This window comes from Maritimimonas sp. 2205BS37-2 (assembly GCF_056591755.1).
This window is the reverse complement of the sequence record NZ_JBWQOI010000003.1, coordinates 1-57,671: the sequence shown is the minus strand read 5'-3', so window position 1 is coordinate 57,671 and position 57,671 is coordinate 1. Positions and strand designations below refer to the sequence as shown.

General features: G+C 33.6%; 54 protein-coding genes and 5 tRNA genes (1 of these 59 running past the window's edge). 44 read left to right on the top strand and 15 right to left on the bottom strand.

What is annotated here, in order from left to right:
* The 3 genes in view from AC1EUU_RS13180 to AC1EUU_RS13170 are tightly spaced (each overlapping or abutting the next) and all read left to right on the top strand, a layout consistent with a single transcriptional unit that may run on beyond the window.
* A protein-coding gene (locus tag AC1EUU_RS13180) for an RNA polymerase sigma factor (RefSeq protein ID WP_480201911.1) crosses the window boundary here: on the top strand, positions 1–284 show its 3' end. It extends 304 nt beyond the left edge of the window; 284 of the gene's 588 nt are visible here — the last part of the coding sequence; its start codon lies beyond the left edge, outside the window; it ends in the stop codon at positions 282–284.
* The gene (locus AC1EUU_RS13175; RefSeq protein WP_480201910.1) at positions 271–663 is read left to right on the top strand and encodes a DUF6768 family protein; all 393 of its coding nucleotides are present in this window, start codon (positions 271–273) and stop codon (positions 661–663) included. The genes AC1EUU_RS13180 and AC1EUU_RS13175 overlap by 14 nt, the downstream gene beginning before the upstream one ends.
* Positions 660–1,172: a hypothetical protein gene (locus tag AC1EUU_RS13170; protein WP_480201909.1), complete on the top strand. Its 513-nt coding sequence runs from the start codon at positions 660–662 to the stop codon at positions 1,170–1,172. Before AC1EUU_RS13175 ends, AC1EUU_RS13170 begins: the two co-directional genes overlap by 4 nt.
* A 37-nt stretch (positions 1,173–1,209) precedes the next feature.
* Here AC1EUU_RS13170 and azu read toward each other — a convergent pair whose 3' ends face one another.
* Entirely contained in the window at positions 1,210–1,722 is a 513-nt protein-coding gene (gene azu / locus AC1EUU_RS13165; protein ID WP_480201908.1) for an azurin, read from the bottom strand.
* 125 nt (positions 1,723–1,847) lie between these two features.
* On the opposite strand from azu, the gene prfA reads away from it, so the two are divergent.
* Positions 1,848–2,924 (top strand): peptide chain release factor 1, encoded by a 1,077-nt coding sequence (gene prfA, locus AC1EUU_RS13160; protein ID WP_480201907.1) that lies wholly within the window; start codon positions 1,848–1,850, stop codon positions 2,922–2,924.
* A gap of 92 nt (positions 2,925–3,016) precedes the next feature.
* Here the strand turns inward: prfA and AC1EUU_RS13155 are convergent, their stop codons facing one another.
* Positions 3,017–3,598 carry a DinB family protein gene (locus AC1EUU_RS13155; RefSeq protein WP_480201906.1) on the bottom strand — a complete coding sequence of 194 codons (582 nt, stop codon included), beginning with the start codon at positions 3,596–3,598 and terminating at the stop codon, positions 3,017–3,019.
* A gap of 113 nt (positions 3,599–3,711) precedes the next feature.
* Between AC1EUU_RS13155 and nhaC the strand changes: the two genes are divergently transcribed.
* Positions 3,712–5,232 carry a Na+/H+ antiporter NhaC gene (nhaC, locus tag AC1EUU_RS13150; RefSeq protein WP_480202332.1) on the top strand — a complete coding sequence of 507 codons (1,521 nt, stop codon included), beginning with the start codon at positions 3,712–3,714 and terminating at the stop codon, positions 5,230–5,232.
* On the opposite strand, the gene AC1EUU_RS13145 is transcribed toward nhaC, so the two are convergent.
* Positions 5,229–7,205: a putative porin gene (locus AC1EUU_RS13145; protein WP_480201905.1), complete on the bottom strand. Its 1,977-nt coding sequence runs from the start codon at positions 7,203–7,205 to the stop codon at positions 5,229–5,231. The genes nhaC and AC1EUU_RS13145 overlap by 4 nt on opposite strands.
* A gap of 97 nt (positions 7,206–7,302) precedes the next feature.
* Here AC1EUU_RS13145 and AC1EUU_RS13140 point away from each other — a divergent pair, with 97 nt between their 5' ends.
* The gene (locus AC1EUU_RS13140) at positions 7,303–7,908 is read left to right on the top strand and encodes a ribonuclease HII (protein WP_480201904.1); all 606 of its coding nucleotides are present in this window, start codon (positions 7,303–7,305) and stop codon (positions 7,906–7,908) included.
* Here AC1EUU_RS13140 and AC1EUU_RS13135 read toward each other — a convergent pair.
* Together AC1EUU_RS13135 and AC1EUU_RS13130 are read right to left on the bottom strand one after the other, a co-directional pair.
* On the bottom strand, positions 7,905–9,824 hold the full coding sequence (locus AC1EUU_RS13135) for a tetratricopeptide repeat-containing sensor histidine kinase (protein ID WP_480201903.1): 1,920 nt from the start codon (positions 9,822–9,824) through the stop codon (positions 7,905–7,907). The two genes, AC1EUU_RS13140 and AC1EUU_RS13135, sit on opposite strands and share 4 nt — an antisense overlap.
* 11 nt (positions 9,825–9,835) lie before the next feature.
* Positions 9,836–10,570 (bottom strand): LytR/AlgR family response regulator transcription factor, encoded by a 735-nt coding sequence (locus AC1EUU_RS13130; RefSeq protein ID WP_480201902.1) that lies wholly within the window; start codon positions 10,568–10,570, stop codon positions 9,836–9,838.
* Between the two features lie 531 nt (positions 10,571–11,101).
* On the opposite strand from AC1EUU_RS13130, the gene AC1EUU_RS13125 reads away from it, so the two are divergent.
* Both AC1EUU_RS13125 and AC1EUU_RS13120 read left to right on the top strand, forming a co-directional pair.
* Positions 11,102–12,631, top strand: a complete 1,530-nt coding sequence (locus tag AC1EUU_RS13125; protein WP_480201901.1) for an OmpA family protein — start codon at positions 11,102–11,104, stop codon at positions 12,629–12,631.
* 119 nt (positions 12,632–12,750) lie between these two features.
* Complete coding sequence (locus AC1EUU_RS13120) at positions 12,751–13,800, top strand: nucleoid-associated protein (protein WP_480201900.1); 1,050 nt, start codon at positions 12,751–12,753, stop codon at positions 13,798–13,800.
* Between the two features lie 24 nt (positions 13,801–13,824).
* Here AC1EUU_RS13120 and lipB read toward each other — a convergent pair whose 3' ends face one another.
* The 3 genes from lipB to AC1EUU_RS13105 are packed head-to-tail and all read right to left on the bottom strand — an operon-like array spanning position 13,825 to position 15,454.
* Positions 13,825–14,532, bottom strand: a complete 708-nt coding sequence (lipB, locus tag AC1EUU_RS13115) for a lipoyl(octanoyl) transferase LipB (RefSeq protein WP_480201899.1) — start codon at positions 14,530–14,532, stop codon at positions 13,825–13,827.
* A gap of 4 nt (positions 14,533–14,536) precedes the next feature.
* On the bottom strand, positions 14,537–15,292 hold the full coding sequence (locus tag AC1EUU_RS13110) for a hypothetical protein (RefSeq protein WP_480201898.1): 756 nt from the start codon (positions 15,290–15,292) through the stop codon (positions 14,537–14,539).
* Between the two features lie 3 nt (positions 15,293–15,295).
* Positions 15,296–15,454 (bottom strand): YqaE/Pmp3 family membrane protein, encoded by a 159-nt coding sequence (locus tag AC1EUU_RS13105; protein ID WP_480201897.1) that lies wholly within the window; start codon positions 15,452–15,454, stop codon positions 15,296–15,298.
* 116 nt (positions 15,455–15,570) lie between these two features.
* On the opposite strand from AC1EUU_RS13105, the gene AC1EUU_RS13100 reads away from it, so the two are divergent.
* The 8 genes from AC1EUU_RS13100 (at position 15,571) to AC1EUU_RS13065 (ending at position 27,289) form a co-directional block, all read left to right on the top strand.
* Positions 15,571–16,626, top strand: a complete 1,056-nt coding sequence (locus AC1EUU_RS13100; RefSeq protein ID WP_480201896.1) for a response regulator transcription factor — start codon at positions 15,571–15,573, stop codon at positions 16,624–16,626.
* Positions 16,627–16,725: 99 nt separating this feature from the next.
* Positions 16,726–17,619, top strand: a complete 894-nt coding sequence (locus AC1EUU_RS13095; protein ID WP_480201895.1) for a hypothetical protein — start codon at positions 16,726–16,728, stop codon at positions 17,617–17,619.
* A gap of 39 nt (positions 17,620–17,658) precedes the next feature.
* Positions 17,659–19,356 (top strand): lysine--tRNA ligase, encoded by a 1,698-nt coding sequence (gene lysS, locus AC1EUU_RS13090; RefSeq protein WP_480201894.1) that lies wholly within the window; start codon positions 17,659–17,661, stop codon positions 19,354–19,356.
* A gap of 98 nt (positions 19,357–19,454) precedes the next feature.
* The gene (locus AC1EUU_RS13085; protein ID WP_480201893.1) at positions 19,455–20,885 is read left to right on the top strand and encodes an SLC13 family permease; all 1,431 of its coding nucleotides are present in this window, start codon (positions 19,455–19,457) and stop codon (positions 20,883–20,885) included.
* A 57-nt stretch (positions 20,886–20,942) separates the two neighbouring features.
* Positions 20,943–21,548 carry a hypothetical protein gene (locus AC1EUU_RS13080; protein WP_480201892.1) on the top strand — a complete coding sequence of 202 codons (606 nt, stop codon included), beginning with the start codon at positions 20,943–20,945 and terminating at the stop codon, positions 21,546–21,548.
* Positions 21,549–21,734: 186 nt separating this feature from the next.
* Complete coding sequence (locus AC1EUU_RS13075; protein WP_480201891.1) at positions 21,735–23,372, top strand: hypothetical protein; 1,638 nt, start codon at positions 21,735–21,737, stop codon at positions 23,370–23,372.
* 150 nt (positions 23,373–23,522) lie between these two features.
* Positions 23,523–26,030, top strand: coding sequence for a zinc-dependent metalloprotease (locus AC1EUU_RS13070; RefSeq protein WP_480201890.1), 2,508 nt, complete (start codon positions 23,523–23,525; stop codon positions 26,028–26,030).
* A 101-nt stretch (positions 26,031–26,131) separates the two neighbouring features.
* Positions 26,132–27,289 (top strand): acyl-CoA dehydrogenase family protein, encoded by a 1,158-nt coding sequence (locus AC1EUU_RS13065; protein WP_480201889.1) that lies wholly within the window; start codon positions 26,132–26,134, stop codon positions 27,287–27,289.
* A gap of 193 nt (positions 27,290–27,482) precedes the next feature.
* Here AC1EUU_RS13065 and AC1EUU_RS13060 read toward each other — a convergent pair whose 3' ends face one another.
* Positions 27,483–28,460, bottom strand: a complete 978-nt coding sequence (locus tag AC1EUU_RS13060) for an endonuclease/exonuclease/phosphatase family protein (RefSeq protein WP_480201888.1) — start codon at positions 28,458–28,460, stop codon at positions 27,483–27,485.
* 128 nt (positions 28,461–28,588) lie between these two features.
* Between AC1EUU_RS13060 and rpsU the strand changes: the two genes are divergently transcribed.
* From rpsU to AC1EUU_RS12970, 18 genes are all read left to right on the top strand, one after another.
* Positions 28,589–28,780, top strand: coding sequence for a 30S ribosomal protein S21 (rpsU, locus tag AC1EUU_RS13055; RefSeq protein WP_480201887.1), 192 nt, complete (start codon positions 28,589–28,591; stop codon positions 28,778–28,780).
* A 98-nt stretch (positions 28,781–28,878) separates the two neighbouring features.
* Positions 28,879–29,769, top strand: a complete 891-nt coding sequence (locus AC1EUU_RS13050) for a tyrosine-type recombinase/integrase (protein ID WP_480201886.1) — start codon at positions 28,879–28,881, stop codon at positions 29,767–29,769.
* 6 nt (positions 29,770–29,775) lie between these two features.
* Positions 29,776–30,081, top strand: a complete 306-nt coding sequence (gene hpf, locus AC1EUU_RS13045) for a ribosome hibernation-promoting factor, HPF/YfiA family (RefSeq protein WP_480201885.1) — start codon at positions 29,776–29,778, stop codon at positions 30,079–30,081.
* A gap of 110 nt (positions 30,082–30,191) precedes the next feature.
* Positions 30,192–30,265, top strand: a tRNA-Thr gene (locus tag AC1EUU_RS13040).
* Positions 30,266–30,302: 37 nt separating this feature from the next.
* A tRNA-Tyr gene (locus tag AC1EUU_RS13035) sits at positions 30,303–30,385 on the top strand.
* A gap of 50 nt (positions 30,386–30,435) precedes the next feature.
* Positions 30,436–30,508: transfer RNA gene (locus AC1EUU_RS13030), tRNA-Gly, on the top strand.
* A gap of 136 nt (positions 30,509–30,644) precedes the next feature.
* Positions 30,645–30,716, top strand: a tRNA-Thr gene (locus tag AC1EUU_RS13025).
* 55 nt (positions 30,717–30,771) lie between these two features.
* Positions 30,772–31,956, top strand: a complete 1,185-nt coding sequence (gene tuf / locus AC1EUU_RS13020) for an elongation factor Tu (RefSeq protein ID WP_480201884.1) — start codon at positions 30,772–30,774, stop codon at positions 31,954–31,956.
* A 130-nt stretch (positions 31,957–32,086) separates the two neighbouring features.
* Positions 32,087–32,159 (top strand) — tRNA-Trp (locus AC1EUU_RS13015).
* 77 nt (positions 32,160–32,236) lie between these two features.
* Complete coding sequence (secE, locus tag AC1EUU_RS13010) at positions 32,237–32,428, top strand: preprotein translocase subunit SecE (protein ID WP_480201883.1); 192 nt, start codon at positions 32,237–32,239, stop codon at positions 32,426–32,428.
* Between the two features lie 12 nt (positions 32,429–32,440).
* Positions 32,441–32,992 carry a transcription termination/antitermination protein NusG gene (gene nusG / locus AC1EUU_RS13005; RefSeq protein WP_480201882.1) on the top strand — a complete coding sequence of 184 codons (552 nt, stop codon included), beginning with the start codon at positions 32,441–32,443 and terminating at the stop codon, positions 32,990–32,992.
* Positions 32,993–33,058: 66 nt separating this feature from the next.
* Positions 33,059–33,496: a 50S ribosomal protein L11 gene (gene rplK, locus AC1EUU_RS13000; RefSeq protein ID WP_480201881.1), complete on the top strand. Its 438-nt coding sequence runs from the start codon at positions 33,059–33,061 to the stop codon at positions 33,494–33,496.
* 21 nt (positions 33,497–33,517) lie between these two features.
* Complete coding sequence (gene rplA / locus AC1EUU_RS12995) at positions 33,518–34,213, top strand: 50S ribosomal protein L1 (RefSeq protein ID WP_480201880.1); 696 nt, start codon at positions 33,518–33,520, stop codon at positions 34,211–34,213.
* Positions 34,214–34,233: 20 nt separating this feature from the next.
* The gene (gene rplJ / locus AC1EUU_RS12990) at positions 34,234–34,755 is read left to right on the top strand and encodes a 50S ribosomal protein L10 (protein WP_480201879.1); all 522 of its coding nucleotides are present in this window, start codon (positions 34,234–34,236) and stop codon (positions 34,753–34,755) included.
* 41 nt (positions 34,756–34,796) lie between these two features.
* Positions 34,797–35,177 carry a 50S ribosomal protein L7/L12 gene (gene rplL / locus AC1EUU_RS12985; RefSeq protein WP_480201878.1) on the top strand — a complete coding sequence of 127 codons (381 nt, stop codon included), beginning with the start codon at positions 34,797–34,799 and terminating at the stop codon, positions 35,175–35,177.
* A gap of 124 nt (positions 35,178–35,301) precedes the next feature.
* Complete coding sequence (gene rpoB / locus AC1EUU_RS12980; protein WP_480201877.1) at positions 35,302–39,117, top strand: DNA-directed RNA polymerase subunit beta; 3,816 nt, start codon at positions 35,302–35,304, stop codon at positions 39,115–39,117.
* 62 nt (positions 39,118–39,179) lie between these two features.
* Entirely contained in the window at positions 39,180–43,454 is a 4,275-nt protein-coding gene (gene rpoC / locus AC1EUU_RS12975) for a DNA-directed RNA polymerase subunit beta' (protein ID WP_480201876.1), read from the top strand.
* A gap of 1 nt (position 43,455) precedes the next feature.
* Positions 43,456–43,770, top strand: a complete 315-nt coding sequence (locus AC1EUU_RS12970; RefSeq protein ID WP_480201875.1) for a DUF3467 domain-containing protein — start codon at positions 43,456–43,458, stop codon at positions 43,768–43,770.
* A 97-nt stretch (positions 43,771–43,867) separates the two neighbouring features.
* On the opposite strand, the gene AC1EUU_RS12965 is transcribed toward AC1EUU_RS12970, so the two are convergent.
* A complete protein-coding gene (locus AC1EUU_RS12965; RefSeq protein WP_480201874.1) occupies positions 43,868–44,332 on the bottom strand; it encodes a GNAT family N-acetyltransferase in 465 nt (154 codons plus the stop codon).
* 147 nt (positions 44,333–44,479) lie between these two features.
* Between AC1EUU_RS12965 and AC1EUU_RS12960 the strand changes: the two genes are divergently transcribed.
* The 10 genes from AC1EUU_RS12960 to AC1EUU_RS12915 all read left to right on the top strand — a co-directional run bounded on the left by AC1EUU_RS12960 (position 44,480) and on the right by AC1EUU_RS12915 (position 53,722).
* Entirely contained in the window at positions 44,480–45,007 is a 528-nt protein-coding gene (locus AC1EUU_RS12960; RefSeq protein WP_480201873.1) for a DUF6913 domain-containing protein, read from the top strand.
* Positions 45,007–45,882 carry a 4-hydroxy-tetrahydrodipicolinate synthase gene (dapA, locus tag AC1EUU_RS12955; protein ID WP_480201872.1) on the top strand — a complete coding sequence of 292 codons (876 nt, stop codon included), beginning with the start codon at positions 45,007–45,009 and terminating at the stop codon, positions 45,880–45,882. Before AC1EUU_RS12960 ends, dapA begins: the two co-directional genes overlap by 1 nt.
* A gap of 16 nt (positions 45,883–45,898) precedes the next feature.
* Positions 45,899–46,420: a ferritin gene (locus AC1EUU_RS12950; RefSeq protein ID WP_480201871.1), complete on the top strand. Its 522-nt coding sequence runs from the start codon at positions 45,899–45,901 to the stop codon at positions 46,418–46,420.
* A 121-nt stretch (positions 46,421–46,541) separates the two neighbouring features.
* Complete coding sequence (locus tag AC1EUU_RS12945) at positions 46,542–47,387, top strand: outer membrane protein assembly factor BamD (protein WP_480201870.1); 846 nt, start codon at positions 46,542–46,544, stop codon at positions 47,385–47,387.
* Positions 47,377–47,709, top strand: a complete 333-nt coding sequence (locus tag AC1EUU_RS12940; protein WP_480201869.1) for a DNA-directed RNA polymerase subunit omega — start codon at positions 47,377–47,379, stop codon at positions 47,707–47,709. Before AC1EUU_RS12945 ends, AC1EUU_RS12940 begins: the two co-directional genes overlap by 11 nt.
* Positions 47,710–48,921 carry a bifunctional phosphopantothenoylcysteine decarboxylase/phosphopantothenate--cysteine ligase CoaBC gene (gene coaBC, locus AC1EUU_RS12935; protein WP_480201868.1) on the top strand — a complete coding sequence of 404 codons (1,212 nt, stop codon included), beginning with the start codon at positions 47,710–47,712 and terminating at the stop codon, positions 48,919–48,921. It begins immediately after the preceding gene.
* On the top strand, positions 48,914–49,804 hold the full coding sequence (gene porD / locus AC1EUU_RS12930) for a type IX secretion system protein PorD (RefSeq protein WP_480201867.1): 891 nt from the start codon (positions 48,914–48,916) through the stop codon (positions 49,802–49,804). Before coaBC ends, porD begins: the two co-directional genes overlap by 8 nt.
* A gap of 84 nt (positions 49,805–49,888) precedes the next feature.
* Positions 49,889–51,541 (top strand): DNA repair protein RecN, encoded by a 1,653-nt coding sequence (gene recN / locus AC1EUU_RS12925; RefSeq protein ID WP_480201866.1) that lies wholly within the window; start codon positions 49,889–49,891, stop codon positions 51,539–51,541.
* Positions 51,542–51,599: 58 nt separating this feature from the next.
* A complete protein-coding gene (locus AC1EUU_RS12920) occupies positions 51,600–52,415 on the top strand; it encodes an enoyl-ACP reductase FabI (RefSeq protein ID WP_480201865.1) in 816 nt (271 codons plus the stop codon).
* A gap of 131 nt (positions 52,416–52,546) precedes the next feature.
* The gene (locus tag AC1EUU_RS12915; RefSeq protein ID WP_480201864.1) at positions 52,547–53,722 is read left to right on the top strand and encodes a T9SS type A sorting domain-containing protein; all 1,176 of its coding nucleotides are present in this window, start codon (positions 52,547–52,549) and stop codon (positions 53,720–53,722) included.
* Positions 53,723–53,783: 61 nt separating this feature from the next.
* Here AC1EUU_RS12915 and AC1EUU_RS12910 read toward each other — a convergent pair whose 3' ends face one another.
* The 5 genes from AC1EUU_RS12910 to thrS all read right to left on the bottom strand — a co-directional run bounded on the left by AC1EUU_RS12910 (position 53,784) and on the right by thrS (position 57,318).
* Positions 53,784–53,975, bottom strand: coding sequence for a cold-shock protein (locus AC1EUU_RS12910; RefSeq protein ID WP_480201863.1), 192 nt, complete (start codon positions 53,973–53,975; stop codon positions 53,784–53,786).
* Between the two features lie 139 nt (positions 53,976–54,114).
* Positions 54,115–54,459, bottom strand: coding sequence for a 50S ribosomal protein L20 (rplT, locus tag AC1EUU_RS12905; protein WP_480201862.1), 345 nt, complete (start codon positions 54,457–54,459; stop codon positions 54,115–54,117).
* Positions 54,460–54,549: 90 nt separating this feature from the next.
* Positions 54,550–54,747, bottom strand: a complete 198-nt coding sequence (rpmI, locus tag AC1EUU_RS12900) for a 50S ribosomal protein L35 (RefSeq protein WP_480201861.1) — start codon at positions 54,745–54,747, stop codon at positions 54,550–54,552.
* 36 nt (positions 54,748–54,783) lie between these two features.
* Entirely contained in the window at positions 54,784–55,296 is a 513-nt protein-coding gene (infC, locus tag AC1EUU_RS12895; RefSeq protein ID WP_480202331.1) for a translation initiation factor IF-3, read from the bottom strand.
* 81 nt (positions 55,297–55,377) lie between these two features.
* Complete coding sequence (thrS, locus tag AC1EUU_RS12890) at positions 55,378–57,318, bottom strand: threonine--tRNA ligase (RefSeq protein WP_480201860.1); 1,941 nt, start codon at positions 57,316–57,318, stop codon at positions 55,378–55,380.
* Between the last annotated feature and the right edge of the window lie 353 nt (positions 57,319–57,671).

Sequence of the window (57,671 nt, the reverse complement as noted above, 5' to 3'; positions counted from 1 at the left end):
ATTATGAGAATTTAAAAACGAATCAAAATTATAATGATGATAGAACTATTATTAATAATGATACTGTTTTTACTAACGATCATTCTAAGATTGTTTTAAAGGCAATTCATCAATTACCCGAAAATCAGCAAGTGGTATTGCGATTATTTTATGTTGAAGAGTACTCTGTATTAGACATAAGCAACATATTAAAAGTCTCAAGAGGCACTGTAAAATCGAGATTATTTTATGCTCGAGAAAAATTAAAATCAATATTAAAAAATAAGGATCATGAAAAATCATAATGAAGAGATTGATAGAATAATAAAAGAAACATTAACATTAGAAGAATCGAAATTCTACGATGAGTTAGATGAATTAGATGTTTTTAGTAAAATAGGAGGTGTGTTTAAAGGTAAAAATGGTTGGTTACTGATTATTATGAATATAATTACAATGGCCTTTTTAGCACTTTTCGTTTATTGCATTGTACAGTTTTTCAACACAGATGTTACTAACGAACTTCTTTTATGGGCAGTCATTGGGCTTTTTAGTGCATTGTTTATAAGCATGATTAAAGTATATGTTTGGCAGCTTATGCATAAGAATGATGTTTTACGAGAACTAAAAAGAATAGAATTACAAATTGCTGCACTAACAGTAAAAATACCTACAAAGGCATGAGAATATTAAATGAGCATGCTAGGATTATTGATCAACCATTATTGGAAATTTCTAAGTTGTTTGAAACGTTAGCATCAAAAGAAGACCAAATACTTGCCGTAGATAAATGGCCCAGAATGAAATTAGATCAAGGGCTTAAAGTGGGGTCAAAAGGAGGTCATGGTATAATTCGATATGTTGTTAAAGAATATATACCTGGCGAGTATATTCAGTTTCAATTTTCTAAACCTACAGGCTTTATTGGTATTCATGAATTCAAAATAAAAGAAGTTGAAGCATCTAAAACGCAGTTGAAACATACCATAAGGATGAAACTTAAAGGGCAAGCCTTTTTAAGTTGGCCTTTAGCAATTAGATGGCTCCATGATGCTTTTATTGAAGATGCTTTTGACAATGTAGAAAACCATTTTCTGAATGTCAAAAAAGAAACAAAATGGAATTTCTGGGTAAGGTTATTAAGAGAAATTTTTAAAGCAAGAAAGAATCCTGAATATAAAAGAGCATCCTAACAATAGAGGATGCTCTTAATTAACATAACGGTATTTGTTATTTTACAATAAATTTACCTTTCATGATAGCGTAATGCGCCGGGAAGGAACATAGAAAGTCATATTCTCCAGCTTCAGGAGCATCAAACTCAATAGTAGTTTCTTCTCCGCCACCAATCATTTTTGTCATGGCAATTACACTATCTTTCATATCAACAGGAATATAATCAGTGTCTTTTGCGACATTGGCTTTTTGTCCGAACTCATTGAGGTTAGTGCCTTTTTTTAAGATCACCAAGTTATGCCCCATTACTTCTTTAGACATTTGACCTACATGCTTTAATGTAATTTTAACCTTTTGCCCACCATTTACGGTAATTTTCTTCAGGCTAAAACGCATATTATCATCACTCTCTATGACTATATCATTGCTAATGGGGTCTTCTTTTACTTCAGGTTTTTTAACTTCTTCGGTGGAAGTTTCTACTTTTTTTGTTTCCTCTTTTTTCTTTTCACCACAACCATAGGTTACTAATAAACTAAGGCTGAGTAGATATACTAGTTTTTTCATATTTTAAAATTGAGATTATTTAGATTTATACAAATTTATAGTTAAAATAAGGGCTTAGCAAATATTATTAGATGGTTTTCTAACTGTTTAGAATTCATTAAATTTGCAATCCTTAAAAAGCAAAGATGTTAGATAGATTACGTATAGTAAAACAGCGTTTTGATGAAGTTTCAGACTTAATTATTCAACCCGATATTATTTCTGATCAAAAACGATATGTGAAGCTTAACAAAGAGTATAAAGATCTGAAAGCGTTAACAGACAAAGGGGCGATTTATGAACAGTTTTTAGCTAACATCAAAGAAGCTAAAGAAATAATTGACGATGGCTCTGATGCTGAGATGGTAGAGATGGCTCAACTTGAATTAGATGAAGCCAATGAAAAGTTACCAAAGCTAGAAGAAGAAATAAAATACATGTTAATTCCTAAAGATCCTGAAGATGAGAAAAATGTTATGATGGAAATTCGAGCAGGTACAGGAGGAGATGAAGCGAGCATTTTTGCAGGTGACTTATATCGCATGTATACTAAATTCTGTTCTGATAAAGGTTGGAAAACTGAGGTGGTAGATTTGAATGAAGGAACCTCAGGTGGGTTTAAAGAAATTATTTTCAGTGTTACTGGTGAAGATGTCTATGGAGACCTAAAGTTTGAGGCAGGTGTACATCGAGTACAACGAGTTCCGCAAACGGAGACACAAGGTAGAGTGCATACATCAGCAGCAACCGTGATGGTACTTCCTGAGGCCGAAGAGTTTGACGTAGAACTTGATATGAAAGATGTTAAGATTATCCGTACTACTTCTACAGGCCCCGGAGGACAAAGTGTAAATACTACATATTCTGCGATTCAGTTAAAACATATTCCAACAGGTATTGAAGCCAAATGTCAAGATGAAAAATCGCAGCATAAAAATTTAGAAAAAGCCATTAAGGTATTGCGTTCTCGTTTGTATGAAGCCGAATTAGCAAAGAAACAAGCTGAAGATGCTGCGCGAAGAAAAAGTATGGTTTCAAGTGGTGATCGCTCTGCAAAAATTAGAACATATAATTACCCCCAAGGACGCGTAACAGAACATAGAATTGGTTTAACCCTTTACGATTTAGGTAAAATTATAGATGGCGATATTCATAAAATTATTGAGGAATTAAAATTAGCCGAGAATGCAGAAAAGCTGAAAGAATCTGGAGAGGTTTTATAAACAATTTGCAGAAACAAATATCTAATTCTTCTAAACACTTAAATGAAAAAGCCCGCTCATCGAGCGGGCTTTTTCATTTAAGTGTTTTACTCTTAGTATAATCTGTACTGAGGCGCTTTAACACCTTGCATACGTAAGGAAACTAAAGCTTGCCCTCTATGATGTATCGCATGGTCTTTAATAAAATCAAACCCTTTTTTCTTAGTGAATTCGGGTTGTTTTGGGTCGAATGGAACTTTAAAAGTTTCTTTCATTTGCTCTTCACTCATTCCCTTATAAGTGTCTTTAATATATTTAAAGGTTTCTTTTAAAGTTGCAATACACTTCTCTTTATCGGCCCCCATTTCCTTTTCCATTTTTGCAGCTTCTGCAAATTGCTCTTGAGTAGGCATCGGCCCGCCCTTAATAAAAATATCAGTTAAGAATTTTGAAGACATGCCAATATGTGCTAATTGTTCTCCAAAACTTCTGATAGAGTCGTGAGGTCTAAAAGTATATTTATCCGCTGGCATTGCTTCCGCCAATTCTATAGTATATGATTTAGACTCTTCAAGAAGTTCTAAAAAAGCTGCTTTTTCAATAGCAAACGTATCCGATGATTCTTTAGTGCTTACAAATGCAAGTGTGCCCAGCACTACAATAGCAATGAGCAAATAATTTGTTAGTTTTTTCATGTTTCTATTTTAGTTTAAGTTATTGATAAATTTAAGCATTTTTTTGATAAGAACGCTCTTGATGCCTAGGCAACTGCTAGAGCAAATTGCATAGTTTTATATTTCTTTGTATCATTACAAGGTTTAAAAACGGCCATATGAGCGATGATAAAAATATTACCGAAATTGAAATAGATGACCAAAAGATAATTGAAAATAGAGAGCTTAGTATTTGGGAAGCATTGTTACCAGTGCTTGTGCTCGTTATCATGCTCTTCTATAATGTATATGTTTATGGTGATGATGCTTTAAGTGGTAGTAATCAGTTTATCTTATTGTTAGGCGCTGCGTTTGCTGCAATTGTAGGGTTCAGAAATAAGGTTTCTTACAAAAGAATGTTAGAAGAGGTTGCCGAGAATGTTAAATCTACAACAGGAGCTTTACTTATATTATTGATGGTTGGTGCTTTAGCTGGTACTTGGCTTATAAGCGGTATAATTCCCTCAATGATATATTATGGTTTACAGATATTAAATCCAACCATTTTCTTGGCAGCTTGTGTAATTATATGTGCTATTATTTCTATTGCCACAGGAAGTAGTTGGACAACTGCTGCTACCGTAGGTATAGCATTAATAGGTATTGGTAATACTTTAGGTATATCCTTAGGGATGACCGCTGGTGCCGTTCTATCAGGCGCTTATTTTGGAGATAAAATGTCTCCATTAAGTGATACAACAAACCTTGCTCCGGCTATGGCTGGAGGAGAATTGTTTAGTCATATTAAATACATGACATATACGACGATACCAACGATTACAATTACTTTAATTGTTTTTATCATTATAGGTTTAAGTATAGAAACAACGGGGAGTCCTGATATTTCTGATAAATTAACCGCTATAGATGGCGCCTTTAATATAAGTCCTTGGTTATTTATTGTGCCAGTTGTTGTAATCTTTATGATTGTGAGAAAAACACCACCATTGGTAGCACTTTTAGTGGGGACTTTGTTGGGAGGAGCTGCGGCGATTATAGCGCAACCTGATATTGTTGCTAAAGTAGGAGGAGCTGATTCGCTAAATTTCACATCAGCATATAAAGGTGTTATGAATGCAATGACCGTAAACTCTGCTGTTGAGACTAGTAGCGCAGAACTGAATGATCTCTTTTCGGCCGGAGGGATGAAGGGCATGTTAGGAACCATATGGCTCATAGTTTGCGCAATGGTATTTGGAGGAGTAATGGATGCCATTGGTGCATTAGCAAGGATTACAGCATCATTACTAAAGCTTGCAACATCGGTTCTTGGACTGTTTGCCAGTACAATTGGTAGTTGTTTAATATTAAATGCAACGGCTTCAGATCAATACCTCGCTATTGTTGTACCAGGGAAAATGTTTAAAAAAGCCTATGAAGATAAAGGTTTAGCCCCTGAGAATTTAAGTAGAACCTTAGAAGATTCTGGTACTGTAACCTCAGTACTTATTCCGTGGAATACATGCGGAGCTTATCATAGCGGCGTATTAGGTGTACCAGTAGTAGATTATGCTTTTTATGCTATATTTAATTGGTTAAGTCCGTTTATGACATTATTTTTTGCGGCCTTTCATATAAAAATTAAGCAGCTTGCCACAAAGGTAACTACTTCTTAAATAAAGAAATTCCAAACTAAACCAAATCTAACGGTAAAATCTCGGAAAGGATAAAGTGGAGCAGAATAGTGCTCATTGGTATTTCCGAAGCCAGAATTGAAATGCTCTAATTTAAAATAAATACGCGTTCGTTGTATTTGCGCATTAATAAAGAAGTCCAGAACGGGGTAGCCTCCAATTTCCTTTTCGTTTTGAAGATAAAATTCTGAAATCACGGGGTTATAACTATTCGCAAAGTACTTAGTAAAATAATTTAGCGTTACTCCAGCTTGTATATAGAGTGGGTCGCCTTTAAATAAATGATCAGCAAAGTAAATCGTATTTCGAGTTACAAATTCTGGAACTCTAAAAATATCACTTCCATTGGTTGCTTTTTGATACATTATGGTATTATCAAAGCCAAATTTCCCAATTTTAAGATCTTTTGAGATTTTTATTTTTAAGTAATTAATAGTCTCGTCCGCCTGTAAGGGTTCCGGTTGACCCGTTGAAGAGGTTGCGGCATCACCAAAATATGCGTAATTATCTAATTGCGTAATTTGTGCATTTGCGTTTAAAAGCTTATCAGATTTCAAATCAAAAATCAAGCTTCTAGTAATTTCATTTCTAAAATTTTTTCTCCAGTTATATCCTAAATAACTACTTTGATTTAATAAAAAGTTGAAATTAGGTGAACGGTTATTATTTAAGATTGTTCCTGTAAAAGTGAATAAGCTATCCTGAGAATAACTGGCAGAAGCTTTGATGTAGTTCCCGGTAAGGTCTCCCGAGAGTATAGTTGAAGCGTCTGCATTGATGTTGAATTTTTTTAAGCGCGTTTTCCATTCGCCACCAATGGCAATCGTATTGCCGTTGAGTTTATCGGTTATTGTTTCATTATTAATTATTGCAATGCTATTGTAACCATGCTGAAAGTCGTAATAATCAGTTTTAAATTTTACTTCACCCAATACGATTGGTGATTTTAGTGCGAGATACGCCTGTGCCTTCAACGAAGTGTTTTCTAATTCATCATTGATAACCGAATTAAATGAAGTTCCAAAACCACTATATGCAGCTGCTTGTCGGTAATCATAATGCTTACGTTCATAATTAAGTATATTACCAACTTTTAGATAGGTTTTAACATTGTTTACCGAATCTTTTCGTTGCCAAATTTTATAATCATGCTCTAGATAATAACGATTACCGCGTAGAAGGTTTTCACCATCATTAAAGTTGGTTTCTAAACGGGCACGATCAGAAAAATTTCCATCATCAGTTTCAAAATTAATAACAGATTCATCAGTGAGACCTCCGTTTTCATCATTAGTTAAATCTTGTGTAACAAGATGAGCCCTCAGATTATAAGCTTTATTTTTAGTTTGATAGTTTGTAGTTATTCTTAAATTACCATGACTGCTTAAAGTTGTACGGTATTTACCTAGAGATCTTAATCCTTTATAGGCGATAGAGAAATTTAATCTTTTCGAGGTGTTAAAGGTGAACAGTGCATCTAATACCTGCCCTTGCTCCAAACCCGTTCTATACATTAATTCAGTAGTAGGAGTGGCAACTCGATAATAATCGATGTCTTTAGTTTCATAGTAATTGAAGTGTTTAGCTCTTGCTCCTAATCTTGGATAAAGAATAGCCTCGCCAAAAGTGTAACCCAAAGTATTAAAGGTCTGCCCTTGATTATGAAAAGGTAATAATTCAAAGTTTTCTTTTCGTATATAATTGAATTTATAATCTTTTAATCTTGATAAGGTGGTGTCTACATAAGTAGTATCAAATGCATACGAAATAACTTTATAATCTTTATAGGTTGTTTTTCCACTTAACTTGATCGTTTTTTCTTTCTGATTTCTAAGCGTATCATTTCGTTGTGAATTACCAAAATCATTAACTTCTCCAGATTTACTTGGAACAATTTGGGCAAACGAAAAGAAAGTGGTTAGTAAGAAGATAAGTACGAAAATCGATTTTTGCATACACTTTTAAATAGACTAGCAAAGGTACATTATTTGATCATAAAAAATTACTAAAATTTTAAAGGCTGTTTTAACATTTACATCTATTTTTGAAAAGATGTTATTGCATAATTTCTCGAAATATAAATTTGAAGCAGGAACCGATGAGGCGGGTAGAGGTTGCTTGTGCGGTCCGGTAGTGGCTTCAGCCGTTATCCTACCTGAAAGTTTTGAACACCCGCTTTTAAACGATTCAAAACAGCTTACAGAAAAACAAAGAAAAGAGTTGAGACCTTTTATTGAAAAGCAGGCACTTGCCTATGCAGTAAGTTTTGTTTGGCAAGAAGAAATTGACGAAATAAATATTTTAAATGCTTCAATTCTCGCAATGCATCGTTCTCTTGAAGATTTGAAAATTCAACCTGAATTTATTATAGTAGATGGAAACAAGTTTAAGAATTATAAAAATGTTGGGCATGAAACTATCGTAAAAGGTGACGGTAAATATTTAAGCATAGCAGCTGCTTCGATCTTAGCGAAAACCTATCGCGATGAATATATGGAAAAGATTCATAAAGAATTTCCTAACTTTAATTGGAAGCGAAATAAAGGTTATCCTACCAAAGAGCATCGAGCAGCGATTAGAAAATATGGTGCAACTCACTATCATAGAAAATCATTCAAGCTATTACCTGAACAATTGACACTCGATTTAAAGTTTTAATAAAGAGGTAATTGAAGTATAAGCTTTGTGCCCAAGGCATTATTTGCATCATCTACCAAATCTTTATAGGTAAGTGAGAAAGAATTTTTAAAATTCTTTACAAAATTCGCCAATCTTTCACGAGTTAATTCTATACCAATTGATTTTCGATTGATAACTTTTTTTGCTTTGATTTTAGCTGACTCTTTTCTGCCAATACCGTTGTCTTCAATATTAATTTGTATGAACTCATCAGAAGACTGTTTTACCGAGATATTTACCTTTTTATCACCTTTCTTAGACGATAAGCCGTGCCAAATAGCATTTTCGATAAAAGGTTGCAAGACCAATGGGGGCACTTTGATAGTTTCTAAACTAATGGAAGGATCAACATTAATCTCATATTGAATTTCATTTGAAAATCGAATGTTTTCAATACTCATGTAAAGATCCATGGTTTCCAATTCTTGAGAAAGTGTAGTTTCTTTAACAGAAGAAGCATCTAATATTTTACGAATAAGTTTAGAGAATTTATTTAAGTAGTGAACTGCATTTTTTTGCTCATTATTTATAATATAAAGTTTAATAGAATTAAGAGCATTAAAGATAAAATGAGGATTCATTTGTATACGAAGCATATCTTGTTCTAACGTTAGAATCCGTTTTTCGTTTTTAAGCAATCGCTGTCTGTATAGAAAATAAAGAACAGTACCTAGAAGGAATAAAGCAATTAAACTAATAAGCCAGATGTTTCTATTTTTTCGAAGACTTAAATTGGCAATTTCATTTTGCTTAGCTAGTACTTCAATTTGATTATTCTTTTTCTCACTATCATATTTTATAATAAGGTCATTCACATATTGGGTGTTCCGCTCGTTAGACATTTTTTCATCAAACTCTTCAGCCAACTTATAATATGCAAGTCCATTCTTATAGTCATTCCTTCTTTCTGCTAGTTCAGATAGATGTGTATAGGCTTCAGATATTACAAAAGATAAATTATACTCTTTAGCTAGATCCAATCCTTTGATAAGGTTATTCTCTGCCGCGACGTAATTTCCTAACTTAGTTTGCGCCCAGCCTAAATTGATATATTCAGAAGAAATAAAGTATTTGTCCTTTTGCTTTAAGGCTTCTGGAAGGTTTTTCTCAATTATGGCTAGTGCTTCTTTTGCCTTATTTTGTTTTATATAAATTTGGGCGACACTACTATTGCAAATCACCTTGCCCAATCGATTATTGATTTTAGTATTTATATCTAGTGAAGTTTTGTAATAATTCAAGGCTTCATCTAAGTTTCCAAGTCCTTCTTGAGCATAACCAATGTTTTGATTATTAATGGCTAAGCCTAATTGGTTATTTATATCTTTTTCAATTTCTTGTGATTTTAAAAATTGTTCAATGGCAAGTTCGAACTGTTTTAAAAGTAAATAGATATTACCCATACTGTTATAGGAAACAGCAATACTTCTTCTAATACCAATATTAGGATTTTTTATTTTTTCGGCGAGTACCAACGCTTCTTGGTGATAGTCTAAAGCCGTTCTATTGGCATCCATTCGCCTATAATCAACTCCCAACATATTTAGGCTGAAAACCCTAAATTCAATATTTTTTGCTTGTTCGGCGGCTTTCAGAGCCTCTTTGTGAATCGTAATGGCTTTATTGTACTCAGAATAGTTTCTAAAACGAGTTCCTAAAAGATTTAGAACATAGGTTTTGCCATCTAAATATTTGTTTTTATCGAACTTATCGATTAAAAAGCGAAGCTTCACAGTATCGTTGCGATAAAACCTTAAAATGTTGTTTATCTCTTTATAGGTTATAGGCCGCGTTTTTAGAATGCTATCTGCACTTTTTGCTACACTAAATACTTTTTTTTGTGCATAAACATGTGCACATGTTAAGATTAAAATGAAGCAAAAAATCTTTTTCATTAGTTTTTACATTATAGTTTACCTAGAAAATCTGATTTACGCTGACGAGAAACAGGGATTCTCTTATTATTCTCTAAAACAACATAACCATCAGTCTTTAAGAATTCCTTAATCTTATTTAAATTAATAATATAAGAATTATGAATTCTAAAAAAATGATCTTCGGGCAGTAGTGCCCCAACCTCTTTTAATTTTTTTGTTAAAACAATCTGTTTATTGTTTTGCAAAAAAAGTGTCGCATAATTACCATCAGACTCTGCGTATAAAATATCTTCTGGTTCTAAAAAAACAAGCTTACCGTCTGTATTAATTGTAATTTTTTTATGACTTAGTTTATCATTAAAATTAAGCAGGATTTTTTCAAATTTATCGGCATTGGTAATTCGTGAATTGTATTTTTTAATTTTTGTTATTGCGTCTTTAAGGTCGTCCGAATCTATTGGTTTCAAGAGATAATCAATAGCTTCTTTCTTAAGCGCTTTAATAGCATATTCATTATAAGCTGTAGTTATGATAACCGCAAAATCTTTATTATCTAATTTTTCTAGAAATTGAAAACCATCCATAGTTGGCATTTCCACATCTAAAAAAAGACAATCTATATTGGCACTTTTAATATAATAAAGTGCTTTTTCGGGTTCAGTAAATGTAGCCACAATTTCAATTTCGTCGCTAAAATTTGAAAGTTCCCAAGATAATCCTTGAATGGCTTTTGGCTCATCATCTATAATTACGGCTTTTAACATCTAGAGTTAAATTTAATCAAATGTAACATAAACCCTTATTTGTTTATTGAGTTCATGTATGCGTTGCACTAAATTAAGTATAAAAAGTTAGAATTAACTTATAATTTACAATTGCTAGGTATTATGAAATCTATACACTTTTTTATACCAACTATACAAAATCTGTTTGATGAATACATTTCTTTAGTGAGATTTGTGGTGTTAATTATTTAGGGCTATAAGGTTACGCTATGAAAAAGAACCGTTATGCCAGTTATGAAAAAGAGTAAAAATAATTTGCTATGAAAAAGGTTTTTCAATTATGATGAAGGGGGATTTTTCCCCTTTTTTCATTTTTGATTCTCACCTGTTAAAAGTTAGTATATAGTTACATATGTGGTAAGTAATGTTACATATTTTATACATCAAATAAGCCTACAGCCTTATTTTTGTAATTATACGATCCTCCACCTAAATTGTAAATTTCGATTTAGTGTTAATTTTTGTCTTTAGTATTTTTCTTTCTAACATCTCTTATCTAAATTAAAAGTAATGAAACCGTCAACAAGAACATTTTTAGTTTTCTTGATTTTTGCATTTTTCCTTTTTCAATATAGCATCCAAGCTCAAACTAAAAAATTAAAACGTCCGAATGGTAGGGTAGGAATAACTAGTGTAGATGCCTTTGTACGCGAATCATTTGATCTATATGACAAAGTTTACCGATTTGATGGTTATGCTGAAGCTGGAAAGCCTTTAGAAGATGATGATTTAGAGCTTTTATTAGACGCCGTCGAAGACAGTGAACGCGTTTTGGCTACTGCGCCAGATGCAATTTCTGATATAGATGGTGCAGGTATTTTAAAGCAAGGAAAGGCTACATTACAAATGAATCGTGCCAAAAAAGCATTGAAGTATAGCATCAAAACTGCTAAAAAATTAATTACCCAGAAACGAAAGGAAAAAAATGAAGATGATGCTGAGGTTGCTTCAAATGATACCGCTTCAAATGATAATTCTGGTTCAAATCAAAGTTCAGGATCAAGTGGTAATGCCTCTAATGAATCGAATACACCGAATGACGTTAAAGTATATAGTAAGTTTGATTTTGTGCCTGGTGATAAACTCTTATTCTATGATGATTTTTCTAATGATTTTATAGGTGACTTTCCATCAAAATGGAATACAAATGGAACCGGTGAGGTGGTAACCATTAATGAAGGCACCGAAAAGTGGTTTGAAATTAAGGCAGGGTATAATACCTTTTATATACCAGATGTCCCAGAATTACCAGAAGAGTATACTGTTGAATTTGATATTATGGCTACAGGGATTGATCAAAAAACTTCTTCAAGTACTGTTTTTAGAGTTATTTTAAACGATACCGATCAATTTAAATGGAGTAATAATGCTTATGTAAGCATACCGCTATGCCAATATCATCCTGTTGGTATAAGAGTTCGATCGAACAAATCGGGTATTAATAATAATATAACAGCCGATATAAGGAATGTGATTTTAAAGAGGCCTCATATTGCGGTTGCCGTAAACAAACAACGGTTTAGATTATGGGTTAATGAGAAAAAATATGTTGATATTCCACGATTTTTACCCCCTGGAAATATTTTAAATAGATTGAGATTTGAAATCCCCTATTTAAAAGATGGTAAGGAGCGTTTATTTATAAAGAATCTCAAAGTAGCCGAGGGTGGTATTGACTTAAGACGACAACTTATTAACCAAGGTAAATTTTCAACTAATGGTATTTTGTTTGACTCGGGTTCTGCGAATATACAACCACAATCTTATGGGATTATCAGACAAGTTTCGCAAGCATTAAAACAAGTACCCGATATGCGTTTAAATATTATTGGTCATACTGATTCAGACGGACCTGATGACACTAATATGACACTATCAAAAAAGCGCGCCGATGCAGTAAGAGATGCTCTTATTAAAATTTATAATATTTCTGATGATAGACTGCAAACTGATGGTAAAGGTGAAAGTGAGCCTGTTGGAGATAATAAAACAGTCAATGGTAAGGCCCAAAATAGGCGTGTAGTTTTTGTAAAGATTTAGTAAAATATATGAAAAAGAAGTACGCAACTTCAGCCGGGGCATAGCCTCGGTTTTTTTGTTTTTATTCTTTAAAACATACTGTCAAAAAGCTACATTTGCATTCTTAAAAAATACTACAAATGATAAAGCGTAATAAAGCCGTAATTTCAAAATTTATTATTCATAAAGTTGGTAACAAATTTAATGAGGCAACAAATGTGTTTTCTGAAAATGTGATCACTTTTGACGAAGATAGTTATAACACGATGTTACCTTTTTTGTTAAAATCATTTGTGAATACTACAGAATCTTATCGTTTTAATCATCATGCTGATATCAACTTAAATGAGCTTAATTCATATTCAAAACAAGTATTTGAAGACGAAGTAACTTTTGTTGAGGTATCCAAGAATATCGTAAATCATTTGTATGAGCAATCTAGCTCAGCTCAAATTAAAACGGGCGATGTAATCATTGCTTTATTTGAGAATATTGAATACCGTGAGGCCGCAACGAGTGCTCTAGGAATTTTTAAAATTGAGAATAAAGTCGATTTTTTTCAAACCTACCTTGAAGACAGTAGTTTTGATGTATTTGTTCAAAAAGGAATTAGTACTAAGAAGCTAGATAAAGGATGTTTAATCTTAAATTCATCTGATGATGACGGGAATACAGTACTGTCAATAGACAATAATAATTATGACGCACAATATTGGATTCAAAATTTTTTGAACATTAAATATGCGAATGATAATAATAGACATACTCAAGTATATCTTGAAATGTGTAAAGATTTCTCAGAAGAGGTAGTTAAGGAAGAATTTGGAAACCATGAACAGAATCAATTTTTAACACGTACCGTTGACTTTTTTAAAGAAAACGAAACAGTTAATATACATGACTTTAAAGATTCTGTCTTTGATGAAGATAAACATAGAGGTCTGTTCGACGATTATAAAAATCAGTTTCAAGAAACAAATAACCTTTTAGTATTAAATCAGTTTGCTGTGGCTGATGCAGTTCTTAAAAAACAAAAGCGTGCTTTTAAAACGGAAATAAAACTTGATACCAATATTGAGATAAAACTAGATATTGACGCACCTGATGCGGTTGAAGAATACATTGAGAAAGGCTACGATGAGGAGAAACGTATGAAATATTATAAAGTATATTTTAATGAAGAAGATTAGAACTAATCATGTTAAAGTGAAAAGCTAAATTTGCACTTTTTCAATAAATTCTGCCTCGAAAATTTCAGAGAAATACTTTAAGATTTTTTGCTTTACTTCTTCAGAATTAAGCTTTTTACCTAATTCTACTTCCATAGAAGTAACGGCCTTGCCTCGAATGCCACAAGGAATAATATGATCAAAATATCCTAGGTCCGTATTTACGTTCAATGCAAATCCATGCATGGTTACCCATCGGCTACTACGTACTCCTAATGCACAAATTTTTCGAGCGAAAGGCGTGTTTACATCGAGCCAAACACCGGTTTCACCTTTACTTCGAGTTCCTTTAATTCCATAATCAGCCAAAACACGTATGATGGTTTCTTCTAAAGAGCGCATGTATCTATGGATGTCATTGAAAAAGTTGTCTAAATCTAAAATTGGATAACCTACAATTTGCCCATAACCATGATAGGTAATATCACCTCCTCGATTAATCTTATAAAATGTGATACCTTTTTCCTTTAGTTGATTTTCATTTAAAAGCAGGTTATTAAAATCTCCACTTTTGCCTAGGGTATAAACATGAGGATGTTCTACAAATAAAAAGTGATTTGGGGTCTCTAAATTAAGATTTTCGTTTCTGTTTTTTCTCTTAATTTGAACTATGGCATCAAACAATTCTTCCTGATAATCCCAGGTTTGTTTATAATCTTTGACACCTAAATCTTGTAAGAATATTTTTTGCACGTATCTATTTTAATTTTACCTCAAAATTGAGTAAAAATGGATTTTTCATTACGGTATCCATAGGCATCTCAATACTTACAGATTTACCGTCTTTACTTACTTTAGCATCTTTTAAAGAAACACTTTTAATTTTATCTTCGAAATGATAAACAATCCTATAAGTTGATTCTTGAAGCATTTCGCCCCCTTGCACAAACATTTGTTTTTGCTTTTCTATTTTCTCTTCTGTAATACCCTCTTTGTATTTAACTGTACGCTTAAATACATTGCCTTTAAAAGAATATTCTACATCTGTAATCTCATCGAATGCATCACCCATACCATTCTTTTTCTTCTTTTTATCACTTAAAGATTGAGCTCGTTGAATCTTTTCACTCATGTTTTTTAAATCAGCTATGTTTTTAAAGTCAAAAAGAAAATCCATGTTCATTTGTTTCTTTTCTTCATCTGTATGAATACGAACTTTAAGATCTTCTAAACTTTTGATGGCATCCTGCTCATCTTTAGACATTTTAGCAATGCTGTCTTTCATTTCCTTCAATACATCTTTGAAAACAATTACAGTATCCTTTTTTTCTGGAGCCTTTTTTATAGAATCACTTTTTTGCCCCATTTCATCCATAGCTTCCATCATTTTGCTCATGTCCATTTTAAAAGCGTAATAGCCACTTCCATCATTCTTTAAACGTATTTCTTCCGTAAAAACACAGCTTGATACAGTAACTGCAAGAAAAAGTAGGAGTAGATTTTTGATTTTCATAGTTTAATTTTTTGGATTATTTAAAATAATTAGGGCTGCTAATACACCAGGTACCCATCCAAGTAAAGTTAAAATAAAAACAATAATAATTGAACCGCAACCTTTATCAACAACCGCAAGTGGTGGACAAACAATAGCAAGTAGTACGCGTAAACATCCCATAATTATCTAATACAAAGTTAAGTGAATCTCTTTAAAATATGACGTTAACGACTTAATATTGTTACGTTTTTATAAAAGCCTTTTTTAAACTAGTTTTTTATAGTAGTTTCGTTGATATGAATGTAAAGTTGCTTATAAGTCTTTTGGGTACCTTAAGCTGTTTATTTACAGGATATGCTCAATTTATGTTTTCTGGAGAATTGCAAGAAGACGCTAACTACAAAAGAGCTTATTTATCATTGGTTGAAGACTATCGAAAAGTTTCTGGTATTTATGAAGATCAAATTATAAATAGCACTGTTATAGACGGTAATTCTTTTCAATTTACCGGGTCTAACTTAGATGATCGTAACAGAATTTACAGAATACATATAGACAATTGTAATGATGGAGTAATAAGTGGTCATTTTAACGGTCAATGTAATTCTAGTCAGTCGATATTATTTATCGCAAACAATAAAGATACAATTCGCTTACCATTATCATTCGAAGATCAATCGCTGTGCAGCATAGAGTCAAAACAATCGCAAGCAAAAGCTTTATCTCAGGTCGACTCTTTGAGAGAATTAATGACCTTTGACTACTTAAGTTATAGAAGTGAAGCCAATAAGACGATTAATAATAAGAGCTGGTTTGATAAATTACAACATTTTGGAAAAAGCTTAAATGAACCTTTAGCTGAATTATATATTTATGAATTCTTATCAGATAGAAGCAATGAGTTTTACGATTACTATCTTAAAGACTTACAAACAAATTCGTATTACGATGAGCTTTTAGAAAGGTTAAGCTCAAACTATCCCAGTGCACCCTTTACCAAGCAGTATGAGATAGAGATTGCTTCAGATAAATATAGAATGAATTACAATAATGGTGTTTATTTGGTTCGCTGGCAATACCTATTGTTAATTTTAGCTGCTTTAGTAGTTGTTTTTGCATGGATTTGGTCAAGAACAAAACAAAAGAACCAAGAGCCTCATGGTATTGACACGAGCTTGCTTACCAAACAAGAACAAAAAGTATTAGATTTAATTTTGGAAAATAAGACCAATAAAGAAATAGCACAAGAGATTTTTGTGAGTCTGAGTACCGTAAAAACCCATATCAATAATTTATACAAGAAATTAGGTGTTTCTTCAAGAGAAGAAGTTAAGGTGCTGTCTATCAAGTAATTTTAAAAATCAACCCGAGTTCTAGTACCTAATTCAACCCCAATTTTTAGTTAATTGAGCGCGTGATTTTTGAATTTCGTTTTAAAAACAATTTCAATCATGCGTAACTTATTATTTCTGACCATCATTACTATTTGGTCATGTACAACTCAATCACAACAACTTAATAATGAAATCACTAAAATAGGTAAGAAACCTTACCTTTTAGGTAAAATTGATAAAGAAGGACTCACTTCCAGCAATTATAAAGATTGGTTTTTAAGTGGTTTTAATCAGTATGAACCCAAGCAAGAAATTATCGATCTAATCGCTAAGAAATTACATCCATACAATATCACGCTGTTTATGGGAACTTGGTGTGGCGATAGTAGAAGAGAAGTGCCTCGTTTTTATAAGGTTTTAGAAGCCGTAAATTATCCCATAGAACAATTAGAAGTAATCGCGGTAAGTAGTGAACCCGGTATGTATAAGCAAAGCCCTAATCATGAAGAAAAGGGGCTGAACATTCATAGAGTACCTACTTTTATATTTTATGAGAAGGGAAAAGAAGTTAATAGAATTGTAGAACATCCTGTAAAGACTTTAGAAGAAGATATTTTGAATCTTATAAAGGGAGATTACGTTTCTAATTACCACGTAGTAACAATGGTAAATGAATTAATTGAAGATGACAACTTTTACGAAGCAGCGCATCAAAACCTTAATGCATATAAAGAACTAGTGGCAAACATGTATGAACTAAATACCTATGCTAGAATATTACAAAATTCTAATAGAGAAGTTAAGGCAAAAGAGGTGCTAAAAATCAATGTTCATTTATTTCCTGATCAACCGAATGTTTATAAAAACTTAGCTGATTTGCAATTAAGATTTGGTGAAAAACAAGAAGCCCTGGATAACTATGTGAAAGCATATGAACTTAACCCTAAAAATCAAAATTTTAAGAATAAAATAGCTCAAATAAAAAGTGAGCTTGCGAGTGTTAATAATTAAATAGAATTAGTGTAATTTTGCAGTCTTAAAAATTACACTATGCAATTATCTGAGCAAGAATTAATACGACGAGACAAGCTGGTTAAGCTACGTGATTTGGGAATAGAACCTTATCCGGCTGATTTATATCCTGTAAAAGATTATTCCACTAAAATTAAAGATGTTTATGAAGATGGGAAACAGGTTGTAATTGCAGGTAGGTTAATGAGCCGTCGCATTCAAGGTAAAGCTTCGTTTGCAGAATTACAAGATGCCGAAGGGCGCATACAAGTGTATTTTAATAGAGATGAGATTTGTACGGGCGATGATAAAACAAAGTACAATGAAGTTTATAAGAAATTACTAGATATAGGTGACTTTATAGGTATCGAAGGCCAATTATTTAAAACGCAAGTTGGTGAAATAAGCGTTCGGGTTAAAGATTTTACATTGCTCTCTAAATCATTAAAGCCTTTACCATTACCTAAAACAGATAGTGAAGGTAATACCTTTGATGAATTTAACGATCCTGAATTAAGATATCGTCAACGTTACGCAGATTTAATTGTTAACCCAAAAGTAAAAGATACTTTTATAAAGCGTACCAAGATCACTAATGTTATACGTGATTTTTATAATGAAATGGGTTTTTTAGAGGTAGAGACACCTATTCTACAGCCTATACCGGGTGGAGCCGCGGCTCGTCCATTCATTACACATCACAATACATTAGATATGCCTTTGTATTTGCGAATTGCGAATGAGCTGTATCTAAAACGCTTAATAGTTGGTGGTTTTGACGGAGTATATGAGTTTGCCAAAGATTTTAGAAATGAAGGAATGGATAGAACTCATAACCCAGAATTTACTGTTATGGAAATGTATGCTGCATACAAAGACTATAACTGGATGATGGATACTACTGAAAAGCTTTTAGAAAAAATTGCCTTAGCACTGCATGGTACTACAAAGGTTCAGTTTGGTGATAATACGATTGATTATAAGGCTCCTTATCAACGCATTGGTATATTAGACGCTATTAAAGAACATACCGGTTACGATTTATACCAAAAAAGTGAAGACGAAGTAAGAAATGCTGCCAAAGAATTAGGTTTAGAAGTAGATGAAACGATGGGCGTTGGCAAATTGATTGACGAGATATTTGGAGAAAAATGTGAGGGAAATTATATTCAACCAACGTTTATTATCGATTATCCGGTAGAGATGAGTCCACTTACTAAAAAGCATCGTTCGAAAGAAGGTTTAACAGAACGTTTTGAGCTAATGGTGAATGGTAAAGAGTTGGCGAACGCGTATTCGGAGTTGAATGATCCTATCGATCAGAGAGAGCGTTTTGAAGATCAATTAAAACTTTCTGAAAAAGGAGATGATGAAGCAATGTTCATCGATCAAGATTTCTTACGAGCTTTAGAATATGGAATGCCTCCAACTTCAGGTATTGGTATTGGAATTGATCGTTTAACGATGTTTATGACAAATAATCAATCGATTCAAGAAGTTTTGTTTTTCCCACAAATGAAACCGGAGAAAAAAGCTCCTTCTATAGAATTAAATGAAGAGGAAAAAGTAGTGTTTGCAATACTTCAAAAAGAAGAAAAGATTGATTTAAATGAATTAAAAAGTCAATCAGGTTTGAGCAATAAGAAATGGGATAAAACCATTAAAGGGCTAACTAAGAATAACCTTGCGAAAGTGAATAAAACAGAGGAAGGTTTGTTGGTTGAGCTTGTCGATTAATATATACTTCATCTAAGCTTATCGAAGAATCTAATAGAATAGAAAAGGAATTACAACAATGTAATTCCTTTTTTGTTTGAAATCATTTATATTCGCCTATGCCAAACTCAAAAAAGATAGGCCTTTTTCTAGGTCCATTGCTCTTTATTATTGATGTAAGTTTACCTTTTGAACTTATTTCTCAAAACGGAGATGCTGTAATCGGAGTGGCCTTATGGATGATTACTTGGTGGATAACCGAAACCGTTTCAATTTCAGTAACTGCATTATTACCATTAATTCTTTTTCCGTTGTTAAAAATTATGCCAATTGCCGAAGTAGGGGCAAATTATGGTAGTCCGATTATCTTTCTCTTTTTTGGAGGTTTTGTACTGGCACTGGCGTTAGAAAAAGTAAATCTACATAGACGCATTGCACTAAATATTATAAAACTTACAGGAACAACACCTAATAAAGTAATTTTGGGTTTCATGATAGCCACAGGCCTATTAAGTATGTGGATAAGTAATACAGCAAGTACGGTTGTAATGCTACCGATAGCACTATCTGTAATTCATTTATTAATTGATGATGAAGATGGATTTACTAAAGATGATAAGAATTTTGCGTTGGCCGTTATGCTGGGTATTGCATTTTCGGCAAATGCTGGTGGAATCGCTACAGTTATCGGAACACCACCAAATTCGGTTTTAATAGGATTACTTGAAAATGAATATAATATAGAGATCTCCTTTTTAAAGTGGATGACCATCGGATTGCCATTTTCTATTTTAATGATCACCATTGTTTATTTAGTTTTAGTGAAATGGATGTATCCAAACAAGAACCTACAATTTAAAGCATCAAGACAAGTGATCGATGCTGAATTGAACAAATTGGGGAAGCTATCGGCTAGAGAAAAACAAGTATTGGTCATTTTTGGTATAACCGTTTTTTTGTGGGTTTTTAGAACCCTAATCAATAAGTTACTTCCGGGCTTAAAGCTTTCAGATACGATCATTAGTATGACCGCCGCTGTTTCTATCTTCGCAATTCCGTTTAATCTAAAAAAGGGAGAATTTATTCTACAATGGAAAGACACCGAAAAATTGGCGTGGGGTATTTTAATTCTTTTCGGAGGAGGGTTGGCATTAGCAAAAGGTATGTCAAGTAGTGGGATTGTTGATTTAGTCTCTAACGCGATCGCATCGAGTAATATAAGTATCTTACTAACGGCCTCACTCTTAATACTCTTAATGCTCTTTATGACAGAATTGATGAGTAATGTGGCCTTGGTGGCCGTATTAGCTCCTGTTGTGGCGGGTATTGCAATTGGCTTAGATATACCTATTATACATTTACTTATTCCAGTTACCATTGCGAGTAGTTGCGCCTTTATGCTTCCAATGGCAACACCCCCAAATGCCATTGTCTTTGCAAGTGGTTATATAAAAGTACATCAGATGGCAAGAGCTGGGATTATTTTAAACCTCATTGCAGTTGGACTTCTTATTTTACTTTTTCAATTTGTAATTCCTTATTTGTTCTAAGAATTAAACCTTTTAAAAATAGAGGAGTCTTAAATTCGAACAACAAAAAAACGAATTATGAAAACGAAAAAGATAGTTTTAAGCTTAGCAATAGTTTCTCTTTTTGTTAGTGTTGAGAGCTTTGCTCAAAAGGGAAAAGTTAAAGTGGTAAAGAACAATGGAAATACTACCGTTGTAAAAAAGGGTGTGGATAACGAAGGCAATAAACACCTTTCTGTAAAGAGAAAAGAAGCTGATGGCGATGTAAAAAAATTTAGAGGTGTTAATCAAATTGATGGCGATAAATATCGAGCTGGAGGTGTTAATAAAGCTGATGGTACAAAAAAACGAGCGGCTGGCGTGAATAAGGCAGACGGCACAAAGAAGAGGGCCGCAGCTGTAAATCAGGCGGATGGTGATAAGTATCGAGCGGTAGGGGTTAATCAAGCAGATGGAGATAAATACCGTGCTGTGGGTGTAAATAAGGCTGATGGAACTAAAAAAAGAGCTATCGGAGTTAACAAGGCAGATGGCACGAAAAAGCGAGCTTATGGGGTGAAAAAACCTGATGGTAGCAAAAAAATGGTCATTAAAAACGGTACATCAAAAGGAGCTAAAAACGCTCATAAAAAAGCAAAAAGAACATTCAAAAAAGGAAAAAGAGCCGGGAAGAAAAGATTATAAAGCGCATAATTGGATTGGTTTAACGTATAGCACTTGAATTTTAAAATTCAAGTGCTTTTTCATAAGTGGCTATGAGGTAGTGATTTAAGAACTTATTCTTAAAAAAAAGAGTCATATCACAAATAATTTTGGTTTTAAGTCGTTATCAAAACTGTAAAAAAACTAAAAACTATTAATTAACCAACAATGAAAAAACCCCTATTAACATTAACGATTCTTTTATTTAGCTTGGTCTATGCTACAGCTCAAAAAGTTGATTTAGACAGACATTATATTAAAGTTAAATATACCAATTTACCAACCGAGCCAATTTTAGATGCTGAATTTAGAACCTATTCAGTTACTTCAAATAATGAAAAAATTGCGCATGATATAAAACTTTATGGCTTCGAAAAGTTAAGCGATAAAGGTACAGTCAATGTAGATGTTTCTATTCAGAGCGTTATTATTGATAATGTTGAAATCAAAAAAAGAGAAAAAGTAAATAAAGACAAAGAGGGTAATGTAACTAGTGTGGATAGATACTACACGCCACATATTACTTACATAACTAAAGGATCTTATAATGTTGAAAATTCTCAAGGAAAACCATTTTCTTATGCTTTAGGCGGCACGTATACTCATAAAGGAAGCGAGTATAATTCTTATTCAAAGGCTTCGAATTATTTTAAGAACAATAAATACAGCTTAAAAAGTAGATTTAGAAATGAGTTTATTTCTAGTTCTATTGGTACCATAAATAAGAAATTGAATACGCTTTACGGTTATGAGCCTTATACGCATAATGACTTGTTTTGGATATTAGATTCTAAAAAGAATAATGATTATGAAGGACATCAAAATGCATTAACTCAAATCAAAACACTATTAGGGAAAATATCTCATGAAGAGCCAATTGATGGCTTAAAAGCAGAATTACAGCCAATAGTAGATTACTTTTTAAGTGTTGTGCCAAAATATACAGAAGATAAAAAGAGGCATCGTAAGATGAGGTATGCTAGCTACTATAATATAGGACGTTTATATTATCATTTTGATATGCCAGATGAAGCGATGGAATATGCTAATAAATTGATTGAAAATAATTACGATAAATCTGATGGAAAAAAGCTGATCAAACAAAGCGAACGACTTAAAAAAATGTTTGAGATCAATAAATTGACTTCACGACATTTTCCTGTTGAAACAATTGATAACTCAAGTAGTAATTACACCGAAGAGGTCGTTGCTGAAGAGGCTCCAAAAAATAATAAGATTGATAAGTATATAGAAACAGTATTTACAAATGCCGACGGTTCTAAAATTGAAGGGAAGCTAAAACTAAAGCTGTTAGAAGATACAGATATTAATTCTATAGACTTAACAAAATATTTTAAGAATGCTATAAAACTATATACCTTGACTGATGATGATCAAGTAAAAGCTAAGAATTATTTTGCAAGAGAAAATGCATCATTCGTTGCGGGAGGTATAACATATGAAGCTGTAAAGTTTAAGCCGAATGTCGATGCCGGTTCTCAAGGAAATGTAGTTAGTCTTGACGGCGCTAAATATCACTTCGTAAAAGTTATATATAAGTCAGATAAGTTAAATCTATATCGCTATAAAAATGAGCTAATATTTAAAAAGGCTGAAGATAAAAAAGGACAATCAACATCTTCATTAGCCTATACTATTGGGTTTAAGAAAAAATTAGCAAAGCTAGTTGCAGACTGCCCAGATTTAGCTCAATTAGCGAAAGAAGGATCTTTTTCAAACAATGAAGAGAGTTTGCTAGCCTTCGTACAAGAATATAATGACTCTTGTGGAGGAGGAACCAAATAACTATTTTTTTGATAATTTTAGAAAAGGCCAGCTATTAGCTGGCTTTTTCTTTAACAGTAACTTAAGAACTTTTAAAACTAACATTTGTTAACTTCGCGGCTGTAACTTTATCTATAAAGTTTAGACTAACTTCAAAATATATTTTTACAAATGGTTAAAAAACTAACTCAATTACTAGTAGTGTTATTTATATTTGGCCTGTCTGCTGATGCTATAGCACAAAAAAAGCCTGTTTGGAAAAACAGAAATAAAAAGAAAAAAAAGACAGAAACACAAGCTCCAAAACCTAAGCCTAAAAAAGGAGCGATACTACCTTATAACAAAGTAGTAACGAAAGATGCTAAAACCGATGAAGGTCTTTTCAAAGTGCATCAAATTGATGATAAGTTTCTATATGAGATTCCAGATTCTTTGTTAGATCGTGAAATGTTAATGGTAACCCGTATTGCTAAAACTGCTTCTGGTATTGGCTTTGGAGGAGGTAAAGCAAACACACAAGTATTACGTTGGCAAAAGAAAGGAAAGAAGATCGTTTTAAGGGTAGTATCTCACCAAGTTGTTGCAGCCGATTCACTTCCGGTTCACGAAGCTGTAGTAAATTCAAATTTTGAACCAGTTTTATATACCTTTCCTATAAAGGCATTTAATAAAGATACTACGGCTACAGTTATCGATGTAACAGAACTTTTTAATAAAGATGTAAAAGCGTTAGGTCTTCCACAAGGTAGAAGAAAGCAGTATAAAGTAACGCGATTAGATGGAGGTAAGTCATTTATAGAAAGTGTAAAAAGCTATCCATTAAACATAGAAGCCCGTCATGTAAAGACCTATGCCGCTGGTGCACCACCATCAAATGCCAGTACTGGTACTGTTTCCGTAGAAATGAATAATTCAATGATTCTTTTACCGAAAACGCCAATGCAACGACGTTTATTTGATGAACGCGTAGGATGGTTCGCTAGAGGTCAGGTTGACTACGGAGATGAGGCTCATAAAAGTAAAACGACGCGTTATTTAGATAGATGGCGCTTAGAGGTGAAAGATGAAGACATTGAAAAATTTAAACGAGGCGAATTGGTAGAGCCAAAAAAACCGATTGTTTATTATATTGATCGCGCAACACCAAAAAAATGGAGAAAATATATCAAACAAGGTATTGAAGATTGGCAAGTAGCTTTTGAAGAGGCTGGCTTTAAAAATGCGATTATAGCAAAAGATCCACCTACAAAGGAAGAAGATCCTGAATGGAGCCCGGAAGATGTTCGTTATTCAGTAGTTCGATACTTAGCTTCACCAATTCCAAATGCAAATGGCCCTCACGTGAGTGACCCTCGTTCTGGAGAAATCTTAGAATCTGATATCAACTGGTATCATAATGTAATGACCTTATTACGTAATTGGTTCTTTGTGCAAACAGCGGCAATAAATCCTGACGCGCAAACTACAGAATTTAAAGACGAAGTAATGGGGCGTTTGATCCGTTTTGTATCAGCTCATGAAGTAGGACACACCATAGGTTTACCACATAATATGGGAAGTAGCGTAGCTTATCCGGTAGATTCTTTGCGCTCGGCCTCATTTACAAAAAAGTACGGTACAGCACCATCAATTATGGATTATGCCAGATTTAATTATGTGGCACAACCAGGAGATGAAGGTGTGGCACTAATGCCTAATATTGGAGTCTATGATAAGCATGCAATTCGATGGGGATACCGTCCGATTTTAGATGCTAAAACAGCCGAAGATGAAAAGCAAACCTTAAATAAATGGATTACAGATCATGCAGGTGATCCGATGTACCGATTCGGCCATCAACAAGTTGGTGATGTGGTAGACCCAAGCGCACAGACGGAAGATTTGGGAGATGACGCGATCAAAGCGAGTACTTATGGAATTGCAAACTTAAAACGTATTCTTCCTAATCTTGAAAAATGGACTACAAAAAACGGAGAAACATACGACGATTTAAAAACAATGTATGGTCAGGTGTTGGCTCAGTATAACCGTTATATGGGGCATGTTTCAAATAATATCGGCGGAGTATATGAACATTATAAAACTGCTGGTCAAGATGGAGCGGTATATACCTACGTATCTAAAGAGCATCAAAGAAATGCTTTGAAATTTTTAAATGAGCAGTTATTCGCAACTCCCAAATGGATGCTTGATAAAAATGTTTTTAGTAAAACAGAATATTCTGGTTCAACAGAACGTATTAGAAGATTGCAAGAAAGAACTTTAAATAGAATCTTAAGTTTGGGTAAAATGGCTCGTCTGTTAGAAAATGAAGCGCTCAATAGTAGCGAAGCCTATTCTTTACGAACAATGATGAGTGACCTCAGAAATGGTGTTTGGAGTGAATTGAGAACAGGTAGAAACATTGATGCGTATAGAAGAAACCTACAGCGCGCACATATTGATAGATTAGCATATTTAATGACAGCTAAGAATCAAGGTAAAGCTCCCGCCTTTGGTGGTTATCAAAAATCTACGATTGTAAATGCAAGTCAATCTGATATTAGAGCGGTTGTTAGAGCTGAATTACAAACGTTGAAAAGATCTATTAGAGCAGCTTTAGGTACGTCTAGAGGAATGAAGCGGATACATTTGCAAGATGCATTAGAGCGTATAGATGCCATTTTAGATCCTAAGTAAAATGTTATTTTGAGCTTAGTGAAGAATTAAAAACCTCATCAAGACTTGATGAGGTTTTTAATTTGTAACTTTTTAAGGTGATTACCGTCAGATAGTTATTCATGTATTCAATTCTTAAAAATAACAAAGATAACTTTGAAGCCAATGAGCTTCAAGAAATGAATGCATTGCTTTCTGCAGCCAAAACCAGTCAAGACTATAAACATTTTTATAATGCTTTTAAGAACACACAATTGCCATTTATTCCTTGTTACGAGAAAGATGTAAAAAAAGCATGTAAAAATTCTTTTCAAGTATTACACGAATTAGGTAAGGTTTCTATTCCAGTTTCAGTAGCTCTTTCCATGCATTATTATGTATTGAATTCTATGGCCTTGTATCCATTTTCTAAAAAAAGTAAAGAGTATTGGAAACGAGAAATGCTACTTCAAAAAATTAAAAAAGAGCGATTGATTATAGCCAACACAGGTTCTGTACGAACATTTAAAAATGTGACTGACAATAAAGCTATTTTAATTAAACAAGAGGGAGATAACTATTATGTTAATGGAGAAGCTTCGTTTATGTCTTTATCAGGAATAGCAGACTATATGGTATTTACGGCACCATTGCCAGAAAACGATACCGCTAAAAAGGCCATTTTTTTTATACCAGCCAAGAATGAGAACATTGAATTTAGAGATTCAGCTTTTGGTGAGGCTATGGAAGGTTCTTTTACGAAGTCAGTTCAATTTAATAATGTAGGCGTAAGCGATGGAAATGTAATCAAACTAGACAATTCAGAAGACGAAAGGTGTGAAATATTGGTCTACCAGCGTTCCTGGTTTCAAGGCTTAGTACCTGCACCATATTTAGGTGCTTCATTTAGAGTCTTAGAGGAGCTAAAAAAATTTAGTGAACAAAAGATCAAGAATGGTAAAAAACTTTCAGACTCTGAAAGTTTTTTAGAAAGCCTTGGTGAATTAAACTTACAATACAAAACTGCTCTACAATTATGTGACAATGCCACTCAAAAGTTAGCTGAGTTTAAAAAGGATGACGATAAGACGTTAGAGCAATTATTTGAAGCTACTGTTCTCGCTAAATATCATTCGACACACTTTTCTGAGGCAATTATAACTAAAGCGCGCCATTTAATGGGAACTTCTTTTTTAGCACCGAATGCAATTACCAATAAGGTTTATAAAGAAATTGTTTTTGGTGTTCTGCAACCTATGGCTGATGTAGATATTAAAAAGTATTTTAGCAATAAGCGATAGGGCAATTATATTTGCCTATTAGTTTATTTTCTTCGAACGTCAGTTATTAGCTTAACGTTAGTCAAATTCTATTCGAAAAACAGTGGTAACAAGATTCAAATAAATCCACTAGAAATTGTGAGAGACACTATAAGGCCAAAAATTAATAATTTAAAACCGGTAACTTACGGTTATATGATGCTAGGAAAGCAAACTACTTTAGTTTAAAATGCATTTCAACAGGTAAATGATCTGAGGCTTCACCAAATTCCGTTAGCACTTTACCTTTAATATATTCTATAAACGCTTTAGTATAAAAAATATAATCGATCCTTTTGTGAGGGTCTTTAGTGTCAAAAGTGTTTGCAATGGCACTTTTATTAAAAGCGGCATTACCTACATGAGGCATGTTCAATAGTTTTTGAATAATAGCGTCCTTATCTCGAGCTTCACTATTAAAATCACCTAATAATATAGTTGGATACTCTTTTGCGTAGTTTTCAAATAAATCGAGAACATAGTCAAATTGATGAACTCTTGTAGATTTATCAAATGCTTCTAGATGTATATTAATGAGTACAATGGTTTTATTTTCAATGGTAGTTTTCACTACTTGTGCTAAACGTTCTAGATATAAAGCATCGCGGTAAAAAGGTGCATCAGCCACGCGTTCTAAAACAATGCGTTCATGTTCTTTTAATGGAAATTTTGAAATGATTGATTGCCCAGAAAGCATTTTGCCAAAATGCATAGATGGTGGCCAGTATGGAAAAGGTAAATAAGTCTCGTCCCAATTTACTGCTTCTGCGACATAATTATATCCTAATTTGGCCAGTTCGTTCTGTTGATTTACTTCATAAGATCTTTCCGAAGCATAGTCTATTTCTTGAAAAGCAATTATATCGGGATTAAGTGAATTAAATAGTTCCTTTACTTTTTCTAAATTATTATCAAATAGCGATTTCGGTTTTTCAACTGCTTTATTATTGGTCATACCACTTAGATATCCTATGTTATAGGTAACAATGCTATAAATGGAGTCATTAACTATGCGTTGTGTATAAGAATTGGTAGTGAGTTTACTATATTCTTTTTCTGAGAGCTGTGGTGATGAAGCCCATATAAAAAATAGAGCTGACAGCACTATAAGTATTAATAAAAAAAACGAGGTAATTTTAACGAGTCTTTTCATGTTAACGAATATAGATTATTTAATGTAAAAAATAACAAGATAAATTGTTGTTAATCAAATTCTTTTTATCTTTGCAGCCCAAAACTTAAAAACAAATATATAGACGACATGAAAGGAGGGACCAAATTATGTTAATCATTCCAGTAAAAGATGGTGAGAATATCGACAGAGCATTGAAACGTTTTAAGCGTAAATTTGATAGAACGAAAACAATGAAGCAATTACGTGAACGTAAGCATTTCACAAAACCTTCTGTAACTAAACGTCAGCAATTACAAAAAGCACAGTACGTTCAAGGTTTAAGAACGAAAGAAGAATAGCAAGTTCGGTTTGCCATTGTAGTGGCAAGAACTTTCAAAATATACCGTTAGTATTTCACAAAGACTATTTGTAGCTTTGTTTTGCTAACGGTTTTTTTATGCCCATTCTAAAATTTATAGATTACCTCTCTTTAGAGAAAAAATATTCTGCACATACTATTAGGGCATATCAAGACGATCTTATAACGTTTCAATCTTTCTGTAAAGATAAATTTGATGATGAAGATTTAACGAGGGTGAATTATGCACAGGTTCGAACATGGATTGTCGCCCTGGTAGATGAAGGAAAATCAAATCGCACCATCAATAGAAAGATGAGCTCCTTAAAAGCTTATTATAAATTTTTATTAAAAACGAAACAGATTAGTGAAGATCCATTTGTGAAGCATAAAGCGCTTAAGGTGGCGAAGCGACTGCAGGTGCCATTTTCAAAAGATGAAATAACAACTGTAATTGAAGAGCTAGAATCTGCAGATGATTTCGAATCAATACGTAATAGACTTATCGTAGAGTTGTTTTATTCAACCGGAATGCGACGCTCTGAGTTGATTAACATTAAGCTTACCGATGTAGATTTGACCAATGAAATGATTAAAGTTTTAGGTAAGCGAACTAAAGAAAGATACATACCTTTATTAAAGTCAGTGCAAGAAACAATAGGGAACTACTTAAGTGTGAGGGAGCCTTTTGAAAAGGATTTAAATGACTATTTATTTATTACTAAAAAAGGAAATAAAATCTATGGAACACTTGTTTATAGAATAATAAATAACTACTTTAGTACTGTCTCTTCTAAAGTGAAAAAAAGTCCACACATCATAAGACATTCTTTCGCTACACATTTATTAAATGAAGGGGCAGATTTGAATTCTGTAAAAGAATTACTTGGTCACTCAAGCTTAGCTTCCACACAGGTATATACTAATAATAGCTTGAGTGAATTGAAAAAAGTGTATAACAGAGCGCACCCCAGAAGCTCAAAAAACTAAATGCCTATGAGAGTTCACGTTCAATCAGTAAATTTTAATGTAGATAAAGGTTTGATTCAGTTTATTGAAAATAAAGTTGACAACCTCGAAAAATTTTATGATAGAATCATTGATGCTGAAGTGTATTTGAAAGTTCAAAATACCAGCGAAAAAGAAAATAAGATTGCCGAAATAAAATTAAATGTACCAGGTGACGAGCTTATTGTGAAAAAGCAGTGCAAATCATTTGAAGAATGTGTTGACTTGGCTACAGATGCTTTGAGAAGACAGCTACGTAAAAAGAAAGAAAAACAACGGGCACACCTTTCTTGAAAAAACAAAAAATAAATTCAAAAAGTTTTGTAGAAAAAATAAAACTTTATACATTTGCAAACCGTTAGAAAAAGCGGTTTGTTTTTTTATGTAAAAAAGCAACAAAAAAAGCCGATATAGCTCAGCTGGCTAGAGCAGCTGATTTGTAATCAGCAGGTCGTGGGTTCGAGTCCCTCTATCGGCTCAGAATTAAAGAAGTTCTTTGAATAAAAAATAGTGTTGGGGAGATACCAAAGCGGCCAACTGGGGCGGACTGTAACTCCGCTGTCTTTCGACTTCGTAGGTTCGAATCCTGCTCTCCCCACTACATTTTTAAATTACCAATTCAGAATTTAGATTCTGAAAAAATTATAAGCGGGAGTAGCTCAGTTGGTAGAGCGTCAGCCTTCCAAGCTGAATGTCGCCGGTTCGAACCCGGTCTCCCGCTCAAAAAAATAATAAAGAAGTAAGAAATTGTTGTTATAAATAATTCTTGCTCTTGAATTCTGTGAAGGCAGAAATCTCTCCTTTCAAATTACAAGCCTTTCGGAGGCCTTTGAGGGTTGTAGTGATAAACACTTTACGCCGGTGTAGCTCAGGGGTAGAGCGTTTCCTTGGTAAGGAAGAGGTCACGGGTTCAAATCCCGTCATTGGCTCAAATATATAAAATAAAACTAAATATATATAACTAAGATTTTAAATTAAATAATCATGGCAAAAGAAACTTTTGATCGTTCGAAACCACACTTAAATATTGGTACAATCGGTCACGTAGACCACGGTAAAACTACATTAACTGCGGCTATCACTAAAGTATTAGCAGATAAAGGTCTTTCTGAAACTAGAGACTTTGATCAAATTGATAACGCTCCAGAAGAAAAAGAAAGAGGTATTACTATTAATACTTCTCATGTTGAGTATCAAACGGCTAATCGTCACTATGCACACGTTGATTGTCCTGGTCACGCCGATTATGTAAAGAACATGGTAACTGGTGCTGCTCAAATGGACGGTGCTATCTTAGTAGTTGCTGCTACAGATGGTCCAATGCCACAAACTCGTGAGCACATCTTATTAGGACGTCAGGTAGGTATTCCACGTATCGTTGTTTTCTTAAACAAAGTTGATATGGTTGATGATGAAGAATTATTAGAACTTGTTGATATGGAGGTAAGAGAATTACTTTCTTTCTATGAGTATGATGGTGATAATGGTCCAGTAATTCAAGGTTCTGCTTTAGGAGCACTTAATGGTGAAGACAAGTGGGTTAAAACTGTTGAAGAATTAATGGATGCAGTAGATAACTGGATTGAGCTTCCAGCACGTGATGTGGAAAAGGACTTCTTAATGCCAATTGAAGATGTATTCTCAATTACTGGTCGTGGTACTGTAGCAACTGGTAGAATTGAAACAGGTGTTGCTAATACAGGTGATTCTGTTGATATCATTGGTATGGGTGCTGAAAAACTTACTTCTACAATTACTGGTGTTGAAATGTTCCGTAAGATTTTAGATAGAGGTGAAGCTGGTGATAACGTTGGTATCTTATTAAGAGGTATTGAGAAAACTGATATCAAAAGAGGTATGGTAATCTGTAAGCCAGGTTCTGTAACTCCACACGATAAATTCAAAGCTGAGGTTTATATCCTTAAGAAAGAAGAAGGTGGTCGTCATACTCCATTCCACAATAACTATCGTCCTCAGTTCTATGTAAGAACTACAGACGTAACTGGTACTATCAACTTACCTGATGGTGTAGAGATGGTAATGCCAGGTGATAACTTAACTATTACTGTTGACTTACACCAACCAATTGCAATGAATGTTGGTTTACGTTTTGCGATCCGTGAAGGTGGTAGAACTGTAGGTGCTGGTCAGGTAACTGAAATTTTATAAGACAGACACTTAAGTTTTTAGTTAAATATATTATAGGATTAGGTGCTTCTTTGTAAAGAGAAGCACCTTATATTCTATACGGACGTGGCTCATTTTGGTTGCTTTTCAGTTGAGTTAGTCCACTAAATTTACGGGTTTAGCTCAGTTGGTAGAGCACTGGTCTCCAAAACCAGGTGTCGGGAGTTCGAGTCTCTCAACCCGTGCGAATTAATCGAGACTTTATTCAGTCTCTCAATAAGTTTACACTGAGCATGTCGAGGTGTGCAAATAAAAAAAGAAAATGGGTATGGTTAATTATATTAAAGATTCTTTTAAAGAACTAAATACACATGTGAGTTGGTTGCCAATATCAGAGGCACAAAAATCAACTGTTGTTGTAGCTGTATTTTCTGTGTTGTTCGCATTGGCGGTATTTGCTGTAGACAAAGTTTTTCAATTAGGGTTAGAACAATATTTTAATCTATTTAATTAATAAAAAGTGATTATGACTGATTCTGTGAAGAAATGGTATGTAGTACGGGCCATAGGCGGTCAAGAAAATAAGGTTAAAACCTATATTGAAAATGAAGTTGCAAGACTAGGTTTAGACGATTATGTTGATCAGGTATTAGTACCAACAGAAAAAGTTATTCAAATACGTAACGGAAAGAAAATAAATAAAGAACGTGTTTATTTTCCTGGTTACATCATGATTGAGGCAAATTTGAGTGGAGAGTTGCCTCATGTTATTAAATCGGTAACTGGTGTTATCGGGTTCTTAGGAGAAACCAAAGGAGGTGATCCTGTTCCATTGCGTAAGGCTGAAGTGAATAGAATGTTAGGTAAGGTTGATGAGTTGGCTGTACAAAGCCAAAATGTTGCAATCCCTTATGTATTGGGTGAAACTGTAAAAGTAATTGATGGTCCGTTTAACGGATTTGATGGTACGATAGAAAAAATAAATGAAGAAAAGCGTAAGCTTGAAGTAATGGTTAAGATTTTCGGTAGAAAAACACCATTAGAACTAAGCTATATGCAAGTAGAGAAAATTTCATAAGTGTTACATATTTTATATAACGCAAAAGCTTCCAAAATTTGTGTTATCTAATTTAAAGTTTAAAAAATGGCAAAAGAAGTTAGTAAGGTTGTAAAATTACAAGTTCGTGGAGGTGCTGCTAATCCTTCGCCACCTGTTGGACCTGCTTTGGGTGCTGCCGGAGTTAATATTATGGAGTTCTGTAAGCAATTTAATGCTAGAACTCAAGATAAACCAGGTAAAGTATTGCCTGTGGTTATTACTGTATATTCAGATAAATCATTTGATTTTGTAGTAAAAACTCCACCTGCAGCAGTTCAAATTCTAGAAGCAGCTAAAGTTAAAAAAGGTTCTGGAGAACCAAATCGAAACAAAGTTGCTACTGTAACATGGGATCAGCTACGTACAATTGCAGAAGACAAAATGCAAGATTTAAATGCATTTACTGTTGAATCTGCAATGAAAATGATGGCTGGTACTGCTCGTTCAATGGGGATTAAAGTAAAAGGAAACGCGCCTGTTTAAACTTTATAATTTTATAGAAAGATGGCTAAATTAACTAAAAAGCAAAAAGAAGCTAGAGCTAAAGTAGAAGCTAATAAAGCATATACTTTATCTGAAGCCTCTGCTTTAGTAAAAGAAGTAACAAATGTAAAGTTTGACGCATCTGTTGATGTTGCTGTTCGTTTAGGGGTAGATCCTAGAAAAGCAGATCAAATGGTACGTGGTGTAGTAACATTACCACATGGTACTGGTAAAGATGTTAAGGTTTTAGCTTTAGTTACTCCGGATAAAGAAGCAGATGCAAAAGAAGCTGGAGCTGATTATGTAGGATTAGATGAATACCTTCAAAAAATAAAAGGAGGTTGGACAGATGTTGACGTTATCGTTACAATGCCAAGTGTAATGGGTAAACTAGGACCTTTGGGACGTATTTTAGGACCAAGAGGATTAATGCCTAACCCTAAAACTGGAACAGTAACTATGGACGTTGCAAAAGCTGTAAAAGATGTTAAAGGTGGTAAGATCGATTTTAAAGTTGATAAAACTGGAATTGTTCATGCTGCTGTAGGTAAATCATCTTTTGATGCTGAAAAGATTGCAGGTAACGCTCAAGAATTATTATCAACGATAATAAAATTAAAGCCTAATACTGCAAAAGGAACATATATTAAAAGTATCTACATGTCTAGTACGATGAGTCCTAGTATTGAGATAGATGCTAAATCAGTTGTTGTATAAGCGAGTTAAATTTTTGAATTATGACTAGAGAAGAAAAATCACAGGTAATAGATAATTTAACAAGCCAATTAGCTGAGAGTAGCACTATTTATTTAGCAGACATCTCAGGGTTAGATGCAACGAGTACTTCTAATTTACGTAGAGCTTGCTTTAAAGCTAACGTGAAATTGGCAGTTGTTAAAAACACATTGCTTTCAAAAGCAATGGAAAAAGCTGATAAAGATTTTGGTGAACTACCTGAAACATTAAAAGGTAATACATCAATTATGATCTCTGAAACTGGTAATGCACCAGCTAAGGTGATCAAAGAATTTCGTAAGAAATCTGATAGACCAGTTCTAAAAGGCGCTTATATTGAAGAAGCAATCTATGTTGGTGATGATCAATTAGATGCACTTGTAAATATTAAGTCTAAAGAAGAATTGATTGGTGATATCATTGCTATTTTACAATCACCTGCTAAGAATGTTGTTTCAGCATTACAATCAGGAGGTGGTAAATTATCTGGTATCTTAAAGACTTTATCAGAAAAAGAATCATAACACATATATAACTAAATAATAAAATTTAAAACAAATAGAAAATGGCAGAGTTAAAAGAATTTGCAGAACAATTAGTTAATTTAACTGTAAAAGAAGTTAATGAATTAGCTGATATTTTAAAAGAAGAGTACGGTATTGAGCCTGCTGCTGCAGCTGTAGCAGTTGCTGGTCCTGCTGCTGGTGGCGGTGATGCTGCTGGTGGAGATGAGCAAACTGAGTTTGACGTAATCTTAAAAGCCGCTGGTGGTTCAAAATTAGCTGTTGTTAAATTAGTTAAAGAATTAACTGGTTTAGGTCTTAAAGAAGCTAAAGGTATTGTAGATAGCGCACCTGCTGCAGTAAAAGAAGGCGTTTCTAAAGACGAGGCTGAAGGTCTTAAAAAATCTTTAGAAGAAGCTGGAGCTGAAGTTGAGCTTAAGTAAGCTCTTCTTAGCTTAAACAACTAAGGTTTAGGTCTTTCGGAAATGAATCCGGAATGACCTAAACCATTTTGCGTATATATTCGCTCTTATAAATTAATAGGTTTTTTAATTAAAATTTTCTCCATTGTCAACAACAAAAAGTACCGAAAGAGTAAACTTCGCATCAGCAAAATTAATAACTGACTATCCTGATTTTTTAGATATTCAGATTAAATCTTTCCAAGATTTCTTCCAATTAGAAACGAAGGCTGATGAAAGAGGTGATGAAGGATTGTTTAAAACATTTTCAGACAATTTTCCAATAACTGACACTAGAAACCAATTTGTATTAGAGTTTTTAGATTATTTTGTTGATCCACCAAGATACTCAATTCAAGAGTGTATCGAAAGAGGATTAACCTATAGCGTTCCCTTAAAGGCACGTTTAAAATTATACTGTACTGACCCAGAGCATGAAGACTTTGAAACAATTGTACAAGATGTGTATTTAGGTACCATACCTTATATGACACATAGTGGTACATTTGTTATTAACGGGGCCGAGCGTGTAGTAGTATCGCAATTACACCGATCTCCTGGGGTTTTCTTTGGTCAGTCTTTCCACGCAAATGGTACGAAGTTATACTCTGCAAGAGTAATTCCTTTTAAAGGATCTTGGATAGAGTTTGCTACAGATATCAATAGCGTTATGTACGCTTATATCGATAGAAAGAAAAAATTACCTGTTACTACATTATTTAGAGCAATTGGCTTTGAGCGTGATAAAGATATTTTAGAAATATTTGATTTAGCTGATGAAGTTAAAGTATCTAAATCTGGACTTAAGAAAACATTAGGTCGTAAGTTAGCAGCAAGAGTTTTGAAGACTTGGCACGAAGATTTCGTTGATGAAGATACAGGTGAAGTAGTATCGATCGAAAGAAATGAAATTGTGCTAGATCGTGATACCATTCTTGAAAAAGAACATATCGAAGAGATCTTAGAAGCTGGAGCCAAAACAATCTTATTACATAAAGAAGATGATAATTTAGGTGATTATGCAATTATTCATAACACCTTGCAAAAAGATCCAACAAACTCAGAAAAAGAGGCTGTTGAACATATCTATCGTCAATTACGTAATGCCGAGCCGCCAGATTATGAAACGGCAAAAGGTATTATCAACAAATTATTCTTCTCAGAACAACGATATAACCTTGGAGAAGTTGGTCGTTACAGAATGAATAAAAAACTTGAATTGAATGTTGATATTGATGAGAAAGTATTAACAAAAGAAGATATTATTACCATCATCAAAAACCTTATTAAGTTAGTAAACTCTAAGGCAGAAGTTGATGATATCGATCACTTATCAAATCGTCGCGTAAGAACTGTAGGAGAGCAGTTAGCGGGGCAGTTTGGTGTAGGTCTTTCTCGTATGGCGAGAACGATACGTGAGCGAATGAACGTTCGTGATAACGAAGTATTTACACCAATAGACTTGATTAATGCGAAGACGTTATCTTCAGTAATTAACTCGTTCTTTGGTACCAACCAGCTATCTCAATTTATGGATCAAACAAATCCATTAGCAGAGATTACACATAAACGTCGTTTATCGGCTTTAGGTCCTGGTGGTTTATCAAGAGAAAGAGCAGGTTTTGAGGTTCGTGATGTTCACTATACGCATTACGGCCGTCTATGTCCTATTGAAACGCCTGAAGGTCCAAATATTGGTTTAATATCTTCACTTTCTGTATATGCGAAAGTAAATAACTTAGGATTTATTGAGACGCCATATCGCGAAGTTCAAGAAGGTAAAGTTGATGTGAAGAAAGAACCAATTTATTTAAGTGCTGAAGAAGAAGAGGGTAAGAAAATCGCACAATCTAATTTAGATTTAGATAAAGACGGTAACATAACACTTGATAAAGTTGTAGCTCGTGAAGAAGGTGACTTCCCATTGGTTACACCGGTTGATGTTGACTATATGGATGTATCTCCTAATCAGATCTCATCTATTTCTGCATCACTGATACCGTTCTTAGAGCACGATGATGCAAACCGTGCATTAATGGGATCAAACATGATGCGTCAAGCAGTTCCATTAATGAGACCTGAATCTCCAATTGTGGGTACAGGGTTAGAACGTAGAGTAGCTACAGATTCAAGAATCTTGATCAATGCCGAAGGAAATGGTGTTGTAGAATACGTAGATTCTGATAAGGTTATCATTAAGTACGATCGTTCTGATGAAGAGACTTTAGTAAGTTTTGATGAAGATAGCAAGACTTACGAACTTATTAAGTTTAGAAAAACAAACCAGGGTACTTCTATCAACTTACATCCTATTGTTAAAAAGGGAGATAAAGTTAAAAGAGGGCAGGTATTATGTGAAGGATATGCTACTCAAAAAGGTGAACTTGCCTTAGGTAGAAATATGAAAGTTGCTTTCATGCCTTGGAAAGGATATAACTTTGAGGATGCGATCGTAATTTCAGAAAAAGTGGTTCGCGAAGATATCTTTACATCGATACATATTGATGAATATTCTTTAGATGTTCGCGATACGAAGTTAGGAGCTGAAGAATTAACTGCAGATATTCCTAATGTTTCAGAAGAGGCTACAAAAGACCTTGATGAAAATGGTATGATTCGTATTGGAGCTGAAGTGAAACCTGGTGATATCTTAATTGGTAAAATTACTCCAAAAGGTGAATCAGATCCAACGCCTGAAGAAAAACTATTGCGTGCCATATTCGGTGATAATGCTGGTGATGTAAAAGATGCATCATTAAAAGCATCACCATCTTTAAAAGGTGTGGTTATAGATAAGAAATTATTTAAAAGAACCATTAAAGACAAGGCAAAGCGAAGTAAAGACAAAGAAGAATTAGAAAGACTAGAAGCAGAATATACTGTTAAGTTCAATAAGCTTAAAGATCGCTTAGTTGAAAAACTATTTACATTAGTAAATGGTAAAACAGCTCAAGGTGTACAAAACGATTTAGGTGAAGAGATCTTACCAAAAGGAAAGAAATTTACACTTAAGATGTTAAATGCAGTAAACGATTTTGAGCATTTAACAAAAGGTGTTTGGACTACAGATAAGCATACAAATAAACTTATTAGTGAGTTAATTCACAATTATAAGATTAAAGTAAGTGATCTACAAGGTGCATTGCGTCGTGAGAAATTTACAATTACAGTAGGTGATGAATTACCGGCAGGTATTGTGAAGCTAGCTAAAATTTATATAGCTAAGAAGCGTAAGTTAAAAGTAGGTGATAAGATGGCGGGTCGTCACGGTAATAAAGGTATTGTTGCTCGTATTGTTCGCCAAGAAGATATGCCATTCCTTGAAGATGGAACTCCTGTAGACATCGTATTAAATCCGCTTGGTGTACCATCGCGTATGAACATTGGTCAGATTTATGAAACTGTTCTTGGGTGGGCAGGTCAAAAATTAGGTCAAAAATATGCAACACCAATTTTTGATGGAGCTTCAATTGATGAAATCACCGATTTAACGAATAAAGCTGGAGTGCCAGAATTTGGTCATACCTATTTATTTGATGGTGGAACCGGTGAGCGTTTTGATCAACCTGCTACAGTAGGGGTAATTTATATGATTAAATTGGGTCATATGATTGAAGATAAGATGCATGCGCGTTCTATCGGACCATACTCATTAATTACGCAGCAACCATTAGGTGGTAAAGCACAATTTGGTGGTCAGCGTTTTGGAGAAATGGAAGTATGGGCATTAGAAGCTTATGGAGCTTCGAGTACATTAAGAGAAATATTGACAGTAAAATCTGATGATGTATTGGGTAGAGCTAAGACCTACGAATCTATCGTTAAAGGTGAGCCAATGCCAGAACCAGGATTACCTGAGTCATTCAATGTATTAATGCACGAATTAAAAGGTCTTGGTTTAGACGTTAGATTAGAAGAATAATAAATTCCCGCTTCGGCGGGATACTCTAAATTTTACAATACAACATAGTACTATAATATATCATGGCAAAACAAAAAGAAAAGTACACTGTAAAAAAGTTTAATAAAATTTCCATTGGTCTAGCTTCACCAGAATCTATTCTTGAGAAATCAAGAGGTGAAGTTTTAAAACCAGAAACTATAAATTATCGTACACACAAACCAGAAAGAGATGGTTTGTTTTGTGAGCGTATCTTTGGCCCAATTAAAGATTATGAATGTGCTTGTGGTAAGTATAAGCGCATCCGTTATAAAGGAATTATTTGTGATCGATGTGGGGTAGAAGTAACAGAAAAGAAAGTTCGTAGAGATCGTGTTGGTCATATTAACTTAGTAGTTCCTGTTGCGCATATCTGGTATTTTAGATCATTACCTAACAAGATGGGATACCTTTTAGGACTACCTTCTAAAAAGTTAGATATGATCATTTACTACGAACGTTATGTAGTAATTCAACCTGCCGGGGCAAAAAATGCTGAAGGAGAACCATTACAAAAAATGGATTTCTTAACGGAGGAAGAATATTTAGATGTTCTTGAAACTTTCCCAGTTGAAAATCAATATTTAGAAGATTCAGATCCTAACAAGTTTATTGCTAAAATGGGTGCTGAATGTTTAATTGATCTTTTAGCTCGTATAGATTTAGATGAACTATCGTTTCAATTAAGACATAAAGCAAATACAGAAACATCTAAGCAACGTAAGATGGAAGCGCTAAAGCGTTTAAACGTTGTTGAAGCTTTCCGTGATGCAAATAAAAATAGAGAGAATAAGCCAGAATGGATGATTATGAAGGTTGTTCCTGTAACACCTCCAGAATTACGTCCTTTGGTACCACTTGATGGTGGGCGTTTTGCTACTTCTGACTTAAATGATTTATATCGTCGTGTGATTATCCGTAATAATCGTTTAAAGCGATTAATGGAGATCAAAGCTCCTGAAGTTATCTTACGTAATGAAAAACGTATGCTTCAAGAGGCAGTTGATTCATTATTCGATAATACGCGTAAATCATCAGCAGTTAAAACAGAATCAAATAGACCGTTAAAGTCACTGTCTGATTCGTTAAAAGGTAAGCAAGGACGTTTTCGTCAAAACTTACTTGGTAAACGTGTTGATTATTCTGCACGTTCGGTAATTGTTGTTGGCCCAGAATTAAAATTATATGAGTGTGGATTGCCTAAAGACATGGCAGCAGAACTTTACAAACCTTTTATAATTAGAAAACTAATAGAAAGAGGTATTGTAAAAACTGTAAAATCTGCAAAGAAAATTATAGACAAGCGCGAGCCTGTAGTATGGGATATCTTAGAGAATGTATTAAAAGGACATCCGGTATTACTAAACCGTGCTCCAACGCTTCACCGTCTAGGTATTCAGGCTTTCCAACCTAAATTAATTGAAGGTAAAGCAATACAACTACACCCTTTAGTGTGTACAGCATTTAATGCCGATTTTGATGGTGACCAAATGGCTGTTCATTTACCATTAGGTCCAGAAGCTATTTTAGAAGCACAATTATTAATGTTAGCTTCACATAGTATCTTAAATCCGGCAAATGGTTCGCCAATTACGGTACCTTCTCAAGATATGGTATTGGGTCTATATTATATGACCAAGGAGCGTAAATCTACTAAAGATTATAAGGTAAACGGTGAGGGAAGCACATTCTATTCTCCAGAAGAAGTAATTATTGCTTTTAATGAGAAACAAGTAGATTTGAATGCTGGTATTAAAGTAAGAACAAATGACTTTAATGAAGAAGGTGAAATAACTACTCAAATTATTGAAACTACCGTTGGTAGAGTATTATTCAATGAAGTAGTTCCTGAAGAAGCAGGTTATATTAATGAAGTATTGACTAAAAAGTCATTGAGAGATATTATTGGTGATATTCTTAAAGCTACAGATGTTCCAACAACAGGAAAATTCTTAGATGCGATAAAGGATATGGGATATAAGTTCGCCTTCCAAGGAGGGTTATCATTTAGTTTAGGTGATATTATTATTCCAGAAGAAAAACACAAAATGATTAGCGAAGCTAATGATCAAGTTGATACGATTATGGCGAGCTATAACATGGGTATGTTAACTAATAAAGAGCGTTACAATCAGGTAATTGATATTTGGGGCTCTACCAATAATAAACTTACCGAATTGTCAATGAAACGCCTTCGTGAAGACCAGCAAGGGTTTAACTCTGTGTATATGATGTTAGATTCTGGAGCAAGGGGTTCTAAAGAGCAAATTCGTCAGTTAACTGGTATGCGTGGTTTGATGGCGAAGCCTAAAAAATCAACTGCTGGTGGTGGAGAAATTATTGAAAACCCAATTCTTTCTAACTTTAAGGAAGGTTTATCGATTTTAGAGTACTTTATTTCTACGCACGGTGCACGTAAAGGTTTGGCCGATACAGCATTAAAAACTGCAGATGCAGGTTACTTAACGCGTAGATTGGTAGACGTTGCTCAGGATGTAATCATTAATGAAGAAGATTGTGGAACTTTAAGAGGCCTTGAAGTTGGTAACTTAAAGAAAAATGAAGAAGTAGTTGAGTCTATTGGTGAGCGCGTTCTTGGTAGAATTGCACTAAATGACATTTATGTTCCTCAAAGTGAAGAACTGATCGTAGAAGCTGGAGTAGAGATTGATGAAGTTGTTGCTAAGAAGATTGAAAAGTCTGGATTAGAAAATGTTGAAGTGCGTTCTGCTTTAACTTGTGAATCTGCAAGAGGTATTTGTGCAAAATGTTATGGACATAGCTTAACAAATAGAAAAATGGTTCAAATTGGTGAAGCAGTAGGTGTTATTGCTGCGCAATCTATTGGAGAGCCAGGTACTCAGTTAACATTACGTACATTCCACGTTGGTGGTATTGCAGGAAACATTTCCGAAGAGAATTCATTAACAGCTAAGTTTGACGGTAAGCTTGAGATCGATGATCTTAAAACGGTTCAAGGCTTAGATAATGATGGTAACGAAGTTGATATTGTTATTTCAAGAACTTCAGAAGCTAAAATATTCGATGCTAAAACGGGTATTGTCTTAAGTACTAATAATATTCCTTACGGTTCTCATATTTTTGTTAAAAATAAAAAGACCATTAAAAAAGGTGATGTTGTTTGTAAATGGGATCCATATAATGGTGTTATTGTTTCAGAATTTGCTGGTAAAGTAGCTTTTGAAAATATAGAACAAGGAGTTACTTTCCAAGTAGAAATTGATGAACAAACAGGATTCCAAGAAAAAGTAATTTCTGAATCTAAGAATAAAAAAGTTGTTCCTACTTTATTAATAGAAGATAGTAATGGAGAAGTGGTACGTTCATACAGTTTACCTGTAGGGGCGCACTTAATTGTTGATGAAGGCGATTCTATTGAAGCTGGAAAGATTTTAGTAAAAATACCACGTAAATCTGGTAAAGCGGGTGATATTACAGGTGGTTTACCACGTGTAACAGAGCTATTTGAAGCTCGTGACCCTTCAAATCCTGCGGTAACCTCAGAAATCGACGGCGTTGTATCGTTCGGAAAAATTAAGCGTGGTAATAGAGAAATTATTGTTGAATCGAAGACGGGTGACATCAGAAAATATTTAGTGAAACTTTCTAATCAAATATTGGTTCAGGAAAATGACTTTATAAAAGCTGGTATGCCATTGTCTGATGGAGCGACTACACCTTCAGATATTCTAAATATTAAAGGACCATCTGCTGTTCAAGAATACTTAGTGAATGAAATTCAAGAAGTATATCGACTACAAGGTGTAAAGATTAATGATAAGCACTTTGAGGTTGTGGTACGTCAAATGATGCGTAAAGTGAAGATTGTTGATTCAGGTGATACAATTTTCTTAGAGAGTCAGTTAGTTCATAAAAATGATTTCATGGAAGTAAATGATGCCATTTACGGAATGAAAGTTGTGGAAAATGCTGGTGATTCTGAGAATTTAAGGGCTGGTCAGATTATATCTGCACGTAAGCTAAGAGATGAAAACTCTATTTTGCGTAGAGCTGATAAAGCTTTAGCGGAAGCTAGAGATGCAGTTCCAGCAACGGCAGAACCAATTTTACAGGGTATTACTAGAGCATCATTACAGACGAAATCATTTATTTCAGCTGCATCATTCCAAGAGACAACTAAAGTATTGAATCAAGCTGCAGTTAGCGGTAAGATTGATTACTTAGAAGGTCTTAAAGAAAATGTAATTGTTGGTAAGAAAATACCTGCAGGTACAGGAATGCGTTTTTATGATCACTTAATTGTAGGTTCTAAAGAAGAAATAGAAGAAATGAATTAATATGGCAGAACAAGATAAAGACAAACAAGGTCAGTTAAATATAGAATTAGATCAAGAGATTGCTGAAGGAACGTATTCTAATTTGGCAATTATCAATCATTCAGTTTCTGAATTTGTTGTAGATTTTATTAATGTAATGCCAGGTACACCAAAGGCGAAGGTAAAATCTAGAATCATTTTAACGCCGCAACATGCCAAGCGATTGGCGAAGGCTTTGGCTGAAAATGTAACTAGATTCGAAAATGCGCATGGTGAAATAAAAGACTATGAACAACCACCGATTCCGTTAAATTTCGGGCCGGCTGGTCAAGCATAAAAAAAGAAAACGCCAAACGAAAGTTTGGCGTTTTTTATTGTAGTCTAGTTGTAAACTGTGAATTGTGAAAAATGATTGTTATAACGCTGCAATGAGGTTAATCTAAATAATAAAGCATTTCAATCAAGTTCTTTTTAAAGCCCACTTTTTCATAAGCCTTTATGGCACTCGGATTATTTTCGTAAACCTGCAATCGAGTTTCTTTAATTCCCTGATTTCTAAACCAATTAAATATTGCATTTAAAATTAGCTTGCTGATTCCCTTTCCTCGATGTTCTTCTTTTACAAACATAAAACCCACATAGCCATGCTCATTAAATGCAAAATGAGATTTGTTCTTCTTTATTAGTCCGTATCCAGACCCTACAATTTCATTATTAATGGTGGCTACAAATAGTTCAGCGGTATCAGATTTAATAAAATCTGAAATATCATAGTATGTAATTTTTTTTACTTGCTCTAAAGAAGTATCCATAGGTCGTTCAACGGCGATAAGTCGTTGTAAAAAATCATCTAAAATATTTAGATCATCAAGTGTGGCTTTTCTAATTATTATCTCCATATTGTTAAGGCTAATTTATGAACTAATTGCGAATAAAAATGTTAAACTGTTTAAATACTAACCTTGCTATTAAATTCGTTTATTTTTTTAAGTGTTGCTAAATCAATCCAACGATTTTAATTAATTTTATACCATTAGAAAATATCTATGAGCTTTAGAGGTTTAAAGAAAAATACTGTTCAATCTTATTATGAAAAAGAGTTTAAAAAACTAACAAAGAAAGAAGCTATGGCGCCCGAATTTATCGATTCAATAGGCGTTTTAGCAGATTCGAGGTTGTTTGGCAGCTATGATATTTCTCGAAATTTAAGTCAAAAGTTGAATAAACCCCATAAGAATTTTGAGATTATCATTTTTGAAAACCTTAAAGATGACTACGTAACACAGCACTATAATACGTTTTCTGAAAAAGATTTTGGCATGTATGGAAAGTTAAAAGCCGAAAATCTAAAGGGTTTTGTTGATACCAAATATGATTTGCTAATCAATTATTGCAACCCGGAGAGTGTTTATGCGAATGTTATTACACTAAAATCAAAAGCAAGATTCAAGGTAAGTTTTGCCGAGGAGCAAGTTGCAGATCTTTATAATTTCACGATCTCGGTTGACAGTAATAAAATAGATGTTTTTAATGATGAACTGGCAAAATATTTACAGATTTTAGAATTAATTTAATGAATCAATTTTTAGGCACAGGAGTGGCATTAATCACTCCATTTAAAGAAGATAGAAGTGTTGACTATGATGCTTTGCAAAGATTAGTTGAGTTTCAAATTGAAGGAGGCATTGATTATTTGGTTGTTTTTGGTACTACCGGAGAATCGGTAACTTTAAATAAGGAAGAAAAAGGAAAGATTAAGAAGCGAATTATTGAGGTTAACAATGGTAGAATTTCATTGGTTCTTGGTATTGGTGGTAATAACACCCAAGATGTTATAGATGAGATTAAAAGTACTGATTTATCTGATTTTGATGCCATTCTTTCTGTAGCACCTTATTATAGTAAACCAACTCAAGAAGGTTTATATCAGCATTTCAAAGCTGTTTCCAAAGCATCTCCAAAACCTATTATATTATATAATGTTCCTGGCCGAACGTCAAAAAACATGTCACCCGAAACGACACTAAGATTGGCTTCAGACTTTGATAATATTATTGCCGTTAAAGAAGCTGGTAATAATGTACAACAATACTTAGAGTTACTTAAAAATAAACCTGATGAGTTTTTGATCATCTCTGGCGACGACGATTTAGCGCTTGGAGTTGTATTGGCAGGAGGAGCAGGAGTAATTTCTGTTATAGGTCAAGCTTTTCCGAAGGAATTCTCTAAAATGATACGCTTAGGAATTCAAGGCGATGCTAAAACGGCATATAAAATTCATTATAAATTAATGGAAGTGATTGGCTTTATATTCGAAGAAAATAATCCCGCAGGAATAAAAGCTCTAATGAAAAAATTAAGTTTATGCGAAGATTATGTACGCCTTCCATTAGTTGAAGCTACAGGTCAACTACAAGAAAAAATTAATACCTTTATTGATAATTACTAAACCTTAAACAGAAAACATGTTAAGTAAGAAAATTGAAAAAGCATTAAACGACCAAATTACTATAGAAGCAGAATCATCTCAAGTTTATCTAGCCATGGCTTCTTGGGCCGAAATTAAGGGTTTAGAAGGGGTTGCCGAGTTCATGTATGCACACTCTGATGAAGAACGTATGCATATGTTAAAACTGGTTAAATACATTAATGAGCGAGGCGGACATGCAAAGATTGCAACTTTAAAAGCACCTCCAGTTTCTTTTGGTTCTTTTAAAGAGATGTTCCAAACACTTTTTGACCACGAAGTGATGGTTTCTAACAGCATCAATGAATTAGTTCATATTTCACTTCAAGAAAAAGATTATGCAACGCATAACTTTTTGCAATGGTACGTTGCAGAGCAAATAGAAGAAGAAGCCTTGGCAAGAACTATTCTTGACAAAATAAACCTTATTGGTAACGATAAAGGAGGCTTATATCTTTTTGATAATGATGTAAAACAATTGACAGTTACGTCTTCTGCTTCTCCGGGCGGACCAGTTTAAACTATTAACAAAGATTTAGCACCTGTACATTAAAATTAAGTAGAAATCTCAATTATTTTTGTGGTAGAACTATGGCGAAAAAATAGTTTCATAATCCATAATAAATAAGTAATTTTGCAAGATGCTAAAAATTGAGAGAATATTAGTAGTAGCGGTGGTTTTCATATTTATCTCCTGTGGTAAATATCAAAAGGTATTGAACAAAGGAACTGCCGAAGAGCAATATCTGGCTGCTACCAAGTTGTATGAAGAGGGTAAGTATAATAGAGCGATCACTCTTTTTGAAAAGGTAATTCCGTCATATGGGCGTAAACCTCAAATGGAGCGTATTCAATATATGGTGGCAATGTCTAATTATAACACGAAAAGTTATGAATTAGCAGCTTACTACTTTAATAGATTCATATCAAATTATCCTAATAGTTCTAAAATTGAAGAAGCAACTTTTTTAACTGCGCATAGCTATTTCTTAGACACGCCTAAATACAGTCGTGATCAAAAAGGAACGCAAACGGCATTGCAGTCATTGCAGAACTTCATAGATAAATACCCTAATAGTGATAGGGTAGGAGAGGCTAATAAATATTTTGAAGACTTAACACTGAGATTAGAGAAAAAATCTTTTGAAATTGCAAGACAATATTATCATATAGAAGATTACAAAGCAGCTATTGTAGCCTTTGATAACTTTGTAATAGACCACGTGGGTTCATCGTTAAAAGAAGACGCGCTATACTACAGATTTAAAGCTTCTAGTGATTTAGCATTGAATAGTATTATATCTAAAAAAGAAGAGCGCCTTGAAGATGCAATTGCTTCTTATAAAAGATTTGAAAAGAATTTCCCAGAATCTGAGAGAATGAAGGAGCTTAATAAAATGCTTGCAAATTTGAATAAGGAGCTTGACACAACAAAACAATTGATACAAAAACTAAAAGAAAATACAGTTACTAGTAATGGATTATAAGAACACAGAAGCGGCTTTAACTACTGTTACGTATGATAAGTCGAAAATTGAAGAGCCTACAAATAACATTTATGAGTCAATTGCTATAATGGCAAAGAGAGCTACTCAAATCAATGAAGACTTAAAAAAGGAATTGATTGATAAATTAGAAGAGTTCGCTACTCATAATGATAGTTTAGAAGAGATTTTTGAGAATAAAGAACAAATTGAGGTGTCTCGTTTTTATGAGAAATTACCAAAGCCAACAGCGTTGGCAGTGCAAGAATGGTTAGAAGATAAAATCTATTATAGAAACCCTTCAGAAACTGATAACGATCAATAAATGTCTATTTTAAGCGGTAAAAAAGTATTACTTGGCATTACTGCCGGAATCGCCGCTTACAAAACGGCACATTTAGTAAGACTTTTTATAAAGGCAGGAGCTAAAGTTCAAGTAATCATGACTCCTGCTTCTAAAGACTTTATTACACCACTTACACTTTCTACACTCTCTAAAAACCCGGTTCATTCAACTTTTTACGATAAAGAAGATGAAAACGAACTTTGGAACAACCATGTAGACCTTGGCCTTTGGGCAGATTTTATGGTAATAGCTCCTGCAACAGCTAATACTTTGTCTAAAATGGCCAATGGTACTTGCAATAATTTATTACTGGCCACTTATTTATCTGCTAAATGCAAGGTATATTTTGCTCCAGCCATGGATTTGGATATGTACAAACACCCGTCAACGTACACTAGCTTAGAAAAACTACAGAGCTTTGAAAATGTAATGATTCCTGCTGAAAGCGGTGAATTGGCAAGTGGATTGGTAGGCGAAGGGCGAATGGCTGAACCTGAAAATATTATTAAGTTTATCGAGAATGATATTCTGTCAGGATTACCTCTTAATGGAAAAAAAGTATTGATTACTGCTGGCCCAACTTATGAAGCAATTGACCCGGTTAGATTTATTGGAAATCATTCATCTGGTAAAATGGGTTTTGAATTGGCAAAATGCGCGGCTAATTTAGGAGCACAAGTAATTTTGGTAACCGGACCAACAAATGAGAGTACAGATCACTCGCTAGTAAATAGGATCGATGTTGTTAGTGCTCAAGATATGTATGATGTTGTACATAAACATTATGATAACGTTGCTATTGCTATTTGCTCTGCAGCGGTTGCTGATTACAAACCAGCATCAGTCTCTGATCAGAAAATAAAGAAAAAAGATTCCTCAATGCAAGTTGATCTAGTAAAGACTAAAGATATATTAGCATCCTTAGGAGAACTTAAAAAAGATCAATGTTTAATAGGCTTCGCGTTAGAAACCAATAATGAATTGGAAAACGCAAAAATAAAGCTTAAAAAGAAAAATCTAGATTTAATTGTTTTAAATTCGTTGCAAGATAAAGGCGCTGGATTCAAAAAAAGCACTAATAAAGTGACAATTATTAATTCAAATGAAACAGCTAAGGAATTTGGATTGAAATCTAAAGCCGAAGTTGCTAGAGATATTTTTAATGAAATCATTGTTTATATAAATGCGTAATCTCCTACTAATATTTCTTTTATTAATTGGGGCTCAAAGTTTAGCTCAAGAATTAAGCTGTACCGTAACTATCAATGCAGATCAAATTCAGAACTCAAATACCCAGATATATAATACTTTACAAACTGCCATTACAGAGTATTTAAATAATACAAAGTGGACAAACAAAAATTATAAGCCACAGGAGAAAATACAATGCGCATTAATTTTTAACATTCTAGAACAACCTTCTTTAAATGAGTTTAGAGGTAATGTACAGGTGCAAGTATCACGACCCGTATTTAATTCTTCATATCAATCACCGATATTTAACTTTAAAGATGATGATCTCTCCTTTAGTTATACAGAATTTCAACCATTAATTTTTAATGAAAATAGTTTTGATTCTAATCTTGTTTCCATACTTACCTTTTATGCTTATACCATTTTGGGAATTGACGGAGATACATTTGCACTTAATGGAGGTCAACAATACCATCAAAGAGCAGAGAATGTGGTAAATCAAGCACAGCAAGGAGGTTTTAAAGGGTGGAACAGAATTGATGGGAATAACACGCGCTTTCAGTTAAATGATAATGTGTTATCTCCAGCTTTCCAAGGCTATAGAACTGCATTATATGAATATCATTTAAAGGGGTTAGATATAATGGCTGCTAATAAAAAAGAAGCTAAAAGTGTGATTTCTAATGCCGTTTTGCAAATGAGAGAAGTTTTTAATCGAAGAGCAAATGCTTTTTTACTTAGAGTGTTTATGGATACTAAATCAGATGAAATCGTTGATATTTTCGCTGATGGCCCAAACACCAACAATTCTGCATTAAAGGAAGCTCTGATAAAAATTTACCCCGCGTACAGTACGAAATGGGAAAAAATAAAAATTTAATTCTAGTAGATTCGCACAATTTATTTTAAGTTTGATGAGTGTTTGTAAACACTCATTTTTAGTTTAAAAACCTCACTTTCAGTTATGCTGCAGCAATTAACCATTAAAAATTTTGCACTGATTGATAACCTTGAAGTTAATTTTAACAAGGGATTTTCAATTATAACCGGGGAAACCGGAGCTGGAAAGTCGATTATTTTAGGCGCACTAAGTTTAATTTTAGGAAAACGCGCAGACCTTTCACTATTAAAGAACTCTGAGAAGAAATGTTTTATTGAAGGAGAATTTGCTATTGAAAAATACAATCTTAAAACTTTTTTTGAGCGCAATGATCTTGATTATGAAAGCGTAACTGTTATTCGAAGAGAAATTACTCCCAGTGGAAAATCGAGAGCTTTTATTAACGATACTCCGGTAACTTTAAGTGTTTTAAAAGAACTGAGTGAAAATTTAATAGATATTCATTCGCAACATGAAACCTTGCAATTAGCAGATCTAAAGTTTCAATTTCAGATTATTGATGCTTTAGCAATGAATACAGAAACTTTGAATTTTTATAAAAAAAACTTAAAACACTTTCATAAACTTGACAAAGAATTAAATGAACTTTTAAAGAGTCAACAAGAAGCAAAATTACAATATGACTACAACCTTTTTTTACTTAGTGAACTCAACGATGCAAGCTTAAAAGAAGGTGAGCAAACTGAGCTAGAAAATACACTAAGTAAACTTAACAACATTGAAGTTATAAAGAAAAACTTTGTTGAGGCTATCAATTTGGCAGACCAAGATGAGATTGGTATTAAGTCATTAATGAGTGGTTTTAAAAATAATGTTTCAGTACTTGCCTCTTTTAGTTCAGAATATGCTGATCTTTTTGAAAGATTATCTAGCCTTGAAATAGAATTTAACGATGTTGTTGATGAGCTGGTACGAGCTAATGAAAACATTGCATTGAGTCCTCAAGAACTTGAAAATTATAACAATAGACTTCAACTGATTTATGATCTTCAAAAAAAGCACGGAGTATCTAGCGTCAAAGAACTAATAGTAATTCAAGAAAAACTAGCTTTAAAAGTTGGTACTGTAGAAAATGCTTCAGAGGTTTTAGAGAGAAAACAATTAGAAGTACAAAAAATAGAGGCACAACTTCAAGAGCTTGCTGATAAAATTCACGATAAAAGAAGGGAAGTTATCCCTGAGTTGATTAAAAAACTTGAAGAATTCTTAGAAAGTTTGGCTATGCCAAACACGAAGTTTAAAATTAACCTCTCTAAGACGAGCACGTTCTTAAATCATGGACAAGATGAGTTACAATTTTTATTTTCAGCTAATAAGGGCTCTAGTTTTGAGTCATTAAAGAAAGTAGCTTCAGGCGGAGAAATGTCTCGAATAATGTTAGCGGTTAAGTCACTTTTATCTGAACATATTAAATTACCAAGTATACTTTTTGATGAAATTGATACTGGTGTTTCCGGAGAAGTGTCTAATAGAATAGCATCTATAATGGAGAAAATGAGCCATAACATGCAAGTAATAGCTATTACACACCTCCCACAAATAGCTGCAAAAGGAGCATATCACTATAAAGTATATAAAGAAGATCACAAGCAGCAGACCATTACTAATATTAAGAAACTCAATGAAGAAGAGCGAATTAATGAATTAGCCGAAATGTTAAGCGGTAAAAAATTAGTCTCTTCTGCAATTGAACACGCAAAACAATTGTTGAGTTAGTAATATTCAACTAAATTTGCCTTTATAAATAATCAAACTCTTAAAAAAAATAGATACAATGTATAATTTACTAAAAGGAAAAAAGGGAATCATCTTTGGAGCTTTGGACGCTAATTCTATTGCCTGGAAAACGGCCGAACGTGCTCATGAAGAAGGAGCAGAAATTGTTTTGACCAATGCGCCAATTGCTATGCGTATGGGAGCGATCAATGAATTGGCCGAGAAAATTGGAGCACAAGTTATTCCAGCTGATGCGACATCTCTAGATGATTTGAATAATCTGATAGAAAAATCTATGGAAATCCTTGGTGGAAAATTAGATTTTGTACTGCATTCAATAGGAATGTCAGTAAATGTTCGAAAGGGAAGACACTATACAGATCAAAACTATGACTTTACCACAAAAGGATGGGATGTTTCTGCAGTTTCTTTTCATAAGATGATGAACGTTTTGTATAAACAAGATGCTATGAATGAGTGGGGATCAATAGTTGCATTAACATATATGGCTGCTCAACGAGTATTCCCAGATTATAATGATATGGCAGATAATAAAGCATATTTGGAATCTATTGCGAGAAGTTTCGGTTATTTCTTCGGAGCTGAGAAAAAGGTTCGTGTAAATACTATTTCACAATCACCAACACCTACTACGGCCGGTCAAGGGGTAAAAGGATTTGACGGTTTTATAGCTTATGCGGAGAAAATGTCACCTTTAGGGAATGCTTCAGCAGATGATTGTGCCGATTATACGATTTCATTATTTTCAGATCTTACGAAAAAAGTAACCCTTCAAAATTTATTTCATGATGGAGGGTTTTCTAATATGGGTGTAAGTCAGTCAGTTATGGATTATTTTATGAAAGAAGATTAGTAATCTTCCTTCATTGATATTACAAGGTAATATTTGCAGTTTTACAGTGATTTTTCATAATTTTTAACGTAATTTTACGTTATAAACACAGGAGTCTTTTTAATAGAGTAGATTAATGTCAAAAAAAATTCATGAAAAAAAAAGTTACTTTTTTGTTTTTATTATGTCTTATATTAACCAATATAGAGGCGATTAATGCTGATAATTTCGATAGATTTAGTGAAATTATAGCACCTCCGGCTAATGATGAATGCGCAACGACCACTACATTAACCGTTAATCAAGATAACTTATGCGCAAGTACAGAATCGGGTACTGTTTCCGAAGCTACGGAATCTGCTCAGGCAGTAGTTTGTACTAATAAGGAAAACGAAGCTAACGATGATGTTTGGTTTAAATTTGTTGCAACTGCAACTTCACATAAGATAGAGTTACTAAATATTAGCGGAACATTTACAAATTTATACCATGCAGTCTATGATGGCGGAGCGACTGGTGATTGTAATGCACTTAGCTTAGTATTTTGTAGTGATCCTAATTCAAGTGTTCCAACTGGCTTAACTCCTGGCAATACCTACTTTATTAGGGTATTCACTAATAGTACAGGTGCACATAACACTACATTTGATATTTGTGTTGGAGCTGATCCAATAGTGCCTGCAAACGATGATTGTTCGAATGCCGAGTCTATTAGTTCGTTACCATTTTCTAAAGCAGTTGATGCTACAACGGCTACCAATAATACAGGCTTCATAAGTGCGGCTGGTTGCGGTAGTATGAATGATGGAGTTTGGTATACGATAGTTGGTGATGGTGGTGATCAAACAGTTAACGTTGCACCGACCGGATGGGATGTGGAAATAGCTGTTTATACCGGATCATGTGGTAGTTTTACTTGTGTTGATAGTGCAGATTTAGGTTTATCTGGTACGACTGAAGAAGTTACCTTTAGCTCAACCCTTGGAGTTACTTATTATATTAACGTTGGACATAAAAGTGACGATACTGATCTTGCAGAAGGTGTTTTTAACATTAATGTAACTACATCAGTACTTTCTATAGATGATTTGGTAGCAAAGGGCTTCTCTTATTATCCTAACCCCGTTAGTAATAATAAGCTTGGATTAAACGCTAATGAAACTATTAATAAAGTTATAATCTATAATTATATGGGGCAGCAACTGAGGTTGTTTTCGCCAGAAAAGTTAAAAACTGAGGTAGACTTGAATGGCCTTCCTACAGGGACCTATTTTGTGAGGGCGTATGTTGGTGAAAGTGAGGGAACCTTCAAGATAATAAAAGAATAAATTCAAAAAGCCTCTCAATTTTGAGAGGCTTTTTAAATAAAAAAGTAGTAAGAAATAAATATTAAATTACTTTAACATTTACTGCATTTAACCCTTTTTTACCTTCTTTTAATTCAAATTCTACTGCATCACCTTCCTTAATTTCGTCAATCAATCCTGTGACGTGAACGAAATATTCATTATTTGAACCTTCTTCAATGATGAAGCCAAATCCTTTAGAATCATTGAAGAATTTTACTGTTCCGTTTTTCATTTTAATAAATTATAATATATTATGTCTACAAGTTAATACTAATAATTTAGAATTGTAAAAAAAATTATTAGAAGTTAAAAAAAATCCCGAGGCCTTTTACAGACCTCGGGATTTTAATAAGTAAGATTTTTGTTAATTCTTATTTTACTTTTTCAACAATTGCCTTAAAAGCTTCAGGATTGTTCATGGCTAAATCAGCCAATACTTTTCTATTTAACTCGATGTTATTAGCTTTTACTTTACCCATAAATTGTGAGTAAGACATACCATGTTGACGAGCACCAGCGTTAATACGCTGAATCCATAAACTTCTAAAGTTACGTTTGTTGTTTTTTCTATCGCGGTAAGCATATTGCATTGCTTTTTCTACCGCATTTTTGGCTACTGTATAAACATTTTTTCTACGTCCGAAGTAACCTTTTGCTTGTTTTAATATTTTTTTTCTACGAGCTCTTTTAGCTACTGAATTTACCGATCTAGGCATAATTTTTTATTTTTTTTGAGTTAGGCAGATATGTTTCAACCGTTTACTTGCACTAACACAGGGTTAATAATAGACCAAAATAAGCACTGCTTATTTTAATGTTAATTGTTTTAAAACATTCATCTCATCTGCTTTGTGTACCAAAGTATCATGAGTCAATCTTAACTTTCGCTTAGTCGACTTCTTTGTTAAGATGTGACTTTTAAAAGCATGTTTTCTTTTGATTTTACCAGTACCAGTCATCTTAAAACGTTTCTTGGCACTAGATTTTGTTTTTAACTTAGGCATTTTCTTCCTACTTTATATAATTAATCTTACTTATTCTTATTTTTTCTTAGGAGCAATAAACATAGTCATACGCTTACCTTCTAATTTAGGCATTTGTTCTACCTTACCATATTCTTCAAGTTCTTGAGCTAATCTTAATAATAAAATTTCTCCTTGATCTTTATAGACTATAGAACGACCTTTAAAAAACACATAAGCTTTTAATTTTGCTCCATCACTTAAAAACTTAATGGCGTGTTTCTTCTTAAATTGATAATCATGATCATCAGTTTGAGGACCAAAGCGTATCTCTTTTATTACAACCTTACTGGCCTTAGCTTTTAATGCCTTCTCACGTTTCTTTTGCTCATAAAGAAATTTCTTATAATCGATTGCTTTACAAACAGGAGGTGTGGCATTTGGAGAAATCTCTACAAGATCTAAACCTAGTTCGTCGGCTATCTTCCTAGCCTGGGTGATAGGATAAACGCCAACTTCAACATTGTCTCCTACTAACCGCACTTCATTAGCTGTAATTTTCTCATTAATTTTGTGCGGATCTTCTTTAATTATTCTCCAGGGTTTTCTATTCCCTCGTCTTCTTATTGCTATGGTTTTTAAATTTTTGTACTGCTTGCAGCAGTGGTTAAACTAAAATTGTTGTAATGTGTTTTTTATTTCTTTATTAACTAAAGATACAAATTCTTCAATTGAAAATGTACCCAAATCTCCTTCACCATGTTTTCTTACCGAAATCATATTTTCATTTTCTTCCTTTTCTCCTACGATAATCATATAAGGAATCTTACTTACTTCAGCATCACGTATCTTTCTACCAGTCTTTTCATTCCTGTTATCAACGAGGGCGCGAATTTCGGAATTTTCCAGCAAATTTAAAACTTTTTGAGTATAATTTTCATATTTCTCGCTGATTGGCAATAAAATAGCTTGCTCAGGTGTTAGCCAAAGTGGGAAATTACCACCATTATGCTCTAATAATAACGCTACAAAACGCTCCATTGAACCAAAAGGAGCTCTATGAATCATAACAGGTCTATGTAGCTGATTATCTGCTCCCTTGTATGAAAGGTCAAAACGTTCTGGTAAGTTATAATCTACTTGTATAGTACCCAATTGCCACTGTCTACCTAAGGCATCTTTTACCATGAAATCTAACTTTGGCCCATAAAATGCAGCCTCACCTTCCTCTATTACATAATTTAAGCCTTTATCTTCTGCTGCATTAATGATTGCCTGCTCAGCCTTCTCCCAATTATCTACATCTCCAATATACTTATCTGGATTTTCTGAATCACGAATGGATACTTGTGCCGAATAATTTTCAAATCCAAGTGATTGCAATACATATAATGTAAGATCAATAACATTTTTAAACTCTTGATCTAATTGATCTGGCATACAGAATATATGCGCATCATCCTGTGTAAATCCTCGAACACGAGTTAGCCCATGTAACTCGCCACTTTGCTCATATCTATATACAGTTCCAAATTCAGCAAAACGCTTCGGTAAGTCTTTATATGAATACGGTTTACTATTGTAAATTTCACAATGATGTGGACAGTTCATTGGTTTTAACAAAAACTCCTCATCTTCTTTGGGAGTATTGATTGGCTGAAAACTATCTTCACCATATTTGGCATAATGTCCAGAAGTCACATATAGTTCTTTTTGACCAATATGCGGAGAAATTACCATTTCGTAACCGGCTTTCTTTTGAGCTTTTTTTAAGAAATTCTCTAATCGTTCACGAAGAGCAGCTCCTTTAGGTAACCATAAAGGTAATCCTTGTCCAACTTTTTGAGAAAAGGTAAATAACTCTAACTCTTTACCTAATTTTCTATGATCACGTTTTTTGGCCTCTTCTAATAAGACTAAATATTCAGTTAACTCTTTTTGCTTTGGAAAAGAAATACCATATATGCGAGTAAGTTGCTTGTTTTTTTCATCACCACGCCAATAGGCTCCAGCAACATTCATTATTTTAACTGCTTTTATAATACCCGTGTTTGGAATATGTCCTCCACGACAAAGATCAGTGAAGTCTGCATGATCACAAAATGTAATATCACCATCCTCAAGGTTCTCTATAAGCTCGACCTTAAACTCATTATTTCGTTCTTTATAATATGATAAAGCATCAGATTTAGAAACGGAGCGCATTTTAAATTCAAATTTCTGACGTGCAAATTCTAACATTTTATCTTCAATGCGCTTAAAGTCATTTTCAGAAACTGAAACATCTCCAAAATCTACATCATAGTAAAAGCCATTTTCTATTGCAGGCCCAATAGTTAATTTTGCCTCAGGATAAATAGCTAAAACAGCTTGTGCTAAAACGTGAGCTGATGAATGCCAAAATGCCTTTTTACCTTCATCATCTCTCCATGTATATAATGTTAAACTACCGTCTTCAGTTAATTTGGTTGAAGTTTCTATGATTGTATCGTTAAACTTTGCTGAAATAACATTTCTAGCTAAACCTTCGCTAATGCTTTTTGCAACATCCATAGGTGTACTATGTTGTTCAAATTCTTTAACTGAACCGTCTGGTAATGTAATTTTGATCATTCTTCAATTTGAAATGAGCGGCAAAGATATTTTAATTGAAGGTTATGTACAATATATATGTTAATATTTTGGCATCTTTATATAATTATTAAAGAGTTAAATGCTTTACTAATTTTATTTTGATGAGCTCTACAACTTAAAGTGGTTGTAAAAATGAGTTGCTTTATTACAATTAGAGCGGTTTTTTTTGAAAAGTTTTTTAATAATTTGCTGTTGATTAATTACTTACATTTTTCATATATTTTTTTTGAAAAAAAGTTGTTGTAAAGTTTGTTAAAATAAAAAAATACATTCTATATTTGCACCCGCTTTCAAGGAGGCATGTTCATTAAAAACTCGCTAATTTTTAGTAA

Coding starts and splice junctions, on each gene's coding strand:
- AC1EUU_RS13175 (WP_480201910.1), top strand. CDS start 271: ATGAAAAATCATAATGAAGAGATTGATAGAATAATAAAAGAAACATTA.
- AC1EUU_RS13170 (WP_480201909.1), top strand. CDS start 660: ATGAGAATATTAAATGAGCATGCTAGGATTATTGATCAACCATTATTG.
- azu (WP_480201908.1), bottom strand. CDS start 1,722: ATGAAAAAACTAGTATATCTACTCAGCCTTAGTTTATTAGTAACCTAT.
- prfA (WP_480201907.1), top strand. CDS start 1,848: ATGTTAGATAGATTACGTATAGTAAAACAGCGTTTTGATGAAGTTTCA.
- AC1EUU_RS13155 (WP_480201906.1), bottom strand. CDS start 3,598: ATGAAAAAACTAACAAATTATTTGCTCATTGCTATTGTAGTGCTGGGC.
- AC1EUU_RS13145 (WP_480201905.1), bottom strand. CDS start 7,205: ATGCAAAAATCGATTTTCGTACTTATCTTCTTACTAACCACTTTCTTT.
- AC1EUU_RS13140 (WP_480201904.1), top strand. CDS start 7,303: ATGTTATTGCATAATTTCTCGAAATATAAATTTGAAGCAGGAACCGAT.
- AC1EUU_RS13135 (WP_480201903.1), bottom strand. CDS start 9,824: ATGAAAAAGATTTTTTGCTTCATTTTAATCTTAACATGTGCACATGTT.
- AC1EUU_RS13130 (WP_480201902.1), bottom strand. CDS start 10,570: ATGTTAAAAGCCGTAATTATAGATGATGAGCCAAAAGCCATTCAAGGA.
- AC1EUU_RS13125 (WP_480201901.1), top strand. CDS start 11,102: ATGAAACCGTCAACAAGAACATTTTTAGTTTTCTTGATTTTTGCATTT.
- AC1EUU_RS13120 (WP_480201900.1), top strand. CDS start 12,751: ATGATAAAGCGTAATAAAGCCGTAATTTCAAAATTTATTATTCATAAA.
- AC1EUU_RS13110 (WP_480201898.1), bottom strand. CDS start 15,292: ATGAAAATCAAAAATCTACTCCTACTTTTTCTTGCAGTTACTGTATCA.
- AC1EUU_RS13105 (WP_480201897.1), bottom strand. CDS start 15,454: ATGGGATGTTTACGCGTACTACTTGCTATTGTTTGTCCACCACTTGCG.
- AC1EUU_RS13100 (WP_480201896.1), top strand. CDS start 15,571: ATGAATGTAAAGTTGCTTATAAGTCTTTTGGGTACCTTAAGCTGTTTA.
- AC1EUU_RS13095 (WP_480201895.1), top strand. CDS start 16,726: ATGCGTAACTTATTATTTCTGACCATCATTACTATTTGGTCATGTACA.
- lysS (WP_480201894.1), top strand. CDS start 17,659: ATGCAATTATCTGAGCAAGAATTAATACGACGAGACAAGCTGGTTAAG.
- AC1EUU_RS13085 (WP_480201893.1), top strand. CDS start 19,455: ATGCCAAACTCAAAAAAGATAGGCCTTTTTCTAGGTCCATTGCTCTTT.
- AC1EUU_RS13080 (WP_480201892.1), top strand. CDS start 20,943: ATGAAAACGAAAAAGATAGTTTTAAGCTTAGCAATAGTTTCTCTTTTT.
- AC1EUU_RS13075 (WP_480201891.1), top strand. CDS start 21,735: ATGAAAAAACCCCTATTAACATTAACGATTCTTTTATTTAGCTTGGTC.
- AC1EUU_RS13070 (WP_480201890.1), top strand. CDS start 23,523: ATGGTTAAAAAACTAACTCAATTACTAGTAGTGTTATTTATATTTGGC.
- AC1EUU_RS13065 (WP_480201889.1), top strand. CDS start 26,132: ATGTATTCAATTCTTAAAAATAACAAAGATAACTTTGAAGCCAATGAG.
- AC1EUU_RS13060 (WP_480201888.1), bottom strand. CDS start 28,460: ATGAAAAGACTCGTTAAAATTACCTCGTTTTTTTTATTAATACTTATA.
- rpsU (WP_480201887.1), top strand. CDS start 28,589: ATGTTAATCATTCCAGTAAAAGATGGTGAGAATATCGACAGAGCATTG.
- AC1EUU_RS13050 (WP_480201886.1), top strand. CDS start 28,879: ATGCCCATTCTAAAATTTATAGATTACCTCTCTTTAGAGAAAAAATAT.
- hpf (WP_480201885.1), top strand. CDS start 29,776: ATGAGAGTTCACGTTCAATCAGTAAATTTTAATGTAGATAAAGGTTTG.
- tuf (WP_480201884.1), top strand. CDS start 30,772: ATGGCAAAAGAAACTTTTGATCGTTCGAAACCACACTTAAATATTGGT.
- secE (WP_480201883.1), top strand. CDS start 32,237: ATGGGTATGGTTAATTATATTAAAGATTCTTTTAAAGAACTAAATACA.
- nusG (WP_480201882.1), top strand. CDS start 32,441: ATGACTGATTCTGTGAAGAAATGGTATGTAGTACGGGCCATAGGCGGT.
- rplK (WP_480201881.1), top strand. CDS start 33,059: ATGGCAAAAGAAGTTAGTAAGGTTGTAAAATTACAAGTTCGTGGAGGT.
- rplA (WP_480201880.1), top strand. CDS start 33,518: ATGGCTAAATTAACTAAAAAGCAAAAAGAAGCTAGAGCTAAAGTAGAA.
- rplJ (WP_480201879.1), top strand. CDS start 34,234: ATGACTAGAGAAGAAAAATCACAGGTAATAGATAATTTAACAAGCCAA.
- rplL (WP_480201878.1), top strand. CDS start 34,797: ATGGCAGAGTTAAAAGAATTTGCAGAACAATTAGTTAATTTAACTGTA.
- rpoC (WP_480201876.1), top strand. CDS start 39,180: ATGGCAAAACAAAAAGAAAAGTACACTGTAAAAAAGTTTAATAAAATT.
- AC1EUU_RS12970 (WP_480201875.1), top strand. CDS start 43,456: ATGGCAGAACAAGATAAAGACAAACAAGGTCAGTTAAATATAGAATTA.
- AC1EUU_RS12965 (WP_480201874.1), bottom strand. CDS start 44,332: ATGGAGATAATAATTAGAAAAGCCACACTTGATGATCTAAATATTTTA.
- AC1EUU_RS12960 (WP_480201873.1), top strand. CDS start 44,480: ATGAGCTTTAGAGGTTTAAAGAAAAATACTGTTCAATCTTATTATGAA.
- dapA (WP_480201872.1), top strand. CDS start 45,007: ATGAATCAATTTTTAGGCACAGGAGTGGCATTAATCACTCCATTTAAA.
- AC1EUU_RS12950 (WP_480201871.1), top strand. CDS start 45,899: ATGTTAAGTAAGAAAATTGAAAAAGCATTAAACGACCAAATTACTATA.
- AC1EUU_RS12945 (WP_480201870.1), top strand. CDS start 46,542: ATGCTAAAAATTGAGAGAATATTAGTAGTAGCGGTGGTTTTCATATTT.
- AC1EUU_RS12940 (WP_480201869.1), top strand. CDS start 47,377: ATGGATTATAAGAACACAGAAGCGGCTTTAACTACTGTTACGTATGAT.
- coaBC (WP_480201868.1), top strand. CDS start 47,710: ATGTCTATTTTAAGCGGTAAAAAAGTATTACTTGGCATTACTGCCGGA.
- porD (WP_480201867.1), top strand. CDS start 48,914: ATGCGTAATCTCCTACTAATATTTCTTTTATTAATTGGGGCTCAAAGT.
- recN (WP_480201866.1), top strand. CDS start 49,889: ATGCTGCAGCAATTAACCATTAAAAATTTTGCACTGATTGATAACCTT.
- AC1EUU_RS12920 (WP_480201865.1), top strand. CDS start 51,600: ATGTATAATTTACTAAAAGGAAAAAAGGGAATCATCTTTGGAGCTTTG.
- AC1EUU_RS12915 (WP_480201864.1), top strand. CDS start 52,547: ATGAAAAAAAAAGTTACTTTTTTGTTTTTATTATGTCTTATATTAACC.
- AC1EUU_RS12910 (WP_480201863.1), bottom strand. CDS start 53,975: ATGAAAAACGGAACAGTAAAATTCTTCAATGATTCTAAAGGATTTGGC.
- rplT (WP_480201862.1), bottom strand. CDS start 54,459: ATGCCTAGATCGGTAAATTCAGTAGCTAAAAGAGCTCGTAGAAAAAAA.
- rpmI (WP_480201861.1), bottom strand. CDS start 54,747: ATGCCTAAGTTAAAAACAAAATCTAGTGCCAAGAAACGTTTTAAGATG.
- thrS (WP_480201860.1), bottom strand. CDS start 57,318: ATGATCAAAATTACATTACCAGACGGTTCAGTTAAAGAATTTGAACAA.